The organism is Streptomyces sp. NPDC055189 (assembly GCF_053606765.1).
Map to the genome: position 1 here is coordinate 1 of NZ_JBSGSG010000038.1, position 55,260 is coordinate 55,260.

56 protein-coding genes are annotated in these 55,260 nt (G+C 69.2%); 29 read left to right on the forward strand and 27 right to left on the reverse strand.

The features are described 5' to 3' along the window. Positions 1-727: 727 nt before the first annotated feature. From ACWFR3_RS25000 to ACWFR3_RS25010, 3 genes are all read right to left on the reverse strand, one after another. Positions 728-982 (reverse strand): hypothetical protein, encoded by a 255-nt coding sequence (locus ACWFR3_RS25000; protein ID WP_453736847.1) that lies wholly within the window; start codon positions 980-982, stop codon positions 728-730. Positions 983-1,434: 452 nt separating this feature from the next. Next, entirely contained in the window at positions 1,435-2,352 is a 918-nt protein-coding gene (locus ACWFR3_RS25005) for a cupin domain-containing protein (protein WP_453736848.1), read from the reverse strand. A gap of 91 nt (positions 2,353-2,443) precedes the next feature. Continuing rightward, positions 2,444-3,352 carry a zinc-binding dehydrogenase gene (locus ACWFR3_RS25010; RefSeq protein WP_453736849.1) on the reverse strand — a complete coding sequence of 303 codons (909 nt, stop codon included), beginning with the start codon at positions 3,350-3,352 and terminating at the stop codon, positions 2,444-2,446. 412 nt (positions 3,353-3,764) lie between these two features. Between ACWFR3_RS25010 and ACWFR3_RS25015 the strand changes: the two genes are divergently transcribed. After that, entirely contained in the window at positions 3,765-4,388 is a 624-nt protein-coding gene (locus tag ACWFR3_RS25015; protein ID WP_453736850.1) for a DUF7691 family protein, read from the forward strand. Positions 4,389-4,531: 143 nt separating this feature from the next. Here the strand turns inward: ACWFR3_RS25015 and ACWFR3_RS25020 are convergent, their stop codons facing one another. The 4 genes from ACWFR3_RS25020 to ACWFR3_RS25035 all read right to left on the reverse strand — a co-directional run bounded on the left by ACWFR3_RS25020 (position 4,532) and on the right by ACWFR3_RS25035 (position 8,693). Further along, positions 4,532-5,137 (reverse strand): hypothetical protein, encoded by a 606-nt coding sequence (locus ACWFR3_RS25020; protein WP_453736851.1) that lies wholly within the window; start codon positions 5,135-5,137, stop codon positions 4,532-4,534. A 149-nt stretch (positions 5,138-5,286) separates the two neighbouring features. Continuing rightward, positions 5,287-6,108, reverse strand: coding sequence for a chaplin family protein (locus tag ACWFR3_RS25025; protein WP_453736852.1), 822 nt, complete (start codon positions 6,106-6,108; stop codon positions 5,287-5,289). Positions 6,109-6,632: 524 nt separating this feature from the next. Then, on the reverse strand, positions 6,633-7,910 hold the full coding sequence (locus ACWFR3_RS25030; RefSeq protein WP_453736853.1) for an alpha/beta hydrolase: 1,278 nt from the start codon (positions 7,908-7,910) through the stop codon (positions 6,633-6,635). Between the two features lie 87 nt (positions 7,911-7,997). Beyond that, positions 7,998-8,693: an alpha/beta hydrolase family protein gene (locus ACWFR3_RS25035; RefSeq protein ID WP_453736854.1), complete on the reverse strand. Its 696-nt coding sequence runs from the start codon at positions 8,691-8,693 to the stop codon at positions 7,998-8,000. Positions 8,694-9,343: 650 nt separating this feature from the next. On the opposite strand from ACWFR3_RS25035, the gene ACWFR3_RS25040 reads away from it, so the two are divergent. Then, positions 9,344-9,949, forward strand: a complete 606-nt coding sequence (locus ACWFR3_RS25040; protein ID WP_453736855.1) for a SigE family RNA polymerase sigma factor — start codon at positions 9,344-9,346, stop codon at positions 9,947-9,949. Next, complete coding sequence (locus ACWFR3_RS25045) at positions 9,946-10,254, forward strand: hypothetical protein (RefSeq protein WP_453736856.1); 309 nt, start codon at positions 9,946-9,948, stop codon at positions 10,252-10,254. The genes ACWFR3_RS25040 and ACWFR3_RS25045 overlap by 4 nt, the downstream gene beginning before the upstream one ends. A 103-nt stretch (positions 10,255-10,357) precedes the next feature. On the opposite strand, the gene ACWFR3_RS25050 is transcribed toward ACWFR3_RS25045, so the two are convergent. From ACWFR3_RS25050 to ACWFR3_RS25060, 3 genes are all read right to left on the reverse strand, one after another. Beyond that, positions 10,358-11,134 (reverse strand): ABC transporter permease, encoded by a 777-nt coding sequence (locus ACWFR3_RS25050; protein ID WP_453736857.1) that lies wholly within the window; start codon positions 11,132-11,134, stop codon positions 10,358-10,360. Next, complete coding sequence (locus tag ACWFR3_RS25055; RefSeq protein ID WP_453736858.1) at positions 11,131-12,180, reverse strand: ATP-binding cassette domain-containing protein; 1,050 nt, start codon at positions 12,178-12,180, stop codon at positions 11,131-11,133. Before ACWFR3_RS25055 ends, ACWFR3_RS25050 begins: the two co-directional genes overlap by 4 nt. Before the next feature lie 159 nt (positions 12,181-12,339). Further along, positions 12,340-12,795, reverse strand: coding sequence for a VOC family protein (locus ACWFR3_RS25060; protein WP_453736859.1), 456 nt, complete (start codon positions 12,793-12,795; stop codon positions 12,340-12,342). 56 nt (positions 12,796-12,851) lie between these two features. On the opposite strand from ACWFR3_RS25060, the gene ACWFR3_RS25065 reads away from it, so the two are divergent. Then, the gene (locus tag ACWFR3_RS25065; RefSeq protein ID WP_453736860.1) at positions 12,852-13,751 is read left to right on the forward strand and encodes a LysR family transcriptional regulator; all 900 of its coding nucleotides are present in this window, start codon (positions 12,852-12,854) and stop codon (positions 13,749-13,751) included. Between the two features lie 58 nt (positions 13,752-13,809). Beyond that, positions 13,810-14,367: a hypothetical protein gene (locus ACWFR3_RS25070; RefSeq protein ID WP_453736861.1), complete on the forward strand. Its 558-nt coding sequence runs from the start codon at positions 13,810-13,812 to the stop codon at positions 14,365-14,367. Positions 14,368-14,451: 84 nt separating this feature from the next. Here ACWFR3_RS25070 and ACWFR3_RS25075 read toward each other — a convergent pair whose 3' ends face one another. Together ACWFR3_RS25075 and ACWFR3_RS25080 are read right to left on the reverse strand one after the other, a co-directional pair. Further along, positions 14,452-14,790 (reverse strand): thioredoxin family protein, encoded by a 339-nt coding sequence (locus ACWFR3_RS25075; protein ID WP_453736862.1) that lies wholly within the window; start codon positions 14,788-14,790, stop codon positions 14,452-14,454. A gap of 97 nt (positions 14,791-14,887) precedes the next feature. Continuing rightward, positions 14,888-16,027, reverse strand: coding sequence for a PucR family transcriptional regulator (locus ACWFR3_RS25080; RefSeq protein ID WP_453736863.1), 1,140 nt, complete (start codon positions 16,025-16,027; stop codon positions 14,888-14,890). Positions 16,028-16,114: 87 nt separating this feature from the next. On the opposite strand from ACWFR3_RS25080, the gene ACWFR3_RS25085 reads away from it, so the two are divergent. The 4 genes from ACWFR3_RS25085 to ACWFR3_RS25100 all read left to right on the forward strand — a co-directional run bounded on the left by ACWFR3_RS25085 (position 16,115) and on the right by ACWFR3_RS25100 (position 20,817). Beyond that, complete coding sequence (locus ACWFR3_RS25085; RefSeq protein ID WP_453736864.1) at positions 16,115-17,170, forward strand: ferredoxin reductase; 1,056 nt, start codon at positions 16,115-16,117, stop codon at positions 17,168-17,170. Positions 17,171-17,177: 7 nt separating this feature from the next. Beyond that, on the forward strand, positions 17,178-18,302 hold the full coding sequence (locus tag ACWFR3_RS25090; protein WP_453736865.1) for a fatty acid desaturase family protein: 1,125 nt from the start codon (positions 17,178-17,180) through the stop codon (positions 18,300-18,302). Positions 18,303-18,493: 191 nt separating this feature from the next. Next, positions 18,494-19,132 carry a nucleotidyltransferase domain-containing protein gene (locus ACWFR3_RS25095; RefSeq protein WP_453736866.1) on the forward strand — a complete coding sequence of 213 codons (639 nt, stop codon included), beginning with the start codon at positions 18,494-18,496 and terminating at the stop codon, positions 19,130-19,132. A 269-nt stretch (positions 19,133-19,401) separates the two neighbouring features. Then, positions 19,402-20,817, forward strand: coding sequence for an FG-GAP and VCBS repeat-containing protein (locus tag ACWFR3_RS25100; protein WP_453736867.1), 1,416 nt, complete (start codon positions 19,402-19,404; stop codon positions 20,815-20,817). Positions 20,818-20,853: 36 nt separating this feature from the next. Here the strand turns inward: ACWFR3_RS25100 and ACWFR3_RS25105 are convergent, their stop codons facing one another. The 3 genes from ACWFR3_RS25105 to ACWFR3_RS25115 all read right to left on the reverse strand — a co-directional run bounded on the left by ACWFR3_RS25105 (position 20,854) and on the right by ACWFR3_RS25115 (position 22,902). Beyond that, positions 20,854-21,579 (reverse strand): GNAT family N-acetyltransferase, encoded by a 726-nt coding sequence (locus tag ACWFR3_RS25105; RefSeq protein ID WP_453736868.1) that lies wholly within the window; start codon positions 21,577-21,579, stop codon positions 20,854-20,856. 105 nt (positions 21,580-21,684) lie between these two features. Further along, positions 21,685-22,206 carry an NUDIX hydrolase gene (locus ACWFR3_RS25110; protein WP_453736869.1) on the reverse strand — a complete coding sequence of 174 codons (522 nt, stop codon included), beginning with the start codon at positions 22,204-22,206 and terminating at the stop codon, positions 21,685-21,687. 105 nt (positions 22,207-22,311) lie between these two features. Further along, a complete protein-coding gene (locus tag ACWFR3_RS25115) occupies positions 22,312-22,902 on the reverse strand; it encodes a TetR/AcrR family transcriptional regulator (RefSeq protein ID WP_453736870.1) in 591 nt (196 codons plus the stop codon). A gap of 85 nt (positions 22,903-22,987) precedes the next feature. On the opposite strand from ACWFR3_RS25115, the gene ACWFR3_RS25120 reads away from it, so the two are divergent. The 3 genes from ACWFR3_RS25120 (at position 22,988) to ACWFR3_RS25130 (ending at position 25,775) form a co-directional block, all read left to right on the forward strand. After that, on the forward strand, positions 22,988-24,001 hold the full coding sequence (locus ACWFR3_RS25120; protein WP_453736871.1) for a saccharopine dehydrogenase: 1,014 nt from the start codon (positions 22,988-22,990) through the stop codon (positions 23,999-24,001). Between the two features lie 170 nt (positions 24,002-24,171). Next, a complete protein-coding gene (locus ACWFR3_RS25125; protein ID WP_453736872.1) occupies positions 24,172-24,669 on the forward strand; it encodes a hypothetical protein in 498 nt (165 codons plus the stop codon). Positions 24,670-25,001: 332 nt separating this feature from the next. Then, positions 25,002-25,775: a hypothetical protein gene (locus ACWFR3_RS25130; protein WP_453736873.1), complete on the forward strand. Its 774-nt coding sequence runs from the start codon at positions 25,002-25,004 to the stop codon at positions 25,773-25,775. Positions 25,776-26,113: 338 nt separating this feature from the next. Here ACWFR3_RS25130 and ACWFR3_RS25135 read toward each other — a convergent pair whose 3' ends face one another. Beyond that, on the reverse strand, positions 26,114-27,229 hold the full coding sequence (locus ACWFR3_RS25135) for an AI-2E family transporter (protein WP_453736874.1): 1,116 nt from the start codon (positions 27,227-27,229) through the stop codon (positions 26,114-26,116). A 349-nt stretch (positions 27,230-27,578) separates the two neighbouring features. Here ACWFR3_RS25135 and ACWFR3_RS25140 point away from each other — a divergent pair, with 349 nt between their 5' ends. Beyond that, on the forward strand, positions 27,579-28,880 hold the full coding sequence (locus ACWFR3_RS25140) for a tetratricopeptide repeat protein (protein WP_453736875.1): 1,302 nt from the start codon (positions 27,579-27,581) through the stop codon (positions 28,878-28,880). A gap of 43 nt (positions 28,881-28,923) precedes the next feature. On the opposite strand, the gene ACWFR3_RS25145 is transcribed toward ACWFR3_RS25140, so the two are convergent. After that, on the reverse strand, positions 28,924-29,736 hold the full coding sequence (locus tag ACWFR3_RS25145; protein ID WP_453736876.1) for a leucine-rich repeat domain-containing protein: 813 nt from the start codon (positions 29,734-29,736) through the stop codon (positions 28,924-28,926). A 226-nt stretch (positions 29,737-29,962) separates the two neighbouring features. On the opposite strand from ACWFR3_RS25145, the gene ACWFR3_RS25150 reads away from it, so the two are divergent. Then, positions 29,963-30,595, forward strand: a complete 633-nt coding sequence (locus ACWFR3_RS25150; RefSeq protein WP_453736877.1) for a DUF2461 family protein — start codon at positions 29,963-29,965, stop codon at positions 30,593-30,595. 83 nt (positions 30,596-30,678) lie between these two features. Here the strand turns inward: ACWFR3_RS25150 and ACWFR3_RS25155 are convergent, their stop codons facing one another. Continuing rightward, positions 30,679-31,515 carry a hypothetical protein gene (locus ACWFR3_RS25155; RefSeq protein ID WP_453736878.1) on the reverse strand — a complete coding sequence of 279 codons (837 nt, stop codon included), beginning with the start codon at positions 31,513-31,515 and terminating at the stop codon, positions 30,679-30,681. A 172-nt stretch (positions 31,516-31,687) separates the two neighbouring features. Continuing rightward, positions 31,688-32,155 (reverse strand): MarR family winged helix-turn-helix transcriptional regulator, encoded by a 468-nt coding sequence (locus ACWFR3_RS25160; RefSeq protein ID WP_453736879.1) that lies wholly within the window; start codon positions 32,153-32,155, stop codon positions 31,688-31,690. A 103-nt stretch (positions 32,156-32,258) separates the two neighbouring features. Between ACWFR3_RS25160 and ACWFR3_RS25165 the strand changes: the two genes are divergently transcribed. The 8 genes from ACWFR3_RS25165 to ACWFR3_RS25200 all read left to right on the forward strand — a co-directional run bounded on the left by ACWFR3_RS25165 (position 32,259) and on the right by ACWFR3_RS25200 (position 39,930). After that, positions 32,259-33,473, forward strand: coding sequence for an amidohydrolase family protein (locus ACWFR3_RS25165; protein ID WP_453736880.1), 1,215 nt, complete (start codon positions 32,259-32,261; stop codon positions 33,471-33,473). Positions 33,474-33,923: 450 nt separating this feature from the next. Further along, a complete protein-coding gene (locus tag ACWFR3_RS25170) occupies positions 33,924-34,706 on the forward strand; it encodes an MHYT domain-containing protein (protein ID WP_453736881.1) in 783 nt (260 codons plus the stop codon). Between the two features lie 149 nt (positions 34,707-34,855). Next, entirely contained in the window at positions 34,856-37,270 is a 2,415-nt protein-coding gene (locus ACWFR3_RS25175) for a nitrate- and nitrite sensing domain-containing protein (protein ID WP_453736882.1), read from the forward strand. Then, on the forward strand, positions 37,267-37,731 hold the full coding sequence (locus ACWFR3_RS25180; protein ID WP_453736883.1) for a roadblock/LC7 domain-containing protein: 465 nt from the start codon (positions 37,267-37,269) through the stop codon (positions 37,729-37,731). The genes ACWFR3_RS25175 and ACWFR3_RS25180 overlap by 4 nt, the downstream gene beginning before the upstream one ends. Next, positions 37,728-38,162 (forward strand): DUF742 domain-containing protein, encoded by a 435-nt coding sequence (locus tag ACWFR3_RS25185; protein ID WP_453736884.1) that lies wholly within the window; start codon positions 37,728-37,730, stop codon positions 38,160-38,162. Before ACWFR3_RS25180 ends, ACWFR3_RS25185 begins: the two co-directional genes overlap by 4 nt. Next, positions 38,143-38,748, forward strand: coding sequence for a GTP-binding protein (locus ACWFR3_RS25190; protein WP_453736885.1), 606 nt, complete (start codon positions 38,143-38,145; stop codon positions 38,746-38,748). Before ACWFR3_RS25185 ends, ACWFR3_RS25190 begins: the two co-directional genes overlap by 20 nt. Positions 38,749-38,883: 135 nt before the next feature. Next, positions 38,884-39,315 (forward strand): DUF5958 family protein, encoded by a 432-nt coding sequence (locus ACWFR3_RS25195; RefSeq protein WP_453736886.1) that lies wholly within the window; start codon positions 38,884-38,886, stop codon positions 39,313-39,315. Positions 39,316-39,585: 270 nt separating this feature from the next. Then, positions 39,586-39,930, forward strand: a complete 345-nt coding sequence (locus ACWFR3_RS25200; protein WP_453736887.1) for a hypothetical protein — start codon at positions 39,586-39,588, stop codon at positions 39,928-39,930. 46 nt (positions 39,931-39,976) lie between these two features. Here the strand turns inward: ACWFR3_RS25200 and ACWFR3_RS25205 are convergent, their stop codons facing one another. Beyond that, the gene (locus ACWFR3_RS25205; RefSeq protein WP_453736888.1) at positions 39,977-40,381 is read right to left on the reverse strand and encodes a nuclear transport factor 2 family protein; all 405 of its coding nucleotides are present in this window, start codon (positions 40,379-40,381) and stop codon (positions 39,977-39,979) included. A 182-nt stretch (positions 40,382-40,563) separates the two neighbouring features. Further along, positions 40,564-40,845, reverse strand: coding sequence for a hypothetical protein (locus ACWFR3_RS25210; RefSeq protein WP_453736889.1), 282 nt, complete (start codon positions 40,843-40,845; stop codon positions 40,564-40,566). A 380-nt stretch (positions 40,846-41,225) separates the two neighbouring features. Between ACWFR3_RS25210 and ACWFR3_RS25215 the strand changes: the two genes are divergently transcribed. Beyond that, positions 41,226-43,010 carry a glycine/sarcosine N-methyltransferase gene (locus tag ACWFR3_RS25215; RefSeq protein WP_453736890.1) on the forward strand — a complete coding sequence of 595 codons (1,785 nt, stop codon included), beginning with the start codon at positions 41,226-41,228 and terminating at the stop codon, positions 43,008-43,010. Between the two features lie 93 nt (positions 43,011-43,103). Here the strand turns inward: ACWFR3_RS25215 and ACWFR3_RS25220 are convergent, their stop codons facing one another. After that, positions 43,104-44,636, reverse strand: coding sequence for an alkaline phosphatase family protein (locus ACWFR3_RS25220; protein WP_453736891.1), 1,533 nt, complete (start codon positions 44,634-44,636; stop codon positions 43,104-43,106). A 317-nt stretch (positions 44,637-44,953) separates the two neighbouring features. On the opposite strand from ACWFR3_RS25220, the gene ACWFR3_RS25225 reads away from it, so the two are divergent. The 5 genes from ACWFR3_RS25225 to ACWFR3_RS25245 all read left to right on the forward strand — a co-directional run bounded on the left by ACWFR3_RS25225 (position 44,954) and on the right by ACWFR3_RS25245 (position 49,404). Continuing rightward, a complete protein-coding gene (locus ACWFR3_RS25225) occupies positions 44,954-45,457 on the forward strand; it encodes an NUDIX hydrolase (protein WP_453736892.1) in 504 nt (167 codons plus the stop codon). 262 nt (positions 45,458-45,719) lie between these two features. Next, the gene (locus tag ACWFR3_RS25230; RefSeq protein WP_453736893.1) at positions 45,720-46,619 is read left to right on the forward strand and encodes a GNAT family N-acetyltransferase; all 900 of its coding nucleotides are present in this window, start codon (positions 45,720-45,722) and stop codon (positions 46,617-46,619) included. A 220-nt stretch (positions 46,620-46,839) separates the two neighbouring features. After that, complete coding sequence (locus ACWFR3_RS25235; RefSeq protein WP_453736894.1) at positions 46,840-47,271, forward strand: Rrf2 family transcriptional regulator; 432 nt, start codon at positions 46,840-46,842, stop codon at positions 47,269-47,271. An 85-nt stretch (positions 47,272-47,356) separates the two neighbouring features. Continuing rightward, entirely contained in the window at positions 47,357-48,109 is a 753-nt protein-coding gene (locus ACWFR3_RS25240) for an SDR family NAD(P)-dependent oxidoreductase (protein WP_453736895.1), read from the forward strand. 236 nt (positions 48,110-48,345) lie between these two features. Beyond that, positions 48,346-49,404: a M4 family metallopeptidase gene (locus ACWFR3_RS25245; RefSeq protein WP_453736896.1), complete on the forward strand. Its 1,059-nt coding sequence runs from the start codon at positions 48,346-48,348 to the stop codon at positions 49,402-49,404. 111 nt (positions 49,405-49,515) lie between these two features. On the opposite strand, the gene ACWFR3_RS25250 is transcribed toward ACWFR3_RS25245, so the two are convergent. The 3 genes from ACWFR3_RS25250 to ACWFR3_RS25260 form a co-directional block, all read right to left on the reverse strand. Further along, complete coding sequence (locus ACWFR3_RS25250) at positions 49,516-50,901, reverse strand: mycothione reductase (protein ID WP_453736897.1); 1,386 nt, start codon at positions 50,899-50,901, stop codon at positions 49,516-49,518. Positions 50,902-51,027: 126 nt separating this feature from the next. Next, positions 51,028-51,702 (reverse strand): SDR family NAD(P)-dependent oxidoreductase, encoded by a 675-nt coding sequence (locus tag ACWFR3_RS25255; protein ID WP_453736898.1) that lies wholly within the window; start codon positions 51,700-51,702, stop codon positions 51,028-51,030. A gap of 207 nt (positions 51,703-51,909) precedes the next feature. Beyond that, positions 51,910-52,383, reverse strand: coding sequence for a cupin domain-containing protein (locus ACWFR3_RS25260; protein WP_453736899.1), 474 nt, complete (start codon positions 52,381-52,383; stop codon positions 51,910-51,912). A 177-nt stretch (positions 52,384-52,560) separates the two neighbouring features. Here ACWFR3_RS25260 and ACWFR3_RS25265 point away from each other — a divergent pair, with 177 nt between their 5' ends. After that, positions 52,561-53,409 carry a DUF5937 family protein gene (locus ACWFR3_RS25265; protein ID WP_453736900.1) on the forward strand — a complete coding sequence of 283 codons (849 nt, stop codon included), beginning with the start codon at positions 52,561-52,563 and terminating at the stop codon, positions 53,407-53,409. Between the two features lie 90 nt (positions 53,410-53,499). On the opposite strand, the gene ACWFR3_RS25270 is transcribed toward ACWFR3_RS25265, so the two are convergent. Both ACWFR3_RS25270 and ACWFR3_RS25275 read right to left on the reverse strand, forming a co-directional pair. Further along, positions 53,500-54,357 carry a SigB/SigF/SigG family RNA polymerase sigma factor gene (locus tag ACWFR3_RS25270; RefSeq protein WP_453736901.1) on the reverse strand — a complete coding sequence of 286 codons (858 nt, stop codon included), beginning with the start codon at positions 54,355-54,357 and terminating at the stop codon, positions 53,500-53,502. A gap of 149 nt (positions 54,358-54,506) precedes the next feature. After that, positions 54,507-54,842, reverse strand: coding sequence for an STAS domain-containing protein (locus tag ACWFR3_RS25275; protein WP_453736902.1), 336 nt, complete (start codon positions 54,840-54,842; stop codon positions 54,507-54,509). Positions 54,843-55,260: the final 418 nt, after the last annotated feature.

Genomic DNA, 55,260 nt, shown 5'->3' on the forward strand with positions numbered 1-55,260 from the left:
CAGGCAACTGGCACTGCCCGTTGTGTTACTCATCAGCCTCGGCCTTCTGTTGGGGTCCCCAAACCCCCTCGCCCCCCGCCGCCCCCCGCCTGGCGGCGGGCGGCCGGTCCCTTCTCCCCGCGTTCCCCCGAACGGACACGGCATGTCCGCCAATCCGGCCCAGCCTCTGCCGGACCTGAACCTGCGACAGGAGCAGCCGCCATTACCGGACCCTCCGGCGGACACCACACGAGCACGGACCGCCTCAACATCTGCCAGACCTCGCCCGACAACGCCCCCTGCTGCACGTTCGCCTTCAACGGCGAACTCGACGTCGCCAGCATCGGCGAGTTCAGCGACACCGTCGTGCACACCCTCGAACGCGGCGCCCGCCACCTCTGCCTCGACCTCGCGGGCATCATCTGCTGCGACAACGGCAGCCTCTACACCCTCCTGGGCATCCGGCACGCCGCCGGCCACACGGCGGCAGCCTCTCCATCACCGCAGCCAGCACCGCCGTCACTGACGCCCTCTACCGCACCGCACTTCACGAACTCCTGCCGCTGGCGCCGAACGGAGCAGGACGAACCAGGCCGCGAAACATCCCGCAATGATCAGAACCCGCCCGGGGCCTGTGGCGACAGTCCTGCTGCGCTGAGCAGCCGGCACCCGGCCGCCGCGCTGCGGCGGCCGGGAGGCATGCGTCTGCCGGGACTTCAGAGCCCCGGCACGGTCTCATGGGGCAGGCTCAGAGCCAGCCCGGCCCGCAAGCGGCGCCGCCGCACGTGCCCCGGATGGCGCGGCCTTCGACCACGACGCTCCCGGCCACGACGCGCTCTTCGGAGTTGTCGACCACTTGCAGGGTGTTCTCACCCTCCATGGCCATGGCCCGTACGTGGCCGGGCTCCAGGGGAGCCGAATCGGCGTAGGCGGTACCTGCACTGCCAGCGAGCGTGATGGCGGCCGTGACAGCCAGAAGTCCGAGCGAACGACGCATGCGCATACGAGGAATCCGTTCTGAGGTAGGGATCTTTCCTGGGACAGAATGGCTGCGGCCGTTCTGTCTGTGTCAGCGCCTGGCAGTGTTCTGATCAAGATTCACCCGGTTGCGGAATAGTCGTCCTGCAACTGCCGGTCGCAGCGCTAACTGGCCTAGCCGTGGGAAGACTTGGGAAGGCCCGAGGGCCCCCACGGACAAAATCCGCCCGCCCGCGGGGCGACACGATCCGACATCGACCCTGATCGCGCCGGTCGCTGTCGAGGTCGCCCGCCCGGTCGCTGAGTCCGGGCCGAGGCGCCGGGCGCAAGCGGAGGACGGGGAGGGGTACCCGACGACGGTCCGCGGCCTGGTGGTTGGTGGAGGTCGCGGCGGGCACCACCCGCCATGTGGTGGTGACGGTTACCCGCCTACGGTGACTCGTGCTCAAGGGTCGCCGGTCATCGCCTGCCTGCGAATCACTTGCGCAGTCGAGATCGGTACTCGCCGGGGGGCATGCCCCGGACGCGGCGGAAGGCACGGCTGAAAGCGTGCGGCGAGGCATAACCAACCGCGCCGGAGATCGACTCGACCGGCTCGTCGCTGTCGCGGAGCCGGACGGACGCCAGGTCGATGCGCCACTGCGTCACGTATGCGCCCGGCGTCTGTCCGAGCGCGGACCGGAAGTGCCGGGACAGCGTCGTCCGGGAGACCGCCGTCGCGGCCGCCAGGGACTCGGTGGTCCAGGGGTGTTCCGGCCGGGCGTGGACACATGCCAGGGCATCGCGCACGATCGGATCACGCATGGCGCCCAGCCATGAGCCGGACTGCTCCTGCGGGTGGCGGGCCAGCCAGACGCGTACGAACTGGATGAGCAGAAGGTCGACGATGCTGTTGACGGCGGCGGTGGTGCCGATCTGCGGCTGCGCCAGCTCCGCCGTGAGCAGCTCGACGGTCTTTCTGAGCTGTGCGTTCTCCCGGCTCGTAACGTGCATCGGCCGGTGGAGGGAGGTGAGCACCGGCGTGCTCACCTCCGGGTCCTGCTCATAGCGCAGGACGAGCACTTCCGTCTGCGCCGGCGTCGAGCCCAGGTGCAGGGCGCTGCCGTCGGTGCGGGCCTGGTCCGTCGCCTCGCGGTCACAGGGAGCCATCGTCGTACTGGACCCGCCGGCTATTCCGTGGTCGGTGCCCGGCGGCAGCAGGACGGCGTCTCCTGCCTGCACCTCCAGGGGTTTGTCGCCCGGGACGTGGAGCCGCATCGTGCCGCGGGACACCACGTGCAGTGTCGCTCCCGGAGAGGACTCCAGCCACAGGCCCCAGGGTTCCCCGGCCTTCAGTACGACCCCGAGCGCGCCTCGCGCACCCGATACGCGCAAGGCCTCCGCGAGTACGTCCATCGTTCCATTCTCGTCGACGGGCGTCGGACCACGACGGGCGTCGAACCATGCCGGGCGTCGGACCATGAGGGGCGTCGGACCATGAGGGGCGTCAGACCACGTCAAGAACGATCTTCCCGTGCACCTTCCGCGCGAACAGTGCCCGGACGGCGTCGTCCACGTCCTGCCAGTTGCCTCGCAGTCCGACCGGTGCCGAGAGCCTCCCGGCGGCCATGAGGCCCAGCAGGTCCGTCAGTTCCCCGCTGGTCGGCGTCATGTCGCCGTAGGTGGCGATGGAGCGGGGTTCGCCGAAGCCGAACAGGGCCCCTGACGCAAACGTGGTGTCCTGCCCCGAGGAGTAGCCGACCAGGTGGATGGTGCCGCCCTCGGCGAGAAGGCTCCACGCCCGGGCCATCAGCGGGCCACCGACCGTGTCCAGGACGAGGTCGAAGGAGCACTCGGTCTCGGCCAGGTCGGTCAGGACTTTGTCGGCCCCCAGTTCGCGGAGTCCGGCGGCCCGGTCCGGCGAACCCACCAGTGCCGTCACCCGGGCGCCCGCCAGCGCCGCCAACTGGACGGCGAAGTGCCCCACTCCCCCGCTGGCGCCGGTGACCAGCACGTCGCGCGCCAGCAGGGAACGCTTGCGCAGCACCCGCAGCGCGGTGACTCCCGCGATCCCCAGCGCGGCGCCGTCGGCCAGATCCACGCCATCGGGGACGGTGCCGAGCGAGGCGGGGCTGACTGCCACCCGCTCCGCCCACGCGTGGGACGACATCCCCAGCGCGACGCGCGTACCTTCGGGCGGCCCCGAGCCGTCGGATGCGGCGCGCACGACGATGCCGGCCGCGTCGTGGCCGTGCACAGCGCCGGCCGGCCACTGGTGCACGTAATTGAGCTCTCCGAAGTTGAGACCGATATGCCGTATCTCGACCAACGCCTCGTCGCTGGACGGCACGGGCTCATCGACATCGGCGAACCGGACGGGTCCGACCTCGCCGTGATCGACCACAAGGGCGCGCATGGGTGTGTTTCCTTCTCTCGTGGATGCGCCTGAACACTGGGCGCGATAGTGGAGGGCGTGCGCGAATGCCGCACTGCCGCCTCCTTGAAACCCTACGCAGGACCAGCACAGCGACCAGTCCCGTGAGAACCGATCAGTTGACGATCTGTAGCAGTGCGGCTCGGCCCCGACGGTCAGCGCCGCGTGCGGTACCCGGTCGCCGCGGATGCGTTCGAGGCAGACGCCTTGGTGCAGCAGGTACCGCTTGCGGTATTCGGCCAGGTGACTCGACGCCGACGAACTGCAGTGACCGGCAGGGTGGAAGCGGCAGTGTTCATACGGACTGTCATACCGGGCCCTGGACCCGGACCTCCACGAACACCCGCCGCCATGCGCCCATATGGCTGTCAGAGGCCGCCGTTAGGGTCGGGGCATGAGTTCTTCCCTGAGCGTGTACCTGCTCGACGTGGCCGCCACGCGCGCCCTGATCGGCTCCCGTGACGAGCAACTGCTCGCCGTCATCCGCGAAAACTACGCCGCCCAACTGGCCCGTGATGACCAGGAATCCTCCTTCGCCATCGAGGAGGGCGCGCCCACCGCACTCGAGGCACTGACGGCCGTCGTGAACGGCGGACCCTTCAGCACCGACGAGAACCACGCCTTCCAGTACGGCTACGCCTACCTGCGCCTGTGTGACCTCACCGGCTCGTTCCTGGCCAACAACTGCTTCACCCCGCACCGCGGCGACTGGCTGTCCGACGTGGACGCGGGGCTGACCGCCCGGGGCATCACTGCGGTGTCCACGGAAGATTTCTTCTTCGGCTCGCTGCCCGGCCCGCTGCCACGAGGGGCGGACACCCCGGACTCCGGCGAGTGGACGCACGAGCAGTGCACCAAAGCTCTGGAGCAGTTCGAGGCCGCCCAGCGGGCCATCGACGCGGGCGGGCAGGCCCCCCGTCTGGAACCCGAGGTCGACCGGGCGGTCAAGCAGTGCCTGGGCTGGATACGGCACGCGGCCGCGCGTCCGGGCTACGGAGTCATCGGCTTCCGCTTCTAGGCCCTGCCGTCCTTCCCGGCGGGTGCGGCTGGTCAGGCGTGCGCGCTGCCAGGACGGACGGCGCCGACCAACTGCTGATGACAACGCCCGGTCACAGGTCACAGGCGGCGAATCCGGATGCCGGGGAAGGCGAGGGGGCGATGTCAGCACTCCAAGCCGATGATGCCCCACCCGCGTCCTGCAGCCTCGGCTACTACCTCCCCCCAACCGGTGACGAGGGCAGCAAACGACGAGAAGGTACTGACCCGCCCTGTGGTCCCGGCGAGGTGCTGTTCGAAAGGTGCACGCAGCAACGGCAGGTCGGGCTCAAGCCGGGTCCAGAAGTAATGGAGGGCTGTTACGTCCTCGGGGAGGAGCCACAGCATGGTCTCCGGGCACCAGTGGTTCTCCCGTCCGGGAACGGCAGGGGTGAACGGAGGGTCCGCGAACTGCCAGTTGTATTCGCCCCAGAACAGGGGAGCACTGAACTCGTCGAAGGCCGTGCGCAGTCCGGGCTGGACGAACCTTCGCATCTTGTCCCAGCGTTCACCGGCCCAGAAATGCGGCTTGTACGAGGTGAGGGTGTTACGGAACTCGTAGCGCGCGTACCAGGGGCGGTCTTCGGCATCGGGCCAGGCCCATCCCTCCGGCTGGCGGGCCTGTCGGACGTCGTCACTACCGAACGCGGCGGTCTCCACCAGATCGGCCCGCGACCCGGCCGGCACCGCTTCTATGTACGCGCAGTCAACGATCAGCAGTTCCATACACACGCCCACACAGTGAGCCTAGACCAGCTCGTCGCGGCATCCGGCTGCAGGCCTGCCGGTGATGGCGTCCAAGGGCCCAGACCCGGATGCCTGAGACGCCGGCGGGCGCCGGCATCCGGGTCGCGAACAGGCGGACACTTCCAGCGCCCGTCTCAGCGGCGGGAAGACCGCGCCCGCCGGGTCATCACGACGCCTGCGCCGGTGATCCCGGCCGCAGCGAGGGCAGCCAGGCCCAGACCGTCTTCGGCGCCGGTCTCGGCGAGGGCCGGCGCACCGGGCACGGCCGCATCTCCCGCTGATGACGGGCCCGCAGAGCCCTCGAGGCCCGCACCGTGCCCGGACGCGACGGGCGTGAGGCCGGCCTGGCGGCCGTCCCGAGCAGAGCCCGTGACGGGGTGACCGGCCTCCGGGCCCTGTTCCCGCGAGAGCTGGTCACGGTGGGCGCCACCGTCCGCAGGCGCCGTGGGAGACGAAGCGTGCGACGCCTGCGGGCTCCCGTGCTGCTGGGGCTTGCCGGCATCATCGCCGGGGCGCTGAGGCTTGCCCGCACCGTCGCCGGGGTGCTGAGGCTTGCCCGCACCGTCGCCGGGGTGCTGGACAGGTCGACGTCCGGTCTCCTGCGCGGGGCCCTCGTCCCCGTAACCTGACGGATGTTGCGGCTGCGCGGCGGAACCCTGCGGCGGGGTGCCCTGCTGTCCTGCCTGCCCCTTGTCACCAAAAGACCCGCGGGAGTGCGCGTCGGCATTCGCGCACCGGTTCCCGAAAGCCGGATTGAGCAGACCCACGACATTCACGGTGTTGCCGCAGACATTCGCCGGTACGTGGAGCGGGAGTTGGGCCAGGTTGCCCGAAACGGCACCGGGGGAACCCTGAGCCGCGCCCTGGGCACCGCTGTCCGCCTGCGCGCACGACGCGCCGATCAGGCCGACGCCCGCTGCAAAGCATGCGGGGAGGGCGAGGTAGAGGGACTTCATCTCCACAAGTGTTCCTTTACTGCACAAGGAGAGCTCTGATGCTCTGACTGTGCAGCTCAACGAGACAATCCCGCACCGCGTCACTGAGTTCCATTCCCTACATCCGTGGATTAGAACGCCCGGTGCTCGCCCGGTGCTTTCGGGGCTCCCAGGTGCCAGCGGCGAAAGGCTGTTCCGTGAACGGGCGGCGTTAATTCCCAAGCCGGAGCGCGGCCACCGGGATGCACAGCGGCCGAACAAAGGCGATCAGCTGCCCGGACCGACCGGATTGGTCACCCGAACGAAATCCCATCCATCGGATGACAATTCACCAGGCCGGGTGTCCCCGGAATTCGCAGAAACGTTGGTGCAGCGTGGAACCGGCCGGACACGATGCACTCCCCGGCGGCATCCCGCACCCACCGGCAGTGATCACAGCAACATACAGCAGCAGACCCCCGGTTAGCCCTCGCGGCCGCCGGGCGCACCGCCCCCGTGGACCGGCGGTGCGCGAACGGAGAGCCCTTTGCGCAGACGGCTGCCGTTCAGGGGGCCGCGGCGGTGACGTCCACATCCGTGATGGCCGCGTCGGGATGCCGCGCCCCCGTCAGTACCTGGTCCTGCCCGGTGTCGCCGAGGAGGTAGCGGCGGAAGAAGGCGCCGAGGTACGTGGCGGCGACATGGCGCTGCTGCGGCTCGGTCAGCTGCCTGGCCGGCGCCGCACCCTCACGGTCAGTGCACTGCCCGGGGTGTCCTTGAACCGGCATGGCGTCGTCGGAGGCCGCGACCTGACGGCTCTGAGGCGACCACTGCGTGTTGAAGTAGTTGTGGTTCGCCCCGTGGATCGCGAACCGGTAGAAGCCGCTCCGGTTCCCCTTGGCCGCGTCGGCCGCAAACCAGAACGCCTCGCTGCCGACCTGTCCGTCGCATGTTCCCCGGAAGGCGGCGAAGGGGGTCTTGGTGATCGTGTAGTTGGACATGTCCTCGGTCATCACGTTGTAGGCGGGCGCCACGGCCGCCACCGCCTTGATGTCGACGCCCTTGGGCCACTGTCCTCGATGACTGTCAGCCGCCTGCCAGGTGACCCCGGCGCCTGCCCTGGAGTGCCCCATGATCCCCACGTTGCCCATGTCCACGTGGTGGGCGAAGCCGACGCGTCGCGCCGCTCCGGTTGCCGGATCGGTGAACTTCCCGGCCAGCTCGCCCTTGCCTGTGGAGCTGAGCTTCTGCCACATGCGCAGATGCCGGTTGATGAGATCCGCGCGCGCGGCAGCGTTGTCATCCCCCGTCACGGAAGAGGCGTTGATGCCGTTTGCGCCGACCGAGACCACGACAAATCCCTGAGCGGCCAACTTGCGGCCCAGGTAGTCATATCCGCGCTCGCTGGGCAGGGCGGGTGTTCCCGACGCACACGGCCAGGCGGACAGTTTGGCATTGGCGGCTTCGTATGCGGCGTCGTCACCGTCGTGCTCGGCAGCTGTGCGCGCTGCGTCCGCCTTCCGGTCGGCGCACGTGTCGTGCAAGCCGTGCATCAGCACAATCAGTGGATGCCGCCCCGTGCCCAGGTCGGCGGGGTAGTGCGCCACCCCGGTCAGCTCGCCCGGTTGACCGGTCTGTGGCAGGTGCCAGGCCTCATTGCCCAGGTCGTAGCGGACCGTCTTGGCGGCCCCGGACGAAGGCACCGTGCTCCGTCCGGTCGCCTCGGTCGGTGCCGCGGCACCGGTTGCGGCCGTATACGTGAAGGCTGCCGCAGCGGCGGACAGCACCGCCGCCGACAGGCCCAGCAGACGAGCCGAAGTCCTCGTGCGCTTGTGTCGCTTCATCATGTCTCTCTCGGGTGAGTGCGGGGCCGGCCCGGAGCGTCTGGTTCCGCTCGCGGCCGTTGCCCGGGGTGAAGGTGAAGGCCGTCGTCAGCGGGCGGCGGTGTAGGAATCCAGCACGAACTGGATGACCCGGTCCTGCAACGCGGCGCCTGTGGCACCTTCCCGCTTGATCATGTCCGTTCCGTGCCGTTCGCCCTTCTGGATGACCAGGTCCTTCTTGCGGGCAACGGAGGCCGCGTAGACCTCACGGACCTGCTTCTCCACGTTGCCTTGCATGTCACCGGGTGACGTCACGAGAAGCGTCGGAACGCTCAGCTTCTTGACCGCCGCCACGCCGTCCACCCCGCCGCACCGGGCAGGCGAGGACATCATCAACAGGCCCACCACCCGCAAGGGCGTATCGACCCCGGCGACTGCCGCCGTCGTCCCCCCGCACGACGCCCCCGCCAGAAACACCCTCTTCGCGCCGACACGTCGCAGCTCCGCCAGTCCGGCCCGGGCATCCCGGTCGATGTGCTCGTTCTCAGCCAGTTCCTCGGACGCGCCGTGATTGCGGTACTCGGGGATCACCACGTGGTAGCCGCGCTTTGCCAGCTGCCGCCCGATGTCGACGAACGAGCAGATGCTGTAGCCCTGCTCGTGATCCAGAAGAACACCGTCGGGCCCGTCCCCCAGGACCAGCGCCGACAGATGCACCCCGTCGCTGGTCGTCAGCGTGGTGGCTTTGCTCCTGAGGTCCTTGGGCACGCACGCGTTGACGCGATGCCCGCGCGCCGTGCGCACCGTGGTGTCGGGCCAGCTCGGCTTGTACGAGACAGGCTCATGATCCGGCGGTGTCGCGGGAGCACTGCTCGGCGTCCGGGAGGGCACCGGCGCGGTGGACGTCGCGGCCCCCGCTTCCGCGTCACGCGCGGACCCGCCGGCCGGGCTCGCACAGCCCGGCACCAAGCCCAGGCCCAGACCCACCAGAACGGCGGCGGCAACAGCTCTGACTTTCAGCACAGTCTTCCTCAGGTCTCACATCCGACGGCGACGTGTCCTGCGCAGGCTGGACACGCACGTCCGCACGGGGGCGGAACGCCCCTTACGCCTTGACAGACGTGCGGACCTGCCCGGGGTTGCAGGTCGGGACGATCAACGTTCCGGAAGCGGCAGACGGACACGCCACGCCACAGCCGCACGCCCATACCGCGCGGTGAACTGCAACCTGTCGGCGCCTCACACGTCCTTCTCAGTAGAGGGCGCCCCCGCACCCCCGTAAGCCCTGAACCGCTCGATTAACGCAACAGGTTGACACATATGCCAGAAATCACCCGCCGGGAAATCATCCGCGGCAGCATCCGCCCGACACCCCCATGGCACCCCGGACCGGATGACGGCCGACACACACAGCGTCAAGGCGTCAGGACCGCGGCCGTGAGGAAAAGGCGCTGATGGCTGCCGTTTCCGCCTGTGAAGGTACTTTCCCGCGCAGCCGGTGGCGATGGCTACTGGCGCGCCTCTCCCAGAACCGAAACAGATCGGACCTCGCGGGCCGATTGTCCGGCACCACGTCGGAGGAAATCGACAGACTGTACCGCCACCGCAGGCTCGACCTCGTGCGCCTGGCCGTCCTCCTGGTCGACGACATCCCCACAGCCGAGGACGTCGTCCAGGAAGCCTTCGCAGCCCTCTACCGACGACACGGCAACACGCTCGACCGCATCGCCGACCCCGAGGCGTATGTACGGCGCAGCGTGGTCAATACCTCCAGGGACGTGCTGCGCAGGAGGCGCACGGTGCGCGCCTACATCCCGCCGCGCATCCTCCCCGTACCGCCACCGGAAGAAGAGGTCCTCCTCAGGGAAGAACACCAGGAAGTGCTGCGAGCACTGAGACTGCTCACCGTGCGCCAGCGGGAGGTCCTCGTCCTCAGGTACTGGTCGAACATGTCCGAAGCGGACATCGCAGCGACCCTGGGCCTGTCCCGGGGTGCGGTGAAGTCCACAGCGAGCCGGGCGCTCACGGCTCTGGCCAGAAGACTCAAGGAGACGCCATGACAGCCGTCGAGGACCGCCTGCGCGCCACACTGCACGCCCGGGCCAGCCAAGTCACCGCCCTCCGCCCGGACTTCTCACCACCGGCCCGCGCACGTACGGTGGTCCGCCCGGCACTGCGCAAGGCTGCGGCAGTCCTTCTGACCGCAGTCCTGGCAGCAGTCCTCCTCGTCCTGCCACGGCTCCTCTCCCGGGACGACCCGTCAGCCCCCGCCGACACTCCCCCACCCGCCAGCCCCAGCATCAGCACGTCACCTCCACCCGTCACCTCCCCGCCGGACGAGACACCCGGACCCGTCGCACCGTAGAGCAGCCGCAGCCGCAGCCGGAGCTGCGGCCGTCCGCCTCACCGCCCCCGCCCAGCGGTCCTCCCAGCCATCCCTCCCTCCATTCCTTGCAGGATCGGGATGACTACTTCGGGTCGGCGTTGAACTGCGATGTGGACCAGCGGTGGCCGAGGAAGGTGAGGGCCAGGCACCAGGCCAGTGCAATCCACCAGTTGTTGCCGATCTCGATGCCCAGAAGAAGGCCGCGCAGGGTTTCTATGGCGGGGGTGAAGGGCTGGTATTCGGCGATCGGCTGGAACCAGCCGGGCATCGAGTGCAGGGGGACGAAGGCGCTGGAGATGAGGGGCAGCAGGATCAGCGGCTGCGCGCTGTTGGCGGCTGCCTCGGCATTCGGGCTGCCCAGACCCATGCCGACGGCGATCCAGGTGAACGCCAGAGTGAAGAGGGCGAGCAAGCCGAAGGCGGCGAGCCATTCCGGGAGGGTGGCGTCCACTGACCGGAAGCCCATGGCGACGCCGACGGCGCCGACCAGGACCAGGCTGAGCAGGGTCTGCACGACGCTTCCGACGACGTGGCCGAAGAGGATGGAGCTGCGGTGGATGGCCATGGTGCGGAAGCGGGCGATGATGCCCTCGTTCATGTCGGTGGAGACCGACACGGCCGTGCCGATGGTGGTCGAGCCGATCGTCATCAGCAGGATGCCGGGGACGATGAAGGCGATGTAGGCGTCGCGGCCCGCGCCCCCGCTCATGGTGTCGCCGAAGATGTAGACGAACAGCAGGAGCAACATGATCGGGGTGAGGAGTAGTTGCAGGGTCAGCGACGGGTAGCGGCGGGCGTGCAGGAGGTTGCGGCGCAGCATCGTGGAGGAGTCGCGCACGGCGAGGGAGAGGGAGCTCATCGGACGGTCTCCTTGGACTGGCTGGCCTGGTCGGCCTGGCGGGCCTGGTCGGTCTGGTCGCCCTGGTGGGCCTGGCTGGGGACTGACGCATCGGGGGCGCCGCCGGTGAGGGCGAAGAAGACGTCGTCGAGGTCGGGGGTGTGCACGGTGAGCTCGTCCGCCTCGATGCCGGTCGCGTCCAGCCAGTCGAGGATCGAACGCAGCTCGCGCTGGCTGCCGTCGCTGGGCATCTGCAGCACCAGCGCCTCGTCGTCGCAGGTGACCCCGTCCAGGACGGAGGCGGCGTGCTGGTAGACGGCCGGGGCGGTGAAGCGGAGCCGGATGTGGCCGCCGGGGATCATGCGCTTCAGTTCTTCCGCGCTGCCCTCCGCGGCGATCTGCCCGTTGCTCAACACCGCGATACGGTCGGCGAGTTCATCCGCCTCTTGCAGGTACTGGGTGGTGAGGAAGACGGTGACGCCGCCGGTGACGAGCTCACGGATGATCTGCCACATGGTGTGGCGGGAGCGTGGATCGAGTCCGGTGGTCGGCTCGTCGAGGAAGATGATCTGGGGATTGCCGACCAGGGTCATGGCGATGTCCAGGCGGCGCTTCATACCGCCGGAGTAGCTGGAGGCGGGCTTCTTGGCTGCCTCCACCAGGTCGAAGCGCTCCAGGAGTTCGGCTGCGACCCGGCGGCCCTCCTGCTTGGAGAGGTGGTGCAGGTCGGCCATGAGGAGCATGTTCTCCTCGCCGGTGATCAGGCCGTCGACGGCGGAGAACTGGCCGGTCACCCCGATCATCGCGCGGGCCGCGTGCGCGTCGGTGGACGGGTCGTGGCCGCCGACACGGACGGTGCCGGCATCCGGAGCGATGAGTGTGGAGAGGATCTTGACGGCGGTGGTCTTGCCCGCGCCGTTCGGGCCGAGCAGAGCGAAGACCGTACCCCGCGGGACCGTCAGATCGATCCCGTCGAGGACGACCTTGTCGCCGTAGGACTTGCGCAAGGCGACGGCGGAGAGTGCGGCGGGCATCTGGAGACCGCCCTCCGCACTGGTTGCGGACATGACAGATGACGACATGGCTTCCTTCCGTTCGGAGTTCAGGCAGGTTGATCAAGGGCAGAGCAGGCCGGCAGGTGAAAGAGCCGGGTGTGACATACGCGGGAGCGTGTGGAGTGCGAGCCGGGATACCCCGGGCGCAGGAAGGCCCCCTGTCCGGGGCGGTCAGGCGCCGGCGGGCGGAACCCACTCCACGAGCCGGATCACCACTCCGTTGGGGTCGGTGAGTTGTACCGCCCACTCGCCCCACGCCTCCTGTCGCAGGGGCATGGAAACGTGCGCACATTCGCGCCGCAGCCGCTCGTGTTCAGCCGCGAGACCGGTGACCGTGAGGCAAATCGCGACTTCCGATGACGCAGGCGACCCCCTGTGCACCTGGTGCTCATTGCCCGAGGGGGCTTGCAACACGACAAGGTCGGCAGCCGCGTCGTCACGTGCGAGATGGATGGCTTCCGGTGAGAGCAGGACCTCACGGAAGCCCAGGTGGGCGGTGAAGAACCGGCTCGACGCCGCCGGATCGGCGACGGTCAGCAGCAGCGCCGACGCCACTATGTTCATAGCTGATCTCCTCTGCAGCGGCTGTCCTCGCTCAAGGATCAGCGTGACGCGAAGGTCGATCAACGACCTATTCTGCACGGATAGTTAATCTGAGAGTTCACGATCGACGGGGGTGGACAGTGGAGCTGCGGGAGATAGAGATCTTCCTGGTCCTGGCCGAGGAGCTGCATTTCGGCCGCACGGCGGAACGGCTGCACGTCACCCCGGCCCGGGTCAGCCAGGCCATCAAGAAGCAGGAACGCATCATCGGCGCCGAACTCTTCCAGCGGACCAGCCGCAGCGTTCAACTGACCCCGATCGGCAGTCAGTTGCGAGACGGCCTGTCGATCGGATACCGGCAGATCCAGGAGACACTGGCCGCGGCAGTCGAAGCGGGCCGGACCTTCACCGGGACACTCACCGTCGGGTACTCGGCCGCCTGGTGCGGCAACCTGGTCGTGGCGGCCGCCGACATCTTCCGCACCCGCCATCCCCACTGCGTGATCCGGTTCCGCAACTCGCAGATGGACGAACCCCTCACGCCGATGCGCGACGGGAGCTGCGATGTCCAGCTCATCGAACTGCCCATCGACGAGCCCGACATCGTCAACGGCCCGGTGCTGTTCACCGAGCCCCGAGCACTCGTCGTACCCGCCGACCACCCCTTCGCCAAGCGTGCGACCGTATCTTTGGAAGACCTCGCACAAGCACCGCTGATCTCGGTCACCGATCAGCCGGAATACTTCCTCGACCTGCACTACCCCCGACACACACCCACCGGCCGGACCATTCCCCGCGGGCCGTCGGCCACGGCCTGGCAGGATGTCCTCGCCCTGGTCGGCGCAGGCAAGGGAGTGTCCCCCACCTGCCTGCGCGCAGCGCACTACTACTCCCGCCCCGACATCGCCTACATCCCCTTCAGCGACGCACCGCCAGTCCACTACGGCCTTGTCTGGCCGGCCACCGGAAACACGGCAAAAGTACGGGCGTTCGCCCAAGCCGTGCAGGAAACCGCTGCCCTCGCAGCGCCCCCTGCCTGATGACCCGCACCGCACTCCGCCGTCAGCGCCGACACCCACACCAGATAGCGTTCTGCGCATGACAACGGACGGAAAGCCGCAAGCGCCGACGCCGACATGCCCGCGCTGCGGCGGAGCCGAGGTGCGGAGCGTCGAACAGGCACGGTCCGGCAAGGGCGTCCTGACCAAAGACCTCGGTACCCGCCTGGCGAAGGGCCCGGAGAAGAGCGGCGACGGCTGCCTCCACTTCATCGAGGGGCTCGTCATGAGCCTCGGGTTCGGTGGCGGCCTCGCCTACGCGGGCGTCGAAAAGGACAACCCGCTCTACATCGCCGGCGGCGTGGTCCTCGGGCTGCTCATCTTCGCCGCCACGATCGCCGTCGTACGACAGGACGGCCGGGAAAAGGACGCCGAGACATCCGGCGAGACACTCGCCGACGAGTTCTGGCTGCCCGCGCACTACTGCTACAGCTGCGAGGGCGTGTTCTGCCCGGGCGACACCCCCTGGCAGGGCGTACTCACCCCGGAACAGTTCAAGAAACTGATCTGGCATCAGGGCCGCTACGACGGCCAGTTGCAGCCGGGCGACAAGGCGAAGGACGCAGAGATTCCACCGGGGACCCTGACCGGGCGCTAGGGCATGTCCGGCGGCTCAGCCCATGACCTTCTTCGTAGTTCCGACCAGGCCCGCTCTACCTGGATGCCTGTGGCCGAGGCCCGCTCAGAGGTGGCCGTCGAGGAACTTCCGTACCTCGGCGTCGGTCGTAGGCCCTGTGCCGTGCGCCACCGCCTCTCCCTCCTTCAGCAGGACGCAGGACGGGGCTCCGGTGATCCCGTATCGCTCGGTTGCGGCCGGACAACGCGTGATGTCGGCGCGGACGACCGTCAGGCGGCCCGTGTAGTCGTCGGCGATGCCACCCACGACGAGGTCCATCACCCGGCAGGGCTCGATGGCCTTGGGCCATGTCCCGATGAAGTATGCGAGGACCGGAACTCCGCTCATCCCGAGGATGAAATTGAACTCCGCGTCCTCACGGGGTTGGTGGACCCGCTTTGCCATGCAAGCTCCTGACCTCGCATTCCGTCATTCCATCCCCATCATGCCTCGCGCTGCGTGCCAGGTCGCCCGGTCGGTCGTCCGGCGGTCGACGTACGCGTCAGCTGACCCGACGACCGACCGCCAGCGTCAGTTCAAGGACCCGGTGCGGCGACGCGAGATCCGGAAACAGCTCCCGCAGCTGTGACATCCGGTACCGGACCGTCTGGGGATGGACGAACAACGCCGCCGCCACCTCCTCCCGCCTGCCCTGGTGCAGCAGCCACTCCCGCAACGTCTCCTCCAGCCGCCGTGCGGTCGCGGCGGGCAAGGTCCGCAACGGTGCGAGGGCCCGGGCACGCAGGTCGGCGAACGCGTCCGCGTCGGCGCTCAGCACCAGCTCGGGCAGGTGGTCCTCGGTGTCGCGGATATCAGCGGAAAGGGAGCGCGCGCGTACGGCTCGTGCGTACGAGGCGGACGCACGCGTCCATGGCCGGGCCGGGCCGACCACGGCGGTGCGGTCGGTCAGCTGCCGCAAGAGGCGCGGCCGGTCGGCATCGGGGACGAGCAGCACACCGGTGGCGTCCGGCAGATCGTCGAGGACGAGGGTGCTCGGGTCGAGCGTGCGGTAGGCAGGCCGGGCCTGGGCGGCGGGCAGCAGGACCGCGGTCAGCGAATCCGGAGGCTGCCACCCGGCCCGTTGGACGGAGGCCAGCAGCACGTCCGGGCTCGCGCCGGCGAGGAGGTCGCGGGCCAGGTGTTCCAGGTGGCGCTCGTGGGCCCGGCCCCGGGCGGCCAGTTCGTCGGCGTGGCCCGCGGCGCTCGCCGCGGAGAGCTCGTCGATGTAGGCGAAGGTCAGCTCGGCGAACTTGGCGACCTCGGCGGCGGGCAGCCCTGCGGGTACCGCGCCCGCTGCCAGGCATCGCCAGGCCACGCGGGCGCCGACGCGGTAGGCGCCGAGCAGGGCGTCCATCGAACGGCCGTCGCGCACCTCGCCGCGGCCCAGCTCGTAGGCCGCGTCACCGGCGTCGCCGCCGGTGGCCTTCCCGCTCGCGAGGTCCAGGTAGTGCCCCAGGGCGGTGCGGACGGCTCGGCGGATGGTGCCGCCCATGCGGCCCGAAAGGGCGTTGGCGTAAGGCGGGACCTCGTCGATGATCGCCTGGACGATCTCGTCGGCGGTGGTCTTCAGCGCGGCCCGAAGTGCGGTGACCGTCGTCTCGTCCAGGGCCAGCTCGCTGGCCCTCTGGATTGCATGGCTCACGTTTTTGTTCCCTGCGAACAATTCAGTCGACCAGATTTACGTCTTGCGGTCAGGACTTTACGCCTTGAGGCGCAGCAAGCTGTAGCCATGACGAGTACAGCCCTCCGCAGCAGGGCGTGGAAACTGCTGGAGATGGTCACGACGCCGCTGTTGCCGTCGGACTACCTCGACCTGGCAAGACCGCTGCGTGCGGGCGCCGACCTGCGTGGGCGCATCGAGGCCGTGCACCCCGAGACGGGTGACGCCGCGACCATCGTGATCAGGCCGGGACGGGGCTGGCGCGGCCACACGGCCGGTCAGTACGTGCGGGTCGGGGTCGACGTCGACGGGGTGCGCCTGTGGCGTGCCTACTCCCTCACCTCGCCGACCAACCGCCCGGACGGCCGCGTCACGATCACCGTGAAGGCGATCCCGGACGGCAAGGTCAGCAACCACCTGGTCCGCCGGGTGAAACCGGGCACGCTGATCCAGCTCGACCAGGCGACCGGTGACTTCGTGCTGCCGCAGGCCAAGCCCGCCAAGGTGCTCTATCTGACGGCCGGCAGCGGCATCACGCCCGTGATGGGCATGCTGCGCGACAGCGAGTTCGACGACGCCGTCATGATCCACTGCGCGCCGCAGCCGCACGACGTGATCTTCCGCAACGAACTGCACAACCTGGTCGCGGACAAGAAGCTGCGGCTCACCGAGGTGCACACCGACACGGACGGCATGCTCGACATCGCCCGTCTCGACGAACTCGTGCCCGACTGGACCGAGCGCGAGACCTGGGCCTGCGGGCCCGCGGGCCTGCTCGACGCCGCCGAAGAGCACTGGAGTGAGCACGGTGTACGAGAGCGCCTGCACACCGAACGCTTCCGCCCCAACATCGTCGTCGCCGGCGACGGCGGCGAGGTCACGTTCAGCGTCACCGGCAAGACCGTCGACGCGGACGGCGCCACGCCGTTGCTGGACGTCGGCGAGGAGAGCGGTGTGCTCATGCCCTCCGGGTGCCGCATGGGCATCTGCTTCGGCTGCGTCACGCCGCTCAAGGCGGGCGCCGTCCGTGACCTGCGCACCGGCGAGATCACCGAGGCCGAGCCGGGCGTCCTCATCCAGACCTGCGTGTCCGCCGCTGCGGGCCCTTGCGACATCGAACGGTAGGAGCACCTTGACCGCCATCGACCCCACCGCCCACCTGACCGCGGAGCAGATCGAGGAGCTCGGCCGCGAGCTGGACGCGATCCGTGACGAGGTGATCGCCGACCGAGGTGAGAAGGACGCCGCCTACATCCGTAAGATCATTTCGGCACAGCGCAAGCTCGAGCTGGTCAGCCGGGGTGTGCTGCTGTTCTCGATCTTCCCGCCCGCGTGGCTGATCGGCACAGCCGGTCTGTCCGTGGCGAAGATCATGGACAACATGGAGATCGGCCACAACATCCTGCACGGCCAGTGGGACTGGATGCGGGACCCGAAGATCCACTCCACCACCTGGGAGTGGGACCACGTCTCGCCGTCCGAGCAGTGGAAGCACTCGCACAACGAGCTGCACCACACGTACACCAACGTGATCGGCAAGGACAACGACCTCGGCTACGGCATCATGCGCGTCGACGAGGACCAGAAGTGGCACCCCTTCCACCTCGGCCAGCCGGTGTGGAACTTCATCAACGCCTGCTTCTTCGAGTACGGCATCGCGGCGTACGACCTGGAGCTCGGCAAGAACCTGAGCAAGCGCCGCCGCAAGAGCCCGGAGTTCCGCGCGCGGGCCAAGGCCGTGGGCCGCAAGATCCGCAAGCAGGTGCTCAAGGACTACGTGATCCACCCGCTCCTTTCGGGCCCGTCGTTCCTCCCCACGCTCGGCGCCACGTTCACCGCGAACCTGGTCCGCAACCTCTGGACCCACTCGGTGATCATGTGCGGGCACTTCCCCGAGGGCGTGCAGGTCTTCGAGCGCCGGTCGATCAAGGGCGAGACGCGCGGCCAGTGGTACCTGCGCCAGATGATGGGCTCGGCGAACATCAGCGGCAGCAAGGCCATGCACTTCATGACCGGCAACCTCTCCCACCAGATCGAGCACCACCTCTTCCCCGACCTGCCGAGCAACCGGTACGCCGAGGTCGCGGTGAAGGTGCGCGCGCTGTTCGAGAAGTACGAGCTGGAGTACGTCACCGGGCCGCTGCCCAAGCAGGTGTTCTCCGCCTGGCACAAGGTCTTCCGGCTCTCGCTGCCGAACAAGAAGCCCAAGGCCGGGGTCGAGACGCCGGAGCGCGAGCGGGAGCTCGTCGCGGCCTGATCCCCGGTATCGGTTCAGCCTTTCGGCCGCACCACCGCCACAGCCGGGTTCCCGGGGGCCCGCCGCCCTTCCGCGGCGGGCCCCTCACTCCTAGGCGACGGGCTTCGTCCGTTCCCGCTCGCGCCAGCATCCCTCGCCGCTACGCTCCATCAGATCGGTGAGGGGACGGGCTGCGTCAGTAAATTGTGGCCATGACTGGCTCCCTGCCGCCCGGCGGCACTGTGCTTGATACAGACGAACTTCATCACCGATGGGCCGATGCGTGGGGGCCGGAGCAGGTTGCGGGGCGGTTGGGCGGGGTCCGCACTCCCTGGTGTGTTGCGGCCGGGTGGGCGCTGGACCTGTTCCGCGGCGAGCAGTCGCGGCCGCACGGCGATCTGGAGATCGCGGTACCTGCCAGGGGGTTCTGGGAGATTCGGAGCCGTTTTCCGGAGTACGCCTGGGACGCGGTGGGTTCGGGACGGGTCTGGGCGGACGCGGGAGACGAGGCACTGGCCGCCACGCACCAGACCTGGCTTCGCGATCCGGCAAGTGGTCAATTCCTGTTCGACGTCTTCCGTGAGCCACACGAGGACGGGATGTGGCTCTGCCGGCGGGACGAGAGCCTACGGCTGCCGTACGAGGCGATCACCGAGCGGACAACGGACGGAATTCCCTACCTGGTCCCAGAGTTGGTGCTGCTGTTCAAAGCGAAGCAGCCGCGGCTCAAGGACCAGGAGGACTTCGACGGGATACTGCCGTTGCTGAGCCGGGCGCGCCGGAAGCGATTGAGTGAGTGGCTGGAGCGGGTGCATCCCCGGCATCCGTGGCAGGCGCAACTGGCGGAGTAGGCGGTGCGTCTGTCGCACGTTCGGTTCCAGTCCTGGCCTCCGGTAAGCGCCGCAGCGCGACCACCCTCTGTCCTGTGCCGTCGAACCCTGATCATTGCCATCGAAGGCTGTTGATCACTAGGTTTGTGCCATCGATGTCCGAGTGGCACGGGGTACGGGTCTTCAGGGGCGGCGGTCGGTAAGCCCGCGGATGCCTGCCCGGTTCTTGGTTGTGCTGTGACACGTGGCAAGTCCAACTCCCCCGGCACTGCCCTGCGTCAGGAGCCCGCATGGTTGCATCCCGGTCCGCGCTCGCCCTGCTGGGCTGCACGGCCCTGCTGCTGGCGGGTTGTACAGGCAGTGGCGGTAGCCGGGAGGAGAGAGCCGGCGGTACCGGGCACAGCCGTCCGGCCCCGCCGGATCGCGACGGCCGCAGCGAATCCGGCACCGGCGACTTCGACAAGGACGGCTACGACGACTTCGTCACCGTCGAAACCGAACGTGCCTCCGGCGGTTCATGGGCCTGGCATGTAGTCGTCGTCCCGGGCTCGAAACACGGACTGGACGCGGCCCGCGCCACGCGTTACCGCGACGTCTACAGCGGCCCGCTGCTCCGCGGCGACCTCGACGGCGACGGGTACACCGATCTGGTCGCCACCCGTGAACCAACCCGACCGGGCCGCAAGGCCGAACCGGGCGCCGCCTACCGGGCGGTGGTCATGTTCGGCGGCAGGAACGGCCTCGGCAATCCGGTGACCGTGGCCGCCAAGCGCCAGTTCCTCGCGACGGCCGTGGCCGACGTCAACGGTGACGGGGCCCTGGACCTGATCGACCGCGGCAAGGGGGCGCAGGAGAAGGACCCGTCCCGGATACCGGGGCGGATCGCCTACGGCCCGTTCGGCCGGGACGGCGCCCCGGCCCGGCTGGCGGGCCAGGACTGGAAAGCCGCCGGGGGCGGGGCCACCGCCGGCGACTTCGACGGCGACGGCTTCGATGACCTGCTCTTCACCGGGAGCCCGCCGTATGCGGACGACGTGGAGCCGGGCCCGGACCCGATCCCCGCGGCCGCCTACTTCCGCGGCAGCCCTGAAGGGCCCGTCCCGGCCGCCCCGCCCAAGGGCCTGGACAACAGCATCGAGGACGGAGTCCTCACCCCGCTGGCCGGCGACGCGGACGGCGACGGCATCACGGACCTCCTCGTGGGAGGAGGGGGCATTTCGTCGCCGGCCGACGGGCTGGACGCGGGAGCGCTCACCGTCGTCTTCGGCGCCGCGGGCGGCCCCGGTACCGGCCGGCGCACCACGGTGTACACCCAGGAAACCCCCGGCATCCCCGGCGATTCGCAGGGCAAGGACATGTTCGGTGCCCTCTCCGGCACCGGCGACATCAACGGTGACGGGCACCCGGACCTGGTGATCACCACTCCCGGCGAGGACAAGGCGGGCCGCTTCACGCTGCTGCCCGGCGCAACCGACGACACCGGCCCCGAACCCACCCGCGCCACCGCCTATGACGCGGCCACCTACAACCGGGAATCGATCAGCGCCACCCTGCCCCCACTCGACGTCAACGGCGACAGCTATGCCGACGTGGTGGCCGAGACACCAGACGGCCTCCTCCTCTTCCCCGGAGGAAAAACACAGTTCCCCGCCAGCGACCCGAAACTCACCCGAACCACGAAAGCGGGGATCGACGAGCGGAACTGACCCTGCGGGCCACACCACTCCCGCACCGCCTGCGGATCACCGCCGCGTGGCAGCGCTGGCTCGCAGGTCGGCCAGCGAACGCCGTTGGGCCCCCTGACCGTCGAAGTTGTCGGGTGACAGCCAGGCCTCGAAACCATCCCTGACCGCAGGCCACTCGGTGTCGATGATCGAGTACCAGGCGGTGTCGCGGGTGCGGCCCTTGTACACGACGGCCTGCCGGAAGATTCCCTCGAAGGTGAAGCCCAGACGCGCGGCCGTGGTGCGTGAGGGCGCGTTGAGGCTGTCGCACTTCCATTCGTAGCGCCGGTAGCCGAGCTCCTCGAAGACGTACCGCATGGCCAGGAACTGGGCCTCGGTCGAGATCGGACGGCGCTTCATCGCCGGGGAGAACATGACGCTGCCGACCTCGACGACACCGTGGGCCGGTTCCTGCCGCATCAGCGAAAGCGTCCCGGTCGCCGTTCCGTCGGCGAGGCTGATCACCGCGTAGTGCCGCGGGTCACTGCCGGCGGCCGCTTCACCGGCGTAGCGGCGGTAGTCCCCCAGCGACTCGAACGGGCCGACGGACATGTACGTCCAGTCCCGCTGATCGCTGCCGCCGCTGTACGCCGCGTACAGCTCGGCGGAGTGCCGGTCCGCGTCCAGCGGCTCCAGCCGGCAGTACTCCCCCTCCAGGGTGACCGCTGCGGGCCGGGGACGCGGCGACCATCCCGGCACCGGCTCACCGATGGGCTGCTCGTACTCGTTGAGACGATAAGACACTGCTTCTCCCGGGTTCACATGTACCGACATCAAGCCGACCGGCGCTTCCCGCGCCCTGGCCGCCGCCTTCTACGGAGCCGAGGTGATCACGAAGCCGGCTAGCGATCAAGCAGGCCAAGGAGATCGAGGGCCGGTCAAGGGGGTTGCAGCCGGGTTCGGAGGCGCAGAGCGGGCGGCGGCCCGGGCATAGTCGGCAAGGATCGGCTTCTCGGGGCCGATGAGCGTTACGGGGGGTTGATCGGGCCGGAACAACTGCCAGTCGGTGTTCTCCCGGCCTTCTACCTGCGGGGTGCTGTCCCTGGGAAGGGGGGCACGGTAGACGACGGTGACGTTGTAGATCTCATCGCCATTGGGGTACCGGTAGAACTGCTCCGCCCCGGAGTAGACCCCGAACAGCTCCAACTCGCCGAAGCTGAGCCCGGTTTCCTCCCGTACTTCGCGCCGGGCCGTGTCCTCGAGGCACTCGCCGGGTTCCATCAGCCCGCCGGGCAGGCCCCACCCTCCGGTGTCCGCTCGCGCCAGCAGCAGGACCTGGCCGCCCTCATCGGTGAGCAGCACCGCTGCGCCTGGAAGGACCAGAGGCCGGTGTCCCACCAGGGCCCGAAGATCGCTCACGTAGTCGTGCATGATGCTGTCCGCCTTTCCTCAGGTTCCCCGGACGAGCCCGACGCTGCCATCGGCGAGCTGACCGGCGAGGACGACCAAACCCTCATCAGGACTGCGCAACAGGCCCTAACGGTCGGCCTTGGCGTCGAGGCCGCCCACGATGAGGTCGGTCAGCGTGCTGACCGCTTCGCCGTCGGTTGCCCGCTCCCGGTTCAGCTCGGCGGCAAGCGCCTCGGCCGCCCCCAGCACGCCGACGCAACGCAGCTGGAGGGCGCTGGGCGAAAGCCCGGAGTACGGCAGCAGCGCCGTGACCACCAGGTCCGTGTAGTTGTCGGTCAACTCGAGCTGGACCGCCTCCATTTCCGGGCTTCCTTTCAGCGCGGCGGAAATGGCGCCGAGCTCTGGCATGTCGGTGGCGCAGGCGAAGTAGGCGGTGCTGATGACACGGGCGACCTCACCGGCGCTGGGCGCCGCATCCTGCAACGCCTGTTTGATCGCGGCCCGGTGGTGTTCGTCGAGTCGCCGGTAGAGCGCGAGCAGCAGGCCGGGGCGCGTGGCGAAGTGGTCGTATGCGATGGGTCTGCTCACCCCGGCTGCTTCCGCGAGGGTGACCAGCGTCAGACCGTCCGTCCCCTGGGTGCGCACGATCGCCATGGCGGTGTCGAGCAGCTGCTCCCGCCTGGCCTGCTTGGACAGGCGGGTCGGTGTGGTGGCCATGGTCCTCCCTTGCGTTCGCACTCCAATCTAAGCTACAAAACGTAGGTTACATAATGTAGCTTCGTGGATGTGGGGGGAACCGACAGTGGGACAGACGGAACCAGTACTGATCATGGGCGGCACGGGTCAGGCAGGCGCGGCAACCGCCGCCCTCCTGCGCCAATGGCACCCGGCACTCCCGCTGACGATCGCGGGCCGTGACCTCGAGCGTGCCCAGCGGGTGGCCGACGACCTGGGCGCCGCAACGGCCGTAACCATCGATCTGCGCCGCGGCGATCTCGGCCTCCCTGCCGATCACCGCTACTCGGCGGTGATCGCCGCGCTTTGGGACGACCACCTGCACGGGCTGCGCTACGCACAGCATCGCGGGCTGCCCTACCTCAGCATCTCCAGCGGCCTGGCTGACATCGCGCCGGAGGTCGTCGCGGGCGCCCAGCAGGCACACGCCGCGCCGATCCTGATGGCCAGTCACTACTGCGCCGGCACCGTCGCCCTCGCGGCACTGCACTGGGCCCGGCAGCTCGGCCGGATCGACACCATCCGGATCAGTGCCGTCCTGGACGATCTGGACACCGGCGGGCCGGCGGGAAGAGCGGATCTGCAGCGGTGGTCCACTGCCACCTCGGCGGGACTGGTGCGCCAAGACGGCGTCTTCACCTGGATCAACGGCCCCGACGCACAGGCCGATGTGCGCAGTACCGACGGCACCGTCCTGCCCGGCCAGAGCATCGCCATCCTTGATGTACCAAGCCTCGCCCTCGCGACGGACGCGCCGAACGTCCGCTTCGACTTCGCGGTCGGGGAATCCGCGGGCCGGCGCCGCGGCGAGCCCGCTTCCTTCGAGGTCCGGATCGACCTCGAAGGAGCAGACCGAGGAGGTACGCCGATCAGCACGAGCCGCTGCCTGGTCCACCCGGCAGGCCAGCGACCCCTGACCGCACTCGGCATCGCCCTCGGCGTCGAGCGGTTGCTCGAACTGCGCGGCGACCCCGTCACGCCGGGCATCCACACTCCCGAGGCACTCATCGACCCGGCCTATGCGGTCCAGCGGATGGCCGAGACCGGCGCCGCCTTCATCGACCTGCCCGGCGACAGCTGACCGTCACTTCACAGGATCCGCACCCAAAGCAGATTCACGTACGAGGCGGTCATCAGCGTGTGGCAGCAGCCTGATCTGCAGGAACAGGTAACGCCACCGGGGAAGCCGGCAGCAGGGGATGGTCGTTACCGGCTTGTGGCGCAGTGCCGTTTATTGGGACCATCCCCCGCATGTTCGAGTTGCTCCCCGACGTCGGCCTCCGGCTCCCCGGCGGTGCCGGCACCCTCCGCTTCGGCATGGACGAGCGCACCGCCCAGTGGGCCGTCGCCACCATCGCGGACGTTCGCGATGGCTGGGTCTGTGGCGCCGGCTGGGCCTTCAGCGCGCAGTACCGGGGCCTGACGCTCGACGCATACGGCGACACCACGGACCGCCACGACCGGCACCAGGACGCACCCGGCCTGGCCGGCATCGGCCTCACCCGCGGCCCCTTCACGCCCACCGGGCCGTCGGCCTGCCCACTCGTCCTCCGCGGCATCGACCTCTTCGGCTACCCGACCGCCGAGGTTTCCGATGCCCTCAGCGAGAGCCTGCCTCCCACGCTCCGGCTCAGCGGTGACGGTCTTTACCTCAGCGCCGTGTCGGTCCACGCGGAACCCCTGCCTGTCGAGAGCTGGCGGATGAAGCCGGCGAGGTTGTCGTGGGCGGAGAGCAGCACGCTCCGTTGACACGCCGACTTCGACCAGCGGCCAGGACGGCAAGCGCATCGACACAACCCGGGGCCGACCATCCCTCGACGCAAGGTCCGAGCAGACCGGTGCGACACGAACGTGTTCAGTCGGCGTCGGCCGAGCACCTTATGAGCCTCAACAGGGCCCGCGCGTAGGGCAGTTCGAGGGGCTGCACGACCACCGGGGACGAGTCGCCTGCGGGCGGATGCTCCGGCCAGGGATGCGGCTGTGCCCGACGCCCCGGACCCGACGCTGTGTACAGCCCCCAAAGATCCCGCAGGGGCCGGGGATAGCGTCAGCTGTCAGTGGTGCATGGCAGTGTGGCGCTCATGGAATCGAACGTACGTGATGCCGTTCTCGACGCCGGACAGACCCTGGGTGTACCCGAGCAGGTGACCCTGGCCTTCATCCGCCTCCTGCGCCCCTGTGTCCACCTCTGCTCCTACGACAGGCTGCCGCAGGCGCTGAAGCAGGGGGCCCAACCGGCCGCCCGGGTTGCCGGACTGGCCCACCTGCCCCCGGACATGGAGGCGCCCCGGGGGCTGCCGCATGTGCTGACCATCGACTGCGCCGCCATACCCACCGGCATCCTCGACATCGACTTCCCCGCCGACGGCCATGTGGTGATCCACGCCGAAATCGCGAACTACCCCGGCGAAGGCGTCATCACCCACCTGCCGGCCGGGACCGAAACCGTCGAACACCCACCGACGGAGCGCAGGGAGAAGGACGCCGCCAAACTGCACGAGCCGTTCGCGCTTTACCCGGTGCCCGGCACCACCCCGCCCGCCCGCTATGACTTGACCGACGCCCCGGAGGCGGTGGACTTCACCGCAGGGGATGACGAGCGGATTGACCTCGTGGAGAAGCTGGTAGACGAGATCGACAGGGTTCTCTACGCGCCGTGGACCTACGAAGTCCAGCTCGGCGGCCACTCCGGCGCTTGGCACAACCCCGTGGAAGATCGCGGCGACGTACTGTTCATCCGCATCCCGGAGAGCTCTGTCTCCCACGGAGAGACCTACCTCACCATGATCACGGGGACTCGGGAGGACATAGCTCGGCGCCGCTACGACGAACTCGATGTCGAAGTCGAGCTCTGACGGATCGTCTGAGGCTGCCCGGCGCCCTCTTGCCCCGAGGCAGAGGAAACTACCGAGTGGGTGGGAGAGCGACGCGGCGGCCAAGGGCTGTTCCATTCCACGCCGCCGCGTCCGGGCCACCGACAACGAAGCCACCGCGCCCCTCGGGCAACGGGCACAGCAACACGCCGACCCGCCGCCGACGCTGCTGCCGTGCGGCCGCACGGCCGTGCTGTGCGTGCTGTCGCTCATGCCCGACCCCCGTACGGCGCAAGCCTCGTGCGGGCTGGGACGCCAGAGGCCTTCGTCCGGGTTCCCGCTGTCGGCAGAGCGTCAGTCGGCGAGATGCCGCGGGAGTGCTAGGAGGGAGCGGTGGCGCCCGGGGGTGTGCCGTCGGTGTCGGGTTCCTGTGGCGGGTCGCTGAGTTGCTCGCGCAGGTAGTTCCAGATCACCGCGATCAGGCCGGCTACGGGCACCGCGAGCAGGCTGCCCACGACACCGGCCAGGTTCGCGCCCAGGGTGACCGCCAGCAGGACCACCGCGGCGTGCAGGCCCAGCCCGCGGCTCTGGATGATCGGCTGGAAGACGTTGCCCTCGAGTTGCTGGACCACGAGGATGATGGCCAGCACGATCAACGCGTCTGTCAGACCGTTGGACACCAAGGCGATGAGTGTCGCTACCAAGCCGGCGAACACGGCGCCCACGATCGGTACGAACGCCGAGACGAAGGTCAGCACCGCCAGCGGGAGCACGAGGGGCACACCCACGATCCACAGGCCCAGGCCGATGAAGATGGCGTCCAGCAGGCCGACGAATGCCTGGGAACGGACGAAGGCACCCAGGGTGTCCCAGCTGCGCGCGGCGACGACCGGGACGTCGGTGGCGAGCCGGCCGGGGAGCTGACGGGCGAGCCACGGAAGGAACCGCGGGCCGTCCTTGAGGAAGAAGAACATCAGGAAGAGCGCCAGAACTGCGGTGACCAATCCGTTCAACACGGTGCTCACTCCGGTGAAGACAGTGGTCACCATGCTGCCGACGCTGTCCTTGATGCGCGCGGTCGCCGAGTCGATGCCGCCCGAGATCTGGGCGTCGTCGATGTTGAAGGGCGGCCCGGCAGCCCACTGGCGCAATTTCTCGATGCCCTCGGCCACACCGTCGGCCAGTTCGCCGGACTCGGACGCCACCGGCACCGCGATCAGTGCCGCGACGCCTGCGACCACCAGGAGGAACAGCACGGTCACCACCGAGGCGGCCAGGGCGGGGGACCAGCCGCGCCGGCGCAGGAACCGAGCCGGAGGCCAGGTCAGGGTAGTGAGCAAGAGGCCCACTACCAGCGGCCAGAGGACCGACCACATCCGACCCAGAATCCACAGGGCTGCCGCAGCAGCCACAAGCACCAGCAGCACCTCGAGGGAAACCCGTGCCGATCTGCGGAGCGCGGCGGCGGTTTTTGTGGAACTCAGTGTGGCAGGCATGGGCGACACCCTATTGATACCTCTGTCACGCGTGGCACCACAGTGGGCCGGGAGCAGTCTGAGCCTGTGCTTTGAACTTGGGGCGCGTGATGTGGAAGCCCGCCTCTTCCAGGGTCGTGCAGCCGCGGTGGGTCTGGGTGGGGTGGGGGTGAGGTGGACACGCCGGGAGTGCCAAGGCTTGGCCTGGCGTCCGGGGTTCGCGGTGTATCGGGGACGTATGAAAAAACGCATACGCCCCCGCAACAGCGCATCGTCTTCAGTCAGTGCCACGCACCACAGCGTGCACGGCAGCCGCCTCGGGACTCTGCCGGCTCAGCACGTGGCGACAGGACGATCACGAGGAGAAGGCGTGGCCAAGAACCGGGCGTGGGAACGGCGTTCGCTGTTGCGGGGAGCTGCTGTATGGACGGGGGCTGCCGCCGCCGGGACGCTGCTGGGCGGTCCGGCCGCGGCGCTGGGCGGCAGCCGGAACGCGGATGCACTGTTTGAGGCCGGGGAGTTCGAGGAGGCCGGACGTGCCTACGAGCGGGTTTTGGACAAAGACCCCGGGAACCTGCACGCAGCGCGCCGCCGCGGCTATATAGGGCTGCTGGCCGGCAAGTTCCCCGACGCCGAGAAGTATCTGACGACGGCCCTCGGGCTCGCGCCCGGCGACAAGGAGACCCACTTACTGCTGGGCGACTGCTATCTGCGCCAGGACAAGCTCGCCCTCTCCGCGCCGCACTGGCGCGCGGCAGGCGAGAAGGCCTACGCCCGGTGGTTCGCGGCAGTCGGCGGCGAGCCGTATCAGGTCCACGGCGACGCCGCCCGGCTGCCGCTGCAGCAGATGGACCCGATGCCGCTGATAGAGGCCTCGGTCAACGGCGGACCGGTCAAGCGGTTCACGTTCTACACCGGTGCCTCGAATCTGAGCCTGAGTGCGGCGGTGGCCAAGGAGGCCGGTCTGCGTCCCGTCGCCCGTCAGAAGGTTGTTTTCGAGGGCGGCGCCATCTGGGCGTACTACGGGATCCTGGACTCCTTCCGGCTGGGCGGGATCGAGTTGCGCAACGTTCCGGTGGGCTGGTCGTCGACGGAGTCGGGCCAAGAGGCTGGCAGTGGCGGAAGTGACGGCATGATCGGCACGTGGGTCTTCCAGCATCTGCTGACCACTTTCGACTACGCGGGCCGGCAACTGATCCTGCGCCGCCGCACCCCCGAAGCAGCACGAAAGGCCCGCGCCGCCGCGCTGCGGGCGGGGGCCGAGCCCCTGCCGCTGTGGCTGACCGAGCAGTACCTGCACACCAGGGGCAGCATCGCCGGCTCCCGCACCGGGGTGGTCGGCGTGAACTTCGGCGGAAGCGGCGGCGAAAGCGCCGCGGTGCTGTTCGGGCGGACCGCCGAGCAGCTGGGAGTCCGTACCGACCACGACCGCCCGATCGGGACCTTCGCCCACAGCCACCCCGCCGTCACCTACCCCTGCTATCCCGCAGAGATCCGCCTGGGCAACGCCGCCGCCCGCAACATCTACTGCGAGACGCATCCGCAGGCCGCACTCGCGCCCTACGGGTTCGATGTGCGAGCGGCCTTCTTCCACACCTTCCACAAGCCCTACAACATCACCGTCGACTTCACCGACATGAAGCTCTACATCGCCCGCGGCAACGCCGTCTGATCACCTGCGGCAGAGGGAACCCAGCCCGTCCTCAGGTGGTCAGTCAGTCCCAGTCAGACGGCGGTTGATCGATGTGGCCGCCCTTGTGGGGTGTGGTGATGTGGTCCTCGTCGCCGTCGGGCAGCGCGTCCACACACTCGGGTGAGCAGGCATTGACCAGGAGGGGCAGCACATCAGTGGCCACGCGGATCGAGATCCACACCTGGTGGAATCCGCGCTGTGTGACCGACCGGTCGCAGACACTGCAGTTGTGCACGGCGGTGGTTCCCCAGCGCCGGGGATCGAGGTGCGCCGGATCTGGCCCGGCGGCAGCGGCGTCCGGGGAAGGGTGAAGCCGGGGGAAGGGCGGGCGCAGCTTGTAGTTACCGAACAGCGCGCGCGTGCTGACCGTGCTGCGGGTCAGCTTGCGGCACCGGGTGATCTCGTAGGGGAACCAGTGGAGCCGGTAGGAGGTGTAGGGGGTGAACTCCTCCAGGCTGCTCATGGCTCCGATCTCGGGCGGGATACGGACCAGGTTGCTGCCGTAGAGCACGAGATGCCTGACCGCGGTTAGCTTGGCGATGGTCGGCGGCAGGGTGACGACCTGCCGCCGCTCCTCGGCGCTGAGCTCGGTCAGGGGGCGGAACTCTTCCCGGCCGTCGTCGGCGGCCTCCTCCACCAGCTCCAGCAGGTGCTGCCAGCCCGGAGCAGAGGTGTCCTGCTCTTCGGTATGGAACCCGACCCGGGCCCGCGGGTGCGGCGTGGACTGGGAGATGCACGAGCACAGGTCCCGGGAGGACCCGGGCCCGCCCGGGGCCGGACCCGGTGTGTCGCCCCAGCGGTTCACGTAGAGCGTAGGCTCTCCCTCGTTCGTCATGACGCCAACCTATGGAAATCAACCCTGGCCTGGCCAGCGACTATCGGGCGCCGGGTCGGTCAGGACGTCGCCGAGGCCGTGCGATCCGAACTGACCATGGCCTGGGCCGCGACGACGACCTGCCGGGGAACGCCACCCGCACCTCCGACCGGCTGCGCAGCCGCTCACCTCGATCCATCAGGCCGGGAACGGTTACTCCGGACCATGCGTGAGCTAACCTGCCCGCATGCGCGGAGAGTTCACCGGCTGGCCGGAGCAGGCCATGGACGTGTTGTGGCAGCTCCAGGGCGAACCGACCCACGCGACCCGCGAGCTCTGTCGCGCGGACCGCGAACGCCTGGTCCGGCAGCCGATGATCGCCCTGCTCAACGAGGTCGCGGACACCGACCCCCGCTATCAGGACTTCTCCGTCTGGCACCACCGCACCAACTCCTGGTGGTGGCAGCACCAGAGCGCGATGATCCGGCTCGGCCGCAAAATCGAGATCAACCTCCGGTTCGACCTGGACGGCCTGTGGATCCAGGGCGCCTGGTGGTATCCCGACCCCGGCCAGGTGGACATGTTCCGCAAAGCCGTGGCCTCCGAGGGCAGCGGCCGCGAGCTGTCCGCCATCCTCGAGGAGGTGCGGAAGAAGGGCTACGACATCTCCGGGGACGTGATGAAACGCCCCCCACGTGGCTACCCGGCGAACCATGCCCGTACGAACCTGCTGCGTCACCGTTCTCTGATCGCCGCCCGTCACCTCGGCTGCGAGGAGTGGTTGCACACCCCTGAGGCAGTCGACCGGGTCCTCTCGGCCGCCGCCGACCTGGACGCCCTGCTGATGTGGCTGGTCCGCCACGTGAAGCGCACCGCCTGACGTCACAAGGGTGCCGCAAGCGCTTCCCCGTCGTATGGCACAGGCTGCGACTACCGGACCGGGGCAGGTGGCAGGATGCCGCCTCAGCGGGGCGGAGGAGTGTCCAGGAACCGGTGGAGGGACGCCGTCATGCTCATTATGAAGGCGTCACGGGTCTGTTCGGGGACCAGGTCCAGGGACAGGTAGGGGTTGAGGTCTTCCAGTTCGACGAGGAGGAGTTCGCCGTCCCGGGTGCGGCAGGCGTCCACGCGCTGGATGCCGTGGTCGATTGTGTTCCAGTCGATGAATCGCCGGGCGAAGGCAAGGTCGGCGTCGGTGTGCTCGTAGGGTTCGAGGACCCAGCGCCGCTCGGGATCGGGGGCGTTGAGGGCGTACTGGAAGGTGTCGTCGACGTAGTAGAAGGACACCTCGTAGCGGAAGTCGACGCGCGGCTGGACAAGGACGTCGCCGTAGGTGAGGTCGCCCAGTTGTCCGCCGGATACGAAGGTCAGGCCTATGGAGTCCGCGCCCGCCTTGGGCTTGACCGCGTACTGGCCGGCTTCGGGCAGCAGGTGCAGGTCCTCGGGACGGTCGATGGTGGGGATGACCGGGTATCCGGCGGCGGTCAAGTCCAGCAGGTACTGCTTGCCCGCCATGTCGCCCCGGCCGGACAGCGGGTTGTAGACCCTGGCACCGCGGGCCGCGGCCTGTTCCCGGAAAGCGTCGTATTCCTTCTGATAGTGCAGTACAGGCCCGCTGTTACGGACCACGACCCCGTCAAAGGCGTCCATGAGCGCAGCGGCATCCAGCGGGTGGCACAGGGCGATGTCGAAGGCGTCCCGCAGTCGGGAGGACAGGAAGATGTCCTCGTCGCAGTAGCGCCGCCCCCGGGCTTGGTAGGCGAGGTCGGTCACGAACAGAACTCTGCGGCGTTCGGGCATCACGGATCTCCTCGGGTCGTCCAAGGAATCTACCGGGGTGTGCGTGTGCGACCACGCTCGCCGTCGCGTCCAAGTCCTTCGTCCATGTCCTTCGCGTACGCCGCGATTCACAGGCCCCCCACCGAGTGCCGCCCCGGGCTCCTGGCCATGATTCGGCCGGGGCGCCGCTCGTTCAGTCGCGGCTTGCGGCCTGTTTCCTGGACCAGGCGGTGGCGTCAGCTCCGTATCGAGCCAACAGGCGTGCGAACTGGATCTGCTCCTCCGGCGACCAGGCGGCAGTGATCTCCTGGAACGCTTTGCGCTGTTCAGCGGCGAAGCGGTTGCGTTCGGCCTCGCCGTATTCGGTGAGTTCGAGCACGGTGCGACGTCCGTCGGACTGGGACGCCGCCCGGCACAGCAGCCCCTCCTCGATGCAGGCGGCGACGGTCCGGCTGGCCACCGGCTGGGCGACGCCCATCTCGGCAGCGAGGCCACCGACGGTCGTCTCGCCCGGCGCATCGGCAATCACATTGAGTACGAGGTTGCGGGAGAGGTCCTTGCCCGATGCCGGTGCGCGTCGCCGCAGGCGTGACAGCGCCGGGCCGATCTGGTCCAGCGCCAGGTCGTCGGAAGGCCGCTCGGAGAAAGACGCGCTGCTCATGTGGGTGAGTCTAGGCCCGGTCCACACATTTGCATACCTCTAGACAAGTGCATAGCATTAGGTATGTAAATTTGGAACGAACGAGGAAACGAGGCGGACTGCCATGGCGCTCACCGCGATCACCAACGCGCAGATCTTCGACGGGGAGAAGGCGGTCGGCGTGCAGACCGTGGTCATTGACGGCGGGAGGATCGTTCGTGTCGGTGGCGACGCTCCCGAGGGCAGCGAGATCGTCGACGGCAGCGGTGCCACACTGCTGCCGGGACTCATCGACGCCCATGTCCACTCCGCTCCGGGCTCCCTGGCGCTCGCCCTCCGGTTCGGGGTGACGACCGAACTGGAGATGCAGGGGATGAACACCCGCGAGAACCGGGGGCCCATCACCGACGACGACACCCTGGCTGACGTACGTTCCTCCGGCTTTGCCATCACGCCGCCCGGTGGTCACCCGAGCGAGCTGATGCCCGAGGGATTCCGGCCGAAGTGGGACCTCCCGCCGGTGATGCCCCTGATGCCGTTCTCCAGCACCCCCGAGGAAGCCGTCGCCTTCGTCCCTCAACTCCTCGGCCGGGGATCCGACTTCATCAAGTTCATGATCGACGACGGCAGCGTGGAGGGACACCCCGGACTGCCCGCGCTCGACCAGGCCACCGTGAACGCCGGGGTCGCCGAAGCCAAGAAGTACGGTGCCCTGACCGTGGCCCACGCGCTGACCGTGGAGGCCACCAGGATGGCAGCCGAAGCCGGCGTCGACGGCGTCACCCACGTCTTCATGGACCAGCCGCACACCGCCGAGATCATCGACGTGATCAGGGATGCGGGCATGTTCGTCATTCCCTGCATCACCCTCAATGCCTCGATGATGGGGATCACCGGCAGCGAACTCGCCGACGACCCCCGGGTCGCCGCACGCCTCGACAGCAAGTGGGACCAGACCCTGCGCTCCAGCTACAGCCGCTACCCGCAGGGCAAACTCCACGACGTGTACGACACCGTGCGCGCGCTGGACGCCGCCGACGTGGACGTGCTGGCCGGCACCGACGTCTCCATGCCCGAGACGTTCTTCGGGGGCCTGGCGCACGGAGCGAGCCTGCACCACGAACTGCAATACCTGGTGGCTGCCGGCCTCACCCCCGAGCGTGCCCTGCGCGCGGCCACGGCGACCACAGCCCGCCGCTTCCGCCTCAGCGACCGGGGCCGCATCGCCGAGGGACTGCGCGCAGACCTTCTGCTGGTCGACGGCGACCCGGTCAGCAACATCAGCGACACCCTCAACACCCGCGCCATCTGGCGCCGCGGCACCCGCCTGGCGGCATGACCGCAGCACTTCGGGCGCACTCGCCGCCGCCGACCGGACGGCCGTAAGGCTCCCCCACTGGCTGCCCGCGCTGCCCGCTCGGCGGAAGGTCTCCGCTCCGCCGCAGAAGTGACGGATGGCCAGCTCCGCGGGATTCGCCGCGGGGAGGCACCTTGCGGCGTCCACCCGCGGCGCCCGTCCGCCGGGCGGAGGCTGCACCGCCATGTCCCGGATATCCGGAACTGGGCGTGTCGCCCCCGGTGTCACCGGGGGTGCGATACGCGGCGTGACAAGGGTCGCACCTTTGTGTGCGATCCGTGATGGTCCTATGGGCGTGCAGGCCCGTGAACTCGGGCTTTACTGTTCGGTAACCCTCACAAGAAGCGGATTTCGTGCCTCCGGTAAGGAGATCCACTGCGTGCTAGCGTCCCCGGTCGCCGGGGGGCCGACACAGCAAGTGAGAGGAATCCCGTGGGTCACATGCACCACATGGCAGGAGGCTGGGCCACTCCGGTCCTGTCGTATGTCATGGCCGTCGTCGGCGCCGCGCTCGGACTGCGCTGCACCGTGCGCGCGCTGGCAGCCGGGGGGCGGTCCAAGAGGAACTGGCTGATCAGCGCCTCCGTCGCCATCGGCGCCGGCATCTGGACCATGCACTTCATCGCGATGCTCGGCTACACCGCCGACGGCACCGCGATCCGTTACGACATCCCGCTGACGCTGCTCAGCCTGGTCGTGGCCATCGCCGTCGTCGGCGCGGGCGTCTTCACCGCCGGCTACGGCAACTCCCGGGCGCGCTCCATCGTGCTCGGCGGCGTCGGCACCGGACTGGGCGTCGCCGCGATGCACTACATCGGCATGGCCGCCGTCCGGCTCAACGGATCCATCTCGTACGATCCCGCGCTCGTCGCGCTCTCCGTCTTCATCGCGATCGCCGCCGCCTCCGCCGCCCTGTGGGCCGCGCTGGCCGTGCGGGGGCCGGCCGTCGCGGCCGTCGCCTCGCTCGTGATGGGCCTGGCGGTGAGCAGCATGCACTACACGGGCATGGCCGCCGTCACGGTGGACGTGCATGCCGGCACCGCTCCCCTGCCGGGCGCGAGCGCCACTGCCTTCATCCTGCCGCTGGCCGTGGTGCTGGGTTCCTTCCTGTTCTTGACCTGCGCGTTCGTCGCGCTGTCCCCCACGGCGCGTGAGCGTGCCGAGAGCGAGGCCGCGGCCCGTCCGCTGCACGAGGTCGAACTTCCCGTCGCCTGACCGCAGCCGGGCCGCCCCGGCCCGCACCCCTCCCTCTCCCCACCGCGGCACGCGCGGCGTCACGCACGCCGGCGCGCCCCGCGTTCCCCCGGGGGCCCACGCACTGCGCGCGCCCCCGCACTCCTGCACCGCCAAGGAGACCCTTCGCCATGCCCGTACGCCCTCTGGTGCCTGAACGCTGGCGCCCCAAATCGATCCGCGCGAAGGTCGTCACGCTGCTGACCGTGCCGGTCCTCTCGCTGATGGCCCTGTGGGGACACGCGGCCGTCACCACCGCCTCGCAGGTCTCGGCCACCGAGCAGCTGCGCCAGGTCGACTCCACCCTGGTGCGGCCCCTCGCCCAGTTCACCTCCGCGGTGCAGGACGAGCGGGCCCGGGCGCTGAAGTACCAGGCCGCGCCCGGCGGCACCGCCCGCGCCGACTTCGAGACCGCGCAGGCCCGTACGGACCGCTCCGTCACGGCCCTGCGCGCGGGCGTCCGCTCCAGCAGCACCGACCTCGCGGCCCTCGACGCCGCGCTGCCCGGCCGGGTCCGCTCCCTGCTCGACAGCGCCGGGTCGCTCGGTGAGCGGCGCGCGAGCCCCCGTAGCGCCGCCGCCGTACTGTCCGATTACGGCAGGGCGGTCGACCGTGCGTTCGCGGTGCGCTCCAAGCTCGCGGGCGCCGACCAGCCCGACCGCGCCTCCGACACCCGTACCGTCCTGGAACTGGCCCGCTCCCGCGAGGCGTTGAGCCGCCAGGACGCGGTGCTCGGCGCCGCGCAGGCGAGCGGGAGCCTGCCCGGGGCCCAGTACCGTACGTTCGTCGGCGATGTCGCCACCCAGCGTGCCTTGGCCGACGCGGCGGTGTCCGACCTGCGGGCCGAAGACGCCGCCGCCTACCGCACGGTGCTCGGCTCCCGCGCCGCAGGCGACCTCGCCACCGCCCAGGACGACGTCCTCGCCGCCGGCCCCTCCGGCGCCGCCACCGCGGTGACCGCCGGGCACTGGCACTCCGTCGCCGCTCCCACCCTGTCCGGGCTCGCCTCCGCCGAGCGGGGCGCGATCGCCACGGGTGCCGACGCACAGCCCTATTCCCTGGCGAACCTGGGCAGTTCCGGCCTCGCCGTCCTCCTGGGCCTGCTCGGTGTGCTCCTCTCGCTCCTGCTCTCCGTACGCATCGGACGCGGCCTCGTCGACGACCTGACCGGCCTGCGCAACTCCGCGCTGGAACTCGCCGCCCACCGGCTCCCGGCCGCCATCCGCCGCATCCACGGCGGCGACGGCCTCGACCTGGAGAAGGAGGCCCCGCTCTCCAACAAACCGGTCCGCGACGAGATCGGCCAGGTCGGCGCCGCGCTGACCACGGTGCAGCGCGCCGCACTGCGCGCCGTCGAGGGCCGCGCCGCCGTACTCACGGGCGTCTCCGGCGTGTACGTCAGCCTCGCCCGCCGCAGCCAGCTCCTGCTGCACCGGCAGCTGGAGCTCCTGGACACCATGGAGCGCCGCACCGAGAACCCCACCGACCTGGAGGACCTCTTCCGCCTGGACCACCTCACGACGCGCATGCGCCGCCACGCCGAGTCCCTGCTGATCCTCTCCGGCTCCGCGCCCGGCCGCGCCTGGCGCAACCCGGTCCCGCTGATCGATGCCGTGCGCGCGGGCATCGCCGAGACCCAGGACATCGAGCGCGTCCAGCTCCACGACATTCCCGACCTGCGCCTGTCCGGCTCGGCGGTCGCCGACCTCATCCACCTCGTCGCCGAACTCACCGAGAACGCCGCCACCTACTCCCCGCCGCACACCCCCGTGGTGGTACGCGCCGAAGAGGTCGGGGCGGGCGCCGTCCTGGAGATCGAGGACCGCGGTCTCGGCATGGGCGACGAGGCGCTCGCCGCCGCCAACGAGAAGATCCGGGCCGCGGACGTCGACCTGCTCGACTCGCGCCAGCTCGGCCTGTTCGTGGTCAACCGCCTCGCCGAGCGCCAGCACCTCGACGTGACTCTGCGCCGCTCGGTCTACGGCGGCATCACCGCCCTCGTCTTCCTGCCCCAGCAGCTTCTGCAGGCCCCGCACCCGGGCCTGCGGCCCCTGCCGGAACCGGAGTTGCCACGAGCGGTGGATCCCGCCCCCGCACCGTCCATCGAGCCGCCCGTCGCGCACATCCCCGCCCAGCGGCAGCACGGCCAGCAGCCGGCGCCCGCCCCCGACACGCAGCCCCGCCTCCCGCATGATGCCCCCGCGCCCCGCCAACTCCCCGGCCGTGCCCGGCACGCCACACCCCAACCACCCGCGACCCCGCCCACCGCGCCGTCCACCAGCGCCCGGGACGCCGAGGACGGACTGCCGCGCCGGGTGCGCCAGGCCAGCCTCGCGCCCGAACTGCGCAACGACGAGGACGCGGACACGGGCCCCGCCCCGAGCCCGGCCGTCCGCTCCCCCGAAGCCGCCCGCGCCACCATGGCCTCGCTGCGCTCCGGCCGGCGCCGCGCCTCGGCCGCCCGCGACCAACCGGCCGACCCCGCCACCCCGGGCCCCTCACCCGACCACCACGCAGCGAACGACGAAGGGTTCCACGACCGATGACGCCGACCTACTCCGTCACCTCACTGGGCGAGCAGCGCAACGACCTCGGCGCGGGCGGCATCGACTGGCTCCTGGACGACCTCGTCGACCGGGTCACGGAGGTGCGCTACGCGATCATGCTGTCCACCGACGGCCTGTGCGTCGGCGCCTCGCACGGCATGGGCCGCGACGAGTCCGAGCGCTTCGCCGCCATCGCCTCCGGCTTCCACTCCCTGGCCAAGGGGGCGGGCCGGCACTTCGACGCGGGCGGCGTCGTCCAGACGATGATCGAGCTGCAGGGCGGCTTCCTCTTCGTGATCGCCGCAGGCGACGGCTCGTGCATCGCCGTGTTCACCGACGGACACGCCGACATCGGCCTGGTCGCCTACGAAATGGCCCTGCTGGTCGACCGGGTGCACGAACACCTGGCCGTGCCCGTACGGACCGACGCCACGCCCGCTCCGGACGGCGCCGCCTCATGACCGACCGGCCCCCCAACCGCCGCCGCGGCGATGCCGGCGACCGCTCTTCCGAGGCCTGGGCCGACCGGTACGACGAGGAGGCCGGCCCTCTGGTCCGGCTCTACGCCATGACCGCGGGTCGCGCCCGCACGGACAACGGCGCGGAACGCGTCGACCTGATGGCGATCGTCCGGCCCACCGCCGCCACCCCGCGCGGCCCGCTGCCGCCCGAGCAGCGCGCGCTGCTCGCCCGGTGCGCCCAAGGCCCGCGCCCTGTCGCGGATCTCGCGTCGGACTCGGGGCTGCCACTGGGCGTCGTACGGGTCCTGCTCGGCGACCTCACGGCACAGGGCCTGATCCACATCACCCCGCCCGAGTCCACCGCCACCGGGAAAGAACGTCCTCCCGCCCACCTTCTGCGAGAAGTGATCAATGGCCTCCGCGCACTCTGACCGGCACTACCGCACGCGGCATTCGGCGCCCGCCGACTTCACCGCGCTCAAGCTCCTGATCGCCGGCGGCTTCGGCGTCGGAAAGACCACGCTGGTGGAGTCGGTCAGCGAGATCCGCCCCCTGCGCACCGAGGAACCGCTCACCGAAGCATCGCGCCCGGTCGACAATTTGGAGGGGGTGGCCACCAAGACCACGACCACGGTCGCCATGGACTTCGGGCGCATCTCCCTGCGCGACGATCTCGCCCTGTACCTGTTCGGCACGCCCGGACAGGACCGGTTCTGGTTCGTGTGGGACGAGTTGGCCACCGGCAGCCTCGGTGCGGTCGTCCTCGCCGACACCCGCCGCCTCGCGGACTGCTTCCCCGCCGTGGACTACTTCGAAAGCCGCGGCATCCCTTTCATCGTCGCGGTCAACTGCTTCGACGGGGTCCGCAGTCACACCCCGGACGCGGTGGCCCGCGCGCTCGACCTGAACCCGGACACCCCCGTCCTGCTCTGCGACGTGCGCGACCGGGAGTCCGGCAAGGAGGTCCTGATCTCCCTGGTCGAACACGTCCTGTCCCAAGAGCTGGTCACCCGCTGACTCATCGAGGACGGTACGGAGCCCAAGTCCGCCCGGGAACGGGGCAGCCAGCACCATGATGCAAGAAGGCCTGGACTGCACGCCCGCAACCGACAACACCCCGGCGGAACACCGCCCGTCCAACGGGAGCCAACGATGACCGAACGCGACGTCCTACTCAACGAACTCGCCCAAGGGCTGCGCCCGATGACACAGGGCGTCGAATGGTTCGACGGTCTCGGTCCGCAGGAGCAGCCCGAGGTGCTGCGGATCTTGCGCCATCACTGCATCCAGGCGCGCGCCGTCACCGAGGACGGACCGGAAAGCATCCGCCGTGCCGGGCTGCGCCCGACGCATACGCCCGCGGTACTGATCACACGCGGCAGGATCGACCAGCAACTCGGGAAGATCGCCGGCCTCGCCCCTCCCGACGAACGCCGCAAGGCATTTCGGCTCCTGATCGCGGTACTCGCGACCGCCGACGGACGGCGCCGCGAGCGTTTCTGTTCCGGCGGATGCAGTCACTGGTGGCACAGGCTGTCTGTTGCCGATCCCGCCGGATCAGTCAAGCAGGAGGGGGTTTCGTGAACCTTGCCGAGTCGGCTCGAGGCCCCAAGCCACTTCACGGCGCGGCCAACCATCCGCTCTCAAGGCCCGTCAGCGCGTGCGCTCACGTATCGATGAGCATCCTCGATCGCCCCGGTGCACACCGCTCTCTGCTATCCCCAACACGCCATCCACGTCGTCACGGACCGACCACCACAATGGCGGAAGTCATGCTGTCAGCACGGCACGCGTTCCTGGATCCTCGTGAGGTGCTCCATACCGAAGCCATCAGGACCTTGGGGGGAACCAAGTATGCGCAAGACCGCAATGATCACCGTGAGCCTGGCCCTCGCCGCCGGGACCGGCTTTGCCGCGGCGCCCAGCGCCCATGCGGCGACTCCCTGCCCCAGCGGAGCACTCTGCATCCGTGAGACGAACGGCACCATCCTGAGCAAGAACATCTTCTACAGCTACGGCTCCCACAACTTGTCGAACGTCACCGGCCACCGCGTGCTGGCCCACTACCAGACCGGCGGCGCGGGCTTCCGGGTCTGTTTCGGGTACAACGGCACCAACTGCTCCGACGTGGTCCGTAAGACGGGCGAATCCCTGCCGTACGACATGACGCCGATCAATTCCGTCGTCCTCGTGCCCTGACCAAGGCCGGGGCGCCCGGGCCCACAAGCTGAGGGTGCCCGGGCGATCAGTCGTCGAAGTAGGCCTTGGCCACGGCGTAGCTGTCCTCGTAGAGGTGGTAGCGGGTGATCCGCCCGTCCCGGACCGTGGCGTGCAGGGCGAACGCGGTGTCGATGTCCCGGCCCGTCTTCTTGACCTCGGAGACCATCCGCCCGATGAGCACCACATCGTCACCCTCGGCGATGACCTGGCGCAGGTCGAACTCCTTGGCCTGCACGTGTGTTTGCAGCAGCTCGAAGAAATCTCGCATGCCCTGCGCGGAGTCGACCTCGGGCACCCACGGAATGCCCGGCGGGTGCGGGATCGAGAACGACACCGAGTCGGCGAACAGGGCCGCCGCCTCGGCGCTTTTCCCCTCGGCAAGCAGCGGGAACAGTCGTTGCACAGTCTGCGTCGGTGACTCTGCTGTCATACATCGAAGCTACAGGCCGGAACTCCGCTTGGCCCTGGAGATGTCCAGGGCCGGCATGATCGGATCTGCGAAGGGCGGGCCCTCCCCCGTCCCACCTGGGGTGTGCACGGCAAGGAACCGGTTCGCGCACGCCGTATCGCCGACGCGCAGAGCAGGGTCGTGCCTCGGGCCGGGCTCTCTCGCTACGAGCCGCCCTGGTCGGTTGCCCGTTCCGCAGCAGCCGCAGCCTCGGCGAGTGCACGGACGACCAGCAGCGCCGTTCCCTTCTCGCGGATCCCCGTCGCCTCCCTCTGCTCCACAATCATCTGCGCCGCCGCGTCCGCCGTGTCGTACGCGAGTGAGTACTCCCCCAGAACAAGGTCCCGTCCGATGATCTCGACGACGGTGTCAAGACCGTGGACCACGTCATACAGGGACTTGTCGCCCGCCCAGAGGGCTTCGCGCTCGATCGGTTTGTCAGGCATGGCCAGATTCTCTCAAGGATCACGGGTGCCCGGTCATGCCGCCCCTCCCCGCGATTACGGCCCTCATAGCCATGCCCCTTATTCGACCTCTGCCACTCAATGGCAAACGCCTCTTGGCGGCAGCATGGCGCTGATGGATTGCCTGCACGGCAGCAGTGGCCGCCTTCCCGGCCTCGATGGTCGCCTTGCCGGCCGTCGGCCGGGCCGGCTTCACGACCGGCGCGGTCATCGCCGCTGGCGGAGGACGGGCGTCGCGATCTGACCGGGCCGCCGACCGCTCCTCATCCACGGAGGCGGACCGCAGCCCACGTATCCAGTGCGTCGATTTCACGTCAGTTGCCGTCATGTATACGGCAGTTGGAGGAATGAAGCCCTCGCGGGTGGACAGCGATGGCCTCAACACCTCGCCCCGAGCCGCCCCGGACACGCCCGGGCGGACCAACCAGCTGCCACCCGAAGGCGAGCTGTGCAAGAGCAGAACCGCCATCGTTGAAGGGTTCTCCATCATGGTGCAACCGGCCCAAGAGTTCGGCGACAACCCTGTCGATGTACGAGAAACCGGTCACTACACGGAGGAGTACGTACCCAGCTTCGTCGAGAAGTGGGACTCACTCATAGATTGGGAAAAGCGGGCGGAGAGCGAGGGGACGTTCTTCATCGACCTGCTGCGCAAACGGGGAGTACGAAGCGTCCTCGACGTCGCGACGGGCACCGGATTCCACTCGGTGCACCTGCTCGCCGCCGGATTCGAGACCGTCAGCGCCGACGGCAGCGCCGAGATGCTGGCCATGGCCTTCACCAACGGCATGCAGAAGGGCGGCCACATCATGCGGGTCGTCCAGGCCGACTGGCGCTGGCTCAACCGCGATGTGCACGGCGAGTACGACGCCATCGTCTGCCTGGGCAACTCCTTCACGCACCTGTTCTCCGAACGCGACCGCCGCAAGGCGCTCGCCGAGTTCTACGCGATGCTCAAGCACGACGGCATCCTGGTCCTCGACCAGCGCAACTACGACGCCATCCTGGACGACGGCTACACCTGCAAGCAGAAGTACTACTACTGCGGCGAAGACGTCGCCGTGGAGCCCGACTACGTCGACGAGGGCCTGTGCCGCATGCGCTACCGGTTCCCCGACGACTCCGTCTACCACCTCAACATGTTCCCGCTGCGCAAGGAGTACACCAGGAAGCTCATGACAGACGTGGGCTTCCAGCGGGTGGAGACCTACGGAGACTTCCAGCACACCTACCGCGGCGAACAACCGGACTTCTTCGTGCACGTGGCGGAGAAGGAGTACCGGACGGAGGGCGAGCAGGAGGGCCGCTACACCGGCGCGGTCGGCACCGCCCGCAGCTACTACAACTCGCCCGACGCGGACACCTACTACGCCAAGGTGTGGGGCGGCGAGGACATCCACATCGGCCTCTACGACCACCCGGGCGAGCCGATCGCGGACGCCAGCCGCCGCACGGTCCAGCAGATGGCGGGCAAACTGCCGCTGGCCGCGCAGACGGTGGTCCTCGACCTCGGCTCGGGCTTCGGCGGCTCGGCCCGGCAGCTGGCGGCGGGGCACGACTGCCGGGTGATCGCGCTGAACCTGAGCGAGGTCGAGAACCAGCGCCACAGGGAACTGAACTCGGGCCGCGGTCTGACCGACCGCATCGACGTCGTGGACGGCTCCTTCGAGGAGATCCCCTACGGCGACGGGCAGGTCGATGTCGTCTGGTCCCAGGACGCCTTCCTGCACAGCGGAAACCGCGTCAGGGTCCTGGAGGAGATCGCCCGGGTGCTCCGGCCCGGCGGCCACCTGATCTTCACCGACCCGATGGCCGCGGACGACTGCCCGGCAGGCGTGCTCCAGCCGATCCTCGACCGTATCCACCTGGACGACATGGCCTCGCCCGGCTTCTACCGGCGCGAGCTGTCCCGGCTCGGCTTCACCGCCGCCGCCGGCACGGACCGGGGCTTCGAGGAGCACGCCACCCAGCTGACCACGCACTACACCCGCGTCCTTGAGGAGACGGCGCGCCAGGAAGCACAGGGTCTGGCCCGGCAGGTCAGCCACGCCTATCTGGACCAGATGAAGACGGGCCTGGGCCACTGGATCAACGGAGGCCGCCAGGGACACCTGACCTGGGGCATCTTCCACTTCATACGCAACTGATCCGTGCTCTGGCCCGACGGGCCGCAGCAGGAGGCGGCAGGGCGCCGGGACGACTGTGTCCCGGCGCCCGGCGCCCTGCGCCTTTCGCCCTGATCAGGAAGCGGTGATCCTGACCCCGTCGATTACCCAGAACCAGTTGTTGGCTCCGGTGTAGCGGAAGCGGACCTGAGCCTTGCGGGCGCCTGCCGGGACCTGGAGGGTGATGTTCTCGACCACGGAGGGGGTGTCCGCGGTGTACGTCTTCACCGTGACCGGGGCCCCTCCGTCGTACGAGATGAGCACCTCGCCCTTCTGCGGGGCCTCCTGGCGGTAGTACGTCGTGTAGGTGAGGGTGGCCCGAGCACCGCCCGGCACGTCGTAGGAGGGGCTGACCAGCGTCGAGTCGAAGGTCCCCGAGAAAGTCTTGTCGGCCCACTCGTCGCCGTCCGCGACCGCGAAGACGTTGCGTGCGCGGATGTTGAGTTCGCGCCGCTGGTCGCGCTCGGCCTTCGTCCAGAACTCGTCCGTGGTGAAGGACCAGCCGCGCCACTCGGTGATGCCGCCCGTGCCCATCCGGGAGTTGTCGACGCTCCATCCGCCCGGCGGTGTGTGCGTGAAGCCGATGACTCCGGCACCGATGCCGGTCTCGTCGACGGGCCCGGCCAACTCGGCCCGCAGGGCGTCGAACGCGTCCGGCGCGGGCTGCTGCACGGGCCGCCCGTCCAGCCCCCAGGCCGGGTCGATCGGGATCCCCAGGTGGGCAAGGGCGCTCGCGGCGATGTCGGGCATGCGCACGTCGTGACGGACCGAACCCGGCGTGACCGTGCCGCCGGCGGCGACCATGAAGGTCTGGCGCTCGGGCCAGCTGGAGCCGCCGTGACCACCCGGGTCGGTGTGCCCGTGGTCAGCGGTGACCATGACGAGCCAGTCCTCATCGCCATACGTGGCGCGGGACTTGACCGCGCCGAGGATCTGGCCGACCTGGGCGTCGGCGCCGTGGATCGCGTCGAGATAAGCCTGGCTGGCGGCGCCGCTGTCGTGGCCCGCGTGGTCGATGTTGTCGAGCTGGACGAAGAGGGCGCCGGGGTTGCCGCTCTTGATCTCGGCGACGGCACGGGCGGTGGTCCCTGCGTCGTACTCGGCCGACGGGGTGGAAACCCGCGCATCCACCTTCGCGGAGAAGATGATGTCGGTGATCGGGTTCCAGGAGGCGACGGCGTAGGTCCGCAAGGATGGCTTGGCGGCCTCGATCCGGGTCAGGAAGTCCGGGTAGGCGGCGAGGTTGTGCCCGGTGAACTCGTTGTTCACGACCTTGTGCTTGTCGGGCCACACGCCCGTGATGAGCGTCGACCAGCCGGGGCCCGACGAGGTCGGCGCGAGCGGCTGGGCGTAGATGCTGCTCGGCGCGGTCAGGCCCGCGCCCATCAGGCCCTTGAGCGCGGGCGCGTCGGCGTCCTTGATTCTGCCGAGCAGGGCGCCGTCCAGGCCGATCACCAGGACTTTGGGTGTCTTGGCCCGGCCCCTGGCAAAGGCCGGCGCGGTACCGGCGAGCGAGCCGGCGGCGGCCAGGGCCGCGGCCGATGCGAGGAGCGAGCGGCGGGATACGCCCTGACGGGATATGCCGTGCGACGACACGTGAGCCTCCATGCGGGGGGGGAGAGAGAGGGGGGCGGATGCGCGTCCCAGCACCCCCTGACATCCCGAGGCGTTGGGGCTAGACCCGTTACCGTTTCGCTATCCTGGCGCATGCCGCCGAACGGGCACCAGGACTCCCGGGGTGAATACTTGGATCAAGTAGTGAACTGGACCGTGAACGGTCAGTTGCCGGTGCCGACTTGCCTCTCTCGGCATCCGTCCGGGGGTCTCTGATTAACGACGCTTCGACGCCGCGACGGTGCCCGGGGTCGGCCTCCGCGGGACTCCGCGAAGCGGTGTTGTCAGTGGGCTCTGCCAGGGTGTGCGTCGTGGACGAACTGGTGGAGCGTGTCGACGATCAAGATCGGGTGCTGGGGATGGTGGTCAGCCGCCGGCAGGCCGTCCGGGAGGGGTGGCTGCACCGGGTAGCCGTGACGGTGTGTCGTGATGAGCGTGGGCGGATCCTCGTTCACCGGCGGTCGGAGCAGCTCTCGCGCTTCCCCGGGCGCTACGAGGTCGAGGTCGGTGGCGCCGTGGATGTCGGTGAGTCCTATGAGCAGGCCGCCGCCCGGGAGGTGGCCGAAGAGATGGGCATTCGTGTGCTGCCGCGCTTGCTGTTCACGTTCCTCAACCGCAGCGGTCTGAGCCCTCACTGGCTCGGCGTGCACGAAGCCACGGTGCCGGACGTTGTGGCCGCCGATCCTGATGAGGTCGCCTGGCACGGCTGGCTGACCGAGCCGGAACTGGCCTCGGCCCTGCGGGAGTGGCGCTTCACCCCCGACAGCCACGAAGCCTTCAGCCGGTACCTCGCGTACCGGTCCGCGCAGTCCTGACCCTACCCGCCCGCCCTTCGCGCCCCGCGCGGCCTTTGAGAGCACGATGCATCGTCGCGTGCCCCTCCTTCACCGGACGCGTAAATCCGTGGACGGACCCGCGGAAGAGCACGTACGGTTTGGCTTCACGCCCTGAGATGAACGGAAGGAGGCGAGTGCCGTGCAGTTCACACCTTTCCAGCGCTCCCTCTTCCGTTATCCCGGCGTCGTACGTCAGTTCTGACCGGGAGCGCTCCAAGCAGCCTGTATCCCGGAGGAATTCATGACCGATCTGGTCATCCGCGCGCTCGCCGAGAGCGACGCTCATCTCTTCGACGCAATGCCCGACCCGCTGGGCGCCCGTGAGAGTCATCGGCGTACCCAGTTCCGCCCCGAGTGGAAGCGTGTCGCCCTGCGCGACGGCGAAGTCGTCGCACGCGGCGCATGGTGGGGCGGCCCCAACGACCCGGAGCCCGTCAACATCAACTGGTTCGACGTGGCCCAGGGCCAGGAGGAGGCCGGGGCCGAGCTGCTGCGCTCCGCGCCCTGGCAGGTCGAACTCGAGATCAACCTGCCCGGCGGCTGGCGGGAAGAGGCCGACCTGCACGCCGGCGCCGCGGCGCGCTTCGCCGCCGCACGAGCCGCAGGGTACGAACTGCTGGTGGAACGCTTCCTGTACCGCTGGACCCCGCAGCGCGGTCTGCCCGAGCGGCCGGGACGCCTTCGCTTCCGCGCCGAACCCGACGACAGCGTGTTCTTCGACGCGTTGCGCCGCATCCACTCGGTCACCCTGGATGCCCACGCGCTCAGGGCCATCGAGCAGGGCGGCATCGACCGGGCCGCCCAAGAGGAACTCGACTTCTTCCACTGGTGCCCCTCCCCACGGCAGTGGTGGCAGATCGCGCACACGCCGGAGGGCGACCTGGCCGGCATCCACATCCCGGCCCACAACCCCTCCGGCCCGACCGTCGGCTTCATCGGGGTCGTCCCGGAACAGCGCGGTCGCGGATACGCCTTCGACCTCCTCGCGGAGTGCACCCACTTCCTGGTCGGGCAGGGCGCGGAGTTCGTCACCGGAGCGACGGACCAGGGCAACTTCCCCATGGCCGCGCACTTCGCCAAGGCGGGCTTTCCCGTCGTCCGTGAACGCATCAACTTCCACCCGACGGGCCTGGCGGCCTAGCCGTCTAGCGCGAAATAGCACGCGGTGAGTGGTCCGGTCCCGGAGCAGGGCCGGACCGCTTGCCCGTGTCCGGTGTCCCGTGTCAGGTGTCCCGTGTCAGGTGTCCGGCGCCGCGCCGGTCGGGACGGGGGCTTCTCCTCCTCGGCTGTGAGCCGGGCTTGCCTCACGTCGAACGTAACTATTATGGTTACCACCAGGAGCCAGGGAGGTGCGGAGAGGCGTGAGTGCCAACAGCAGACTGACCATCGCGGCGCATGCCCTGACGTGGATCGGGCTCTACCAGCGCCGCGGCCACGAGGTCGCGACGTCCGAGCAGATCGCGACGAGCGTCAACACCAACCCGGTGGTGATCCGACGTCTGCTGTCGGAGCTGCGCACGGCGGGCCTCGTCGACTCCCGGCGGGGTGCCGGAGCGGGGTGGATGCTCGCGCGGGACCTGGAGGCGATCACCCTGCTCGACGTCCACGAGGCGATCGGCTCGGGCCCGATCTTCGCTCTGCACCGCTCCAGCCCGGACCCCGAGTGCGTCGTGGGCAAGGGCATCGGCCCCGCGATGGCCGCCGTGTACGGCGGCATCGAGACCGCCCTTCGCGAGGAACTCGCGAAGACCACGCTCGAACACGTCCTTGAGGATGTACTCAGGACCCCCTGACGTCACCGTCCACAACCGGGCGCCTGGCGCCTTTTCGCGGCCCTCAATGTAACAAATAATGTTACGTCAAGATTCGGAGAACCCCATGGGACAACTGGACAACAAGACCGCACTCGTGACCGGCGCCTCTTCCGGTATCGGCCTGGCCATCGCCCGTCGGTTCGCCGCCGAAGGCGCGACGGTCTACCTGACCGGCCGCCGCAAGGCCGAACTGGACAGCGCCGCCGCCGAGATCGGCAGCCGCGCTATCGCCGTCCAGAGCGACGCATCCAACCTCCAGGACCTCGACAGGCTCTTCGCCGAGATCACCGACCACGACGGGCACCTGGACATCGTCGTGGCCAATGCCGGAGTCGGCGACTACGGCCCCTTGGGCGAGATCACCGAGGAGGAGTACGAGCGCACCACCTCCATCAACCTCAAGGGCACAATCTTCACCGTGCAGAAGGCGCTTCCGTTGCTGGCGGAGGGGGCTTCAGTGATCCTGCTCTCCTCCAGCGCGGCCCTGCGCGCCGTTCCGGGCCTTGGCGTCTACGCCGCGACCAAGGCGGCCATCCGCAGCCTTGCCCGCACCTGGGCCGCCGAACTGGCCGCTCGCGGGATCCGCGTGAACGCCCTTACGCCCGGACCCGTCGAGACCCCCGGCGGCGACGAACTCCGGGCCGCGTTCCCCCGGGGCGAGCGGTCAGCGACAGCGCAGACGGCCCCGCCCACTCCGCTCGGCCGCGCGGGCCGTCCCGAGGAAGTCGCCGCCACCGCCCTGTACCTGGCCGGGAACCAGAGCTCCTTCACCACTGGCGCGGAACTGCTCGTCGACGGCGGAAGCACCCAGCTGTAAGGGCAACAGACCGAGGATGGATGAACGCGACGCCGAGCTCCCGGAATCCACCCGGCGATCTCCGCACCGGGACGAACAACGAAGCCCGGTCCTGGCGAGGTTCACGGGAACTGCTGCCCTCGCCGTAGCGAAGGCCGGGTGTCCCCCGGTGATCGAATGGCAGGCAACCACTCAATGTCATGAACTATGACGCCAAGCAGAGACAAACCGGAGGAGCCGGTGCCACATTGCACCTCATGAATCACGTCATCCATCCGGTGTTCTGCACGATCGTGCCGCCTCACATCCTCGACAACCTCGCCCGGTCACAGAGCCCGGCGGTCGCCGAACCCGCCCGGCGCACCCTGGAGCACGACTCCTTCCAACGCGCCCGGCGCCGCAACGCCACGCTCCGCGCCGCCGCCGCACCTGCGGGCGCCCCCTCCGACAAGCCGCAGCGCACGATCTACGACGCCGAGCACCGTGAGGTCGCGCCGGGCCGCAAGGTGCACGCGGAGGGCGACGCGGCCTCCAAGGACGCCTCCGTCAACCGCGCGCACGCCGGGCTGGGCGCCACGTTCGACCTGTACCTCAAGGTGTACGGGCGGCACTCCATCGACGACTCCGGGCTGCCGCTGGACGCCACGGTTCACTACGGCGAGAAGTACAACAACGCGTTCTGGGACGGCTCCCAGATGGTCTTCGGCGACGGAGACAACGACCTCTTCCTCGATTTCACCATTCCGGTCGATGTCATCGGCCATGAACTCACCCACGGCGTCACCCAGCACACGGCCAATCTGGAGTACTACGGCCAATCGGGCGCGCTCAACGAATCCGTCTCCGACGTCTTCGGCTCGCTGATCAAGCAGTACGCGCTGGGCCAGTCCGCCGAGCAGGCCGACTGGCTGATCGGGTCCGGACTGCTGGGACCGAACGTGGACCAGGCCACGGCGCTGCGCTCGATGAAGGCGCCCGGCACCGCCTACGACGACGACGTGCTGGGCAAGGACCCCCAGCCCGCCACGATGGACGACTACGTCAGCACATCCCGCGACAACGGCGGGGTGCACATCAATTCCGGCATCCCCAACCATGCCTTCTACCTGCTTGCCACCGGCCTGCGCGGCAACGCCTGGGAGCGCGCCGGCAAGATCTGGTACGCCACGCTGACCGGCGGCGAGTTGGCGAGCGACGCCGACTTCGCGGACTTCGCCCGGCTGACGGCGGCATCGGCGCGGTCGCTGTTCGGCGACGGAGACGAGATCGAGGCCGTGCTCAAGGCATGGTCCTCGGTGGGCGTACCCACCTCCTAGAGCCGGATGATCGGTAACCGGTGCCGACGCCGATCCCCATGCCGTTGGCGGGCCGCGCCCCGGCGGTGTGGGGACGCGGAAAGAGGGCTCGTGGGACCGGGTGGAGCGCGGTCATGACGCGTCGATCCTCTCGATCGCATCACGCAAGGCGTTCTCGACGACTTCGGTCAGGGCGGGGTGCGGCCACAGCGGACGGTCGGCCACCTCCCGGGCCGGGAGATTCCAGGTCATGGCCAGGACCAGAGGCTGGATGAGCGTGGCGGCCTGAGGGCCCAGCACATGGGCTCCGATGAGCGAGCCGGTGCTGCGTTCGACGAGGACCTTGCAAAAGCCCTGCGTGTTCTCCAGAGCCCATCCGAAGGCGATGTCCTCGTAGTTACGGCGGCCGACGACGAAGTCGAGGCCGCGCTCCCGTGCTTCGTGCTCGGTCAGGCCCACCTGCCCGATCTGGGGATCTGCGAAGACGGCTGCGGGAACAACCGCGTAGGACATCTCCTTCGGCCGGTCGGGATGCAGCAGGTTGTGAGCGATCACCTGTGCCTGCCGGTTGGCGACATGCTTCAGCGCCGGTCCCCCGTCGCTGACATCCCCCAGCGCCCAGATGCCGGGTGCACTGGTGCGCAGTTGCTCGTCCACCTTGATCAGCCCGTGCTCGTCACGGTCGACGCCGGCCTGGTCGATGTCCAGGCTGTCGGCGTTGGAACGGCGCCCGACCGCGATCAGGAGCGTATCGGCGAAGAGTCGCGTGCCGTCGTCGAGCGTCACCGTCAGATCGCCCGGCGTGCCGTTCACAGCGGTGACTTCCCGGCCCAGGCGCACATCCCACCGGGAACGCGCGCTGTCGGTAAAGGCCCGGGAGACGGACTCGTCCTGGTGGGCCAGCAGCCGCTCCGCCTGCTCGACCACCGTGATCTTCGCGCCTGCCGTGTGGAAGACATGCGCGAGCTCGGCGGCGATATAGCCGCCGCCCACCACGATCAGCCGGGCGGGAACCTTCTCCAGGCGCATGACGGTGTCAGAGGTTTCGTAGGGCAGCCCCGCATCGGTGATCGCCGGAGGGACGACGGGGCGACTGCCGGCCGCCACGACAATCCGGTCCGCCGTGATGCGCTCGCTGCCGGCATCGGTGGTCACCTGGAGTTCTCTGTCACCGGTGAAGTGGACGTGCCCGCGGTAGACGGTCACCCACGGCGTGTCACGTCTCCCCTGTTCTCCGTCCCTGGACTGTTCATCGAGGCGGCCGAACACGCGGCGTTGCACCTGAGGCCAGTCGATGTCCTTCAGTTGCGCCCGCACGTTGTGCCGTTCGCTGTTCGTGACGGTGTCGGCGATATCCGCGGTTGCGGCCAGCATCTTGCTGGGAATGCAGCCCGCGTTCAGACAGGTGCCGCCGAAGGGGCCCTGCGCGATGATCGCGACGTCCAGGTGGGCGAAGCGGTCGTCGATGACGGCGTTGCCGGAGCCTGCACCGATCACAACAAGATCGTGATGTGTCATGGGGGATGTGTAGCCCCATCGCGTACCTTCACACCCCCTCCCGCCCCCACCTGGCGCACACCCGACCCACCGGGAACGGCCGTACGAGAGGCGGGCGGCAGGGTGCCGGGGAGGGGCGGGACGGCGTCAGACGGTAAAGACGCGCTCCACGTCGTCGCGCTGCGTGTGCAGGTCCCAGTAGAGGGGGGCGACCTCCTCGGCCGAGGCCGCCGGCACTCCGGGTGGGCCGTCCGTGCCGATCCACGCGCCGATGGCGACGTGCGCGGCCTGGATACCGGTGTCGGCCAGTTCCTTGTGCAGGCCGAGTACCCAGTTGCGCAGCCCGGCCTGGGCGGCGTTGAGGTTGCCGAGCATCGGAGTGGGGTCGATCGAGCCGGCGCCGTTGGTGTAGAGCAGGGTGCCCGCGCCGGCCTCGCGCATCGCGGGCAGCACGGCCCGTGTGGCGGTGATGGCCCCGTAGAGCAGGAAGTCCATCACCCACTGCACATCGGACGGGTTGGTCTGGGACGGAGCGGTGAGCGGCGCGGATTCCAGGCTCCCGGCCGGGGAGTACTCCAGGACGTCGATGCCGCCGAAGCGGGTGGCGGCGTCCTTGAGCGCCCGGGTGAGTGCGTCATGGTCGAGGACGTCCGCGGGGAACGCGGCGGCGGTGATGCCTTCGGCGCCGAGCCGGCCGGCCAGGTCGTCGAGCTTGTCGCGGTTGCGGGCGATGAGTGCGACGTCGAAGCCGCGGGAGCCGAAAGTACGGGCGATGGCCAGGCCCATACCGGGGCCGGCTCCGACGATGGCGATGCTGGGCACAGTGATTCCTTTGCTGGGCAGTCCGTCGGGAAAGGGGGTGGATCAGGCGACGGTGGGCGCGATCCCCTGCCTTGAGGGTGCCGGGGGGACGAAGTCGGCCTCCGGACCCGGCTCTCGGCGGTGGCGATCAGGCGCGGGAGCAGTTCTACGAGCGCATCCCGGCTCGTTGGGCGGGCCGGGGGCGGGGGCATGCTCTTGCCGGCGCCGTCACCGCTCGTGGTCGTCGACGAAGTGGTTGTCGTGGGCCGCGTGCAGTCGGCTCAGATCCCGCTCGTTCACGGTGGCGAGCTGCGCGAAGTATTCCTCCCGCGCCACTCCCGGCGACAGTGCCATCAGGAGGGTGGCAGGTACGGCGCGCTCCTTGCGCAGGGAGTGGACGTCACCCGCCGCGGCGTGCGCGGTGTCGCCGGGCAGCAGTGTTCGCCAGGCCCGCCCGTCGAAGTAGTCGACTGCACCGTCTTCCACGATGAAGGTCTCGCTGAAGGTCGTGTGAAAGTGCGGGGCAGGTCCCCGGCTGGAGGGCGCCATGCGCCACCGGTAGATGCTCACGTTCCCGCTGGTCTGCGCGGGGTCGGCGAGGACTTCGATGGTCGATCCACCGGCGCCCAGCCGGATCGTCCGCGTCTGTGGGGCTCGCTGGGGTTGTGTGGAAACCCGGGCTATCGGCTCCGTGTCGGTCATGACCCGAGTCTCGGTGCTTTCCCGTTCTGCACGCGCTCACTTCGGCGGTGGCCTAACAATAGTGAAGTGATCCGCTACCGATTGGGCGTTGGTGCCGCGAGTGTGCGGTGGGCGATGTCGCCGATCCACGAAGTGGTCAGCCTTGCCCAGCTCTTGACCCAACCGCAGCGTCACCCGTTGTTCCACACGTGGCTTCGCCGTCGCCGCGCTCTCTCGCTGCCCGACCTGGATGCGCTCACGGTCTTCATGGCCGACGGCGCCTATCGCCCCGACTTCCTTGACCCCTCGCCGCTGTCCAGTGAGCCGACGTTCGAGGAAGGCATCGAGGCCCTTCTCGCCGTGCCGTCGGACCAGCTGTACGCCGAACTGGTCGACGCAACGACGGGGCGCGGGGCGGAAATGGGCCGCCGCCTGCTCCAGGACCCCGAGCGCGCCAGGTCCGAGGCCGCCGATGCGCTGCGCCGCCTCTGGAAGGCAGTTGTCGAACCGGAATGGCCGTCCATGCGCCAGGCGTTGCGTGCCGAGATGCTGGATCGGGCCCTGCAGGTCAACCGCGAGGGACTGCGCGCAGTCCTTCCGCGCCTGCACTCTTCCGCTGCCTGCGAAGGGGACACCGTTACCGTCGAGAAGACCGTCGACATCGACGTCGACTGCCCCGAAGGACTCATTCTCGTACCGTCGCTGTTCATCACCGACCGGATGCAGTGCACCACTTCGGACCACTGGACTCCGGCGATCTATTACCCGGCGTCCGGGCGCTACCTCTGGGCGGCGCCTGCCACTCCGCGGTCCCTTGACCGTCTGCTGGGGGTGACTCGGTCGAGGATCCTGGCCGCGCTCGCCACTCCCCTGCAGACGACCGTGGTGGCCCGGCTGGTGAGCGTCACCGCTCCGACGGCCAGCGAACACCTGGCGATCCTGCGAGACGCGGGGTTGATCGACAGCAGCCGGTCCGGTCGTACGGCCACGCACGAACTCACCGAGGCCGGACGGGCTCTCCTGGCCGCGGCCTCGCCGAGCCCCTGAGGCCAGCTGCCACCGACCTTCTCCTTCCCCTCTGCGGCGCGGCAGCCAAGGCGGCCGGCCCCGCATCCGGCCACGCTTCACATCGGGCGGTTACGTCGGCAGGAGGCCGGTGCGGAGCGTGGTGAGGGTGCGGGTGAGGAGGCGGGAGATGTGCATCTGGGAGAGGTTGAGTTCGCGGCCGATCTCCGCCTGGGTCATCTCCCGGCCGAAGCGCATCTCGATGATCGCCCTCTCCCGCTCGTCCAGCTGCGCCAGGAGCGAGCCGAGCGTATGCAGGTCCTCGAACAGATCCAGGCCCGGGTCGACATCGCCCAGGGTGTCGGCGTACGAGAGCCGTTCACCGGATTCGTCGTCGCCGTCCGGGGTGTCGAGGGAACCGGCGACGTAGCCGTTGGCGGCCACGATGCCCTCGATGACCTGGTCCTCGGTCAGGTCGAGGTCGGCGGCCAGTTCCTTGACGGTAGGCGCCCGGCCGAGCACGACGGCGAGGGCTTCCTTGCTTTTTGCGAGCTCGACGCGCAGTTCCTGCAAGCGCCGCGGGACATGAACGGCCCAGGTCGTGTCGCGGAAGAAACGTTTGATCTCACCGGTGATGTAAGGGATCGCGAAGGAGGCGAACTCGACCTCGCGGGACAGGTCGAACCGGTCGATGGCCTTGATCAGGCCGATGGTGCCGACCTGGATGACATCGTCCATCTCGCCGCTGCCGCGATTGCGGAACCGGCGGGCCGCGAAACCCACCAGGGAAATGTTCATCTCGATCAGCGTGTTGCGGGCGTACTGGTACTCGCGGGTACCTTCGTCCAGGCTCCGGAGCCGGTCCAGGAAGAGCGCGGTCAAAGCGCGCGCGTCTCGCGGAGCTACCTTGGCCGCGTCCTCGATCCACGGAAGGTCATCGCCGCACTCGTGCGTTCGTGGGCTGCGAGCAGCTGCTGGGGAGGCGTTCACGGACGAAAGCACGGCGCCGCCTTATATGTGGAGAGCGAGTTGAGCCCGCCGGGTACCCACCGGCACGGCGTACATGCCGATGCGGCCATGACCTCTACGACTACCGGGGCAGGCCCTCTCCGGTACCTGGGTACCCGGCAGTGAAACGGTCAGCAGACGTCGACGAGCCGCAGGGCTTCAATGTCGTCCCACCCGTGTTCGGTGAGCCTTTCCCGCAGCGCCAGTTCGGGGGCGGCGCGGATGAGCAGGCGCTGGGGCGGGCGGAGATTGTTGGCGAGCGCGACGAGGGTCTCCAGGGCGCTGTTGGCGAGGTAGTGCACGCCGGTCAGGTCGAGGGTGATCTCGTGGGTGATGCGCCGCTGATCGGTCAGGGCTACGGCCAGCGCGCCCTTATGGGCACCGAAAACTTCCCCGATCAGGCGCACACTGTCAGAATTGCCCGCCGGCACGATGAGCAGGGAATCGTCGCTGAAATAAGTGTGCATAGAACGTCCCGGACGCTGTGCACCGGCGAGATCGGACGAAGCCAGAAAGAGGGGAGCCTCCGAAGTGGGGCGGCGTCTCTCGCGGTGCTATGTGGCGGGCGCAGGGGCCCGCTGGTGCAGCCGCTGGCGAAGGAGCCCCACTCCGGGCTCATCAGATCGCCGGTACGCCGTTGCCGCGCTGACGGCAGCGGTCATCCCACGGACTATGCCCCCAGCGTACTCCCGCACGGGGGCGGCCGATAGAGCAGTAGAGCGCTTTCTATCTGTTCGAACTGCTCTTATAACCCAGGGTAGTTGTACGGTCCCTCACTTCCCGGACACTCGTGGAACTCCTCCCGCGCTGGTCAGGCAGTGGCCCCTGCGGCCAACCGCGACGGGAGCCGGACGCGGCCGCCGCCAGGTGGCTCGAATCGGCGGC

Coding starts and splice junctions, on each gene's coding strand:
- ACWFR3_RS25000 (WP_453736847.1), bottom strand. CDS start 982: ATGCGCATGCGTCGTTCGCTCGGACTTCTGGCTGTCACGGCCGCCATC.
- ACWFR3_RS25005 (WP_453736848.1), bottom strand. CDS start 2,352: ATGGACGTACTCGCGGAGGCCTTGCGCGTATCGGGTGCGCGAGGCGCG.
- ACWFR3_RS25010 (WP_453736849.1), bottom strand. CDS start 3,352: ATGCGCGCCCTTGTGGTCGATCACGGCGAGGTCGGACCCGTCCGGTTC.
- ACWFR3_RS25015 (WP_453736850.1), top strand. CDS start 3,765: ATGAGTTCTTCCCTGAGCGTGTACCTGCTCGACGTGGCCGCCACGCGC.
- ACWFR3_RS25025 (WP_453736852.1), bottom strand. CDS start 6,108: ATGAAGTCCCTCTACCTCGCCCTCCCCGCATGCTTTGCAGCGGGCGTC.
- ACWFR3_RS25030 (WP_453736853.1), bottom strand. CDS start 7,910: ATGAAGCGACACAAGCGCACGAGGACTTCGGCTCGTCTGCTGGGCCTG.
- ACWFR3_RS25040 (WP_453736855.1), top strand. CDS start 9,344: ATGGCTGCCGTTTCCGCCTGTGAAGGTACTTTCCCGCGCAGCCGGTGG.
- ACWFR3_RS25045 (WP_453736856.1), top strand. CDS start 9,946: ATGACAGCCGTCGAGGACCGCCTGCGCGCCACACTGCACGCCCGGGCC.
- ACWFR3_RS25050 (WP_453736857.1), bottom strand. CDS start 11,134: ATGAGCTCCCTCTCCCTCGCCGTGCGCGACTCCTCCACGATGCTGCGC.
- ACWFR3_RS25055 (WP_453736858.1), bottom strand. CDS start 12,180: ATGTCCGCAACCAGTGCGGAGGGCGGTCTCCAGATGCCCGCCGCACTC.
- ACWFR3_RS25070 (WP_453736861.1), top strand. CDS start 13,810: ATGACAACGGACGGAAAGCCGCAAGCGCCGACGCCGACATGCCCGCGC.
- ACWFR3_RS25075 (WP_453736862.1), bottom strand. CDS start 14,790: ATGGCAAAGCGGGTCCACCAACCCCGTGAGGACGCGGAGTTCAATTTC.
- ACWFR3_RS25085 (WP_453736864.1), top strand. CDS start 16,115: ATGACGAGTACAGCCCTCCGCAGCAGGGCGTGGAAACTGCTGGAGATG.
- ACWFR3_RS25095 (WP_453736866.1), top strand. CDS start 18,494: ATGACTGGCTCCCTGCCGCCCGGCGGCACTGTGCTTGATACAGACGAA.
- ACWFR3_RS25100 (WP_453736867.1), top strand. CDS start 19,402: ATGGTTGCATCCCGGTCCGCGCTCGCCCTGCTGGGCTGCACGGCCCTG.
- ACWFR3_RS25110 (WP_453736869.1), bottom strand. CDS start 22,206: ATGCACGACTACGTGAGCGATCTTCGGGCCCTGGTGGGACACCGGCCT.
- ACWFR3_RS25115 (WP_453736870.1), bottom strand. CDS start 22,902: ATGGCCACCACACCGACCCGCCTGTCCAAGCAGGCCAGGCGGGAGCAG.
- ACWFR3_RS25125 (WP_453736872.1), top strand. CDS start 24,172: ATGTTCGAGTTGCTCCCCGACGTCGGCCTCCGGCTCCCCGGCGGTGCC.
- ACWFR3_RS25130 (WP_453736873.1), top strand. CDS start 25,002: ATGGAATCGAACGTACGTGATGCCGTTCTCGACGCCGGACAGACCCTG.
- ACWFR3_RS25135 (WP_453736874.1), bottom strand. CDS start 27,229: ATGCCTGCCACACTGAGTTCCACAAAAACCGCCGCCGCGCTCCGCAGA.
- ACWFR3_RS25145 (WP_453736876.1), bottom strand. CDS start 29,736: ATGACGAACGAGGGAGAGCCTACGCTCTACGTGAACCGCTGGGGCGAC.
- ACWFR3_RS25150 (WP_453736877.1), top strand. CDS start 29,963: ATGCGCGGAGAGTTCACCGGCTGGCCGGAGCAGGCCATGGACGTGTTG.
- ACWFR3_RS25155 (WP_453736878.1), bottom strand. CDS start 31,515: ATGCCCGAACGCCGCAGAGTTCTGTTCGTGACCGACCTCGCCTACCAA.
- ACWFR3_RS25160 (WP_453736879.1), bottom strand. CDS start 32,155: ATGAGCAGCGCGTCTTTCTCCGAGCGGCCTTCCGACGACCTGGCGCTG.
- ACWFR3_RS25165 (WP_453736880.1), top strand. CDS start 32,259: ATGGCGCTCACCGCGATCACCAACGCGCAGATCTTCGACGGGGAGAAG.
- ACWFR3_RS25175 (WP_453736882.1), top strand. CDS start 34,856: ATGCCCGTACGCCCTCTGGTGCCTGAACGCTGGCGCCCCAAATCGATC.
- ACWFR3_RS25180 (WP_453736883.1), top strand. CDS start 37,267: ATGACGCCGACCTACTCCGTCACCTCACTGGGCGAGCAGCGCAACGAC.
- ACWFR3_RS25185 (WP_453736884.1), top strand. CDS start 37,728: ATGACCGACCGGCCCCCCAACCGCCGCCGCGGCGATGCCGGCGACCGC.
- ACWFR3_RS25190 (WP_453736885.1), top strand. CDS start 38,143: ATGGCCTCCGCGCACTCTGACCGGCACTACCGCACGCGGCATTCGGCG.
- ACWFR3_RS25195 (WP_453736886.1), top strand. CDS start 38,884: ATGACCGAACGCGACGTCCTACTCAACGAACTCGCCCAAGGGCTGCGC.
- ACWFR3_RS25200 (WP_453736887.1), top strand. CDS start 39,586: ATGCGCAAGACCGCAATGATCACCGTGAGCCTGGCCCTCGCCGCCGGG.
- ACWFR3_RS25205 (WP_453736888.1), bottom strand. CDS start 40,381: ATGACAGCAGAGTCACCGACGCAGACTGTGCAACGACTGTTCCCGCTG.
- ACWFR3_RS25210 (WP_453736889.1), bottom strand. CDS start 40,845: ATGCCTGACAAACCGATCGAGCGCGAAGCCCTCTGGGCGGGCGACAAG.
- ACWFR3_RS25220 (WP_453736891.1), bottom strand. CDS start 44,636: ATGGAGGCTCACGTGTCGTCGCACGGCATATCCCGTCAGGGCGTATCC.
- ACWFR3_RS25230 (WP_453736893.1), top strand. CDS start 45,720: ATGACCGATCTGGTCATCCGCGCGCTCGCCGAGAGCGACGCTCATCTC.
- ACWFR3_RS25240 (WP_453736895.1), top strand. CDS start 47,357: ATGGGACAACTGGACAACAAGACCGCACTCGTGACCGGCGCCTCTTCC.
- ACWFR3_RS25245 (WP_453736896.1), top strand. CDS start 48,346: ATGAATCACGTCATCCATCCGGTGTTCTGCACGATCGTGCCGCCTCAC.
- ACWFR3_RS25250 (WP_453736897.1), bottom strand. CDS start 50,901: ATGACACATCACGATCTTGTTGTGATCGGTGCAGGCTCCGGCAACGCC.
- ACWFR3_RS25260 (WP_453736899.1), bottom strand. CDS start 52,383: ATGACCGACACGGAGCCGATAGCCCGGGTTTCCACACAACCCCAGCGA.
- ACWFR3_RS25275 (WP_453736902.1), bottom strand. CDS start 54,842: ATGCACACTTATTTCAGCGACGATTCCCTGCTCATCGTGCCGGCGGGC.